This is a genomic window from Virgibacillus sp. CM-4 (genome assembly GCF_000445495.1).
Lineage (GTDB): Bacteria > Bacillota > Bacilli > Bacillales > Amphibacillaceae > Virgibacillus > Virgibacillus salexigens.
In genome coordinates, this window is record NZ_AUQA01000006.1 from 749,496 (window position 1) to 807,166 (window position 57,671).

The 57,671-nt window shown below is 37.2% G+C and carries 58 protein-coding genes (1 of these 58 only partly in view); 5 read left to right on the forward strand and 53 right to left on the reverse strand.

The annotated features are described in order from the left end of the window. From M948_RS37090 to smc, 14 genes are all read right to left on the reverse strand, one after another. Window positions 1–653, reverse strand: partial view of a hypothetical protein gene (locus M948_RS37090; protein WP_021291594.1) — the 5' portion only. The gene continues 997 nt to the left of window position 1, outside the view; only the first 653 of its 1,650 coding nucleotides appear in the window; the start codon lies at window positions 651–653; the stop codon falls past the left edge of the window. A gap of 21 nt (window positions 654–674) precedes the next feature. Next, window positions 675–1,445, reverse strand: coding sequence for a ribonuclease HII (locus tag M948_RS37095; protein ID WP_031335595.1), 771 nt, complete (start codon window positions 1,443–1,445; stop codon window positions 675–677). A 132-nt stretch (window positions 1,446–1,577) separates the two neighbouring features. Further along, window positions 1,578–2,429, reverse strand: coding sequence for a ribosome biogenesis GTPase YlqF (gene ylqF / locus M948_RS37100; protein WP_021291596.1), 852 nt, complete (start codon window positions 2,427–2,429; stop codon window positions 1,578–1,580). Between the two features lie 8 nt (window positions 2,430–2,437). Next, window positions 2,438–3,010 (reverse strand): signal peptidase I, encoded by a 573-nt coding sequence (gene lepB / locus M948_RS37105; RefSeq protein ID WP_021291597.1) that lies wholly within the window; start codon window positions 3,008–3,010, stop codon window positions 2,438–2,440. Window positions 3,011–3,170: 160 nt separating this feature from the next. Next, window positions 3,171–3,515: a 50S ribosomal protein L19 gene (gene rplS / locus M948_RS37110; RefSeq protein WP_021291598.1), complete on the reverse strand. Its 345-nt coding sequence runs from the start codon at window positions 3,513–3,515 to the stop codon at window positions 3,171–3,173. A 125-nt stretch (window positions 3,516–3,640) separates the two neighbouring features. Next, window positions 3,641–4,375, reverse strand: coding sequence for a tRNA (guanosine(37)-N1)-methyltransferase TrmD (gene trmD, locus M948_RS37115; RefSeq protein ID WP_031335596.1), 735 nt, complete (start codon window positions 4,373–4,375; stop codon window positions 3,641–3,643). After that, window positions 4,375–4,890 (reverse strand): ribosome maturation factor RimM, encoded by a 516-nt coding sequence (gene rimM / locus M948_RS37120; protein ID WP_021291600.1) that lies wholly within the window; start codon window positions 4,888–4,890, stop codon window positions 4,375–4,377. Before rimM ends, trmD begins: the two co-directional genes overlap by 1 nt. Window positions 4,891–4,902: 12 nt before the next feature. After that, a complete protein-coding gene (locus M948_RS37125; protein WP_021291601.1) occupies window positions 4,903–5,292 on the reverse strand; it encodes a YlqD family protein in 390 nt (129 codons plus the stop codon). A gap of 78 nt (window positions 5,293–5,370) precedes the next feature. Further along, a complete protein-coding gene (locus M948_RS37130) occupies window positions 5,371–5,598 on the reverse strand; it encodes a KH domain-containing protein (protein ID WP_021291602.1) in 228 nt (75 codons plus the stop codon). Window positions 5,599–5,607: 9 nt separating this feature from the next. Beyond that, a complete protein-coding gene (gene rpsP / locus M948_RS37135) occupies window positions 5,608–5,886 on the reverse strand; it encodes a 30S ribosomal protein S16 (RefSeq protein WP_021291603.1) in 279 nt (92 codons plus the stop codon). A 140-nt stretch (window positions 5,887–6,026) separates the two neighbouring features. Further along, entirely contained in the window at window positions 6,027–7,370 is a 1,344-nt protein-coding gene (ffh, locus tag M948_RS37140; RefSeq protein WP_021291604.1) for a signal recognition particle protein, read from the reverse strand. 13 nt (window positions 7,371–7,383) lie between these two features. Continuing rightward, window positions 7,384–7,707, reverse strand: a complete 324-nt coding sequence (locus tag M948_RS37145) for a putative DNA-binding protein (protein WP_021291605.1) — start codon at window positions 7,705–7,707, stop codon at window positions 7,384–7,386. Between the two features lie 76 nt (window positions 7,708–7,783). Then, window positions 7,784–8,782 carry a signal recognition particle-docking protein FtsY gene (gene ftsY, locus M948_RS37150; RefSeq protein WP_021291606.1) on the reverse strand — a complete coding sequence of 333 codons (999 nt, stop codon included), beginning with the start codon at window positions 8,780–8,782 and terminating at the stop codon, window positions 7,784–7,786. A gap of 12 nt (window positions 8,783–8,794) precedes the next feature. Continuing rightward, complete coding sequence (smc, locus tag M948_RS37155) at window positions 8,795–12,361, reverse strand: chromosome segregation protein SMC (protein WP_021291607.1); 3,567 nt, start codon at window positions 12,359–12,361, stop codon at window positions 8,795–8,797. A gap of 197 nt (window positions 12,362–12,558) precedes the next feature. On the opposite strand from smc, the gene M948_RS37160 reads away from it, so the two are divergent. Beyond that, window positions 12,559–12,789: a DUF1128 domain-containing protein gene (locus tag M948_RS37160; protein ID WP_021291608.1), complete on the forward strand. Its 231-nt coding sequence runs from the start codon at window positions 12,559–12,561 to the stop codon at window positions 12,787–12,789. 37 nt (window positions 12,790–12,826) lie between these two features. Here M948_RS37160 and rnc read toward each other — a convergent pair whose 3' ends face one another. From rnc to sdaAB, 9 genes are all read right to left on the reverse strand, one after another. Further along, window positions 12,827–13,510, reverse strand: a complete 684-nt coding sequence (rnc, locus tag M948_RS37165) for a ribonuclease III (RefSeq protein ID WP_021291609.1) — start codon at window positions 13,508–13,510, stop codon at window positions 12,827–12,829. A 65-nt stretch (window positions 13,511–13,575) separates the two neighbouring features. Next, the gene (gene acpP / locus M948_RS37170) at window positions 13,576–13,812 is read right to left on the reverse strand and encodes an acyl carrier protein (protein ID WP_021291610.1); all 237 of its coding nucleotides are present in this window, start codon (window positions 13,810–13,812) and stop codon (window positions 13,576–13,578) included. A gap of 35 nt (window positions 13,813–13,847) precedes the next feature. Then, window positions 13,848–14,588 carry a 3-oxoacyl-[acyl-carrier-protein] reductase gene (gene fabG, locus M948_RS37175; RefSeq protein ID WP_021291611.1) on the reverse strand — a complete coding sequence of 247 codons (741 nt, stop codon included), beginning with the start codon at window positions 14,586–14,588 and terminating at the stop codon, window positions 13,848–13,850. Then, window positions 14,588–15,526 (reverse strand): ACP S-malonyltransferase, encoded by a 939-nt coding sequence (gene fabD, locus M948_RS37180; protein WP_021291612.1) that lies wholly within the window; start codon window positions 15,524–15,526, stop codon window positions 14,588–14,590. Before fabD ends, fabG begins: the two co-directional genes overlap by 1 nt. A 2-nt stretch (window positions 15,527–15,528) precedes the next feature. Then, complete coding sequence (plsX, locus tag M948_RS37185) at window positions 15,529–16,530, reverse strand: phosphate acyltransferase PlsX (RefSeq protein ID WP_021291613.1); 1,002 nt, start codon at window positions 16,528–16,530, stop codon at window positions 15,529–15,531. Beyond that, window positions 16,531–17,103 (reverse strand): transcription factor FapR, encoded by a 573-nt coding sequence (gene fapR, locus M948_RS37190; protein ID WP_021291614.1) that lies wholly within the window; start codon window positions 17,101–17,103, stop codon window positions 16,531–16,533. 81 nt (window positions 17,104–17,184) lie between these two features. Further along, a complete protein-coding gene (recG, locus tag M948_RS37195; protein WP_021291615.1) occupies window positions 17,185–19,215 on the reverse strand; it encodes an ATP-dependent DNA helicase RecG in 2,031 nt (676 codons plus the stop codon). Between the two features lie 23 nt (window positions 19,216–19,238). Continuing rightward, entirely contained in the window at window positions 19,239–20,114 is an 876-nt protein-coding gene (gene sdaAA, locus M948_RS37200) for an L-serine ammonia-lyase, iron-sulfur-dependent, subunit alpha (protein WP_021291616.1), read from the reverse strand. A 26-nt stretch (window positions 20,115–20,140) separates the two neighbouring features. After that, window positions 20,141–20,803, reverse strand: a complete 663-nt coding sequence (sdaAB, locus tag M948_RS37205) for an L-serine ammonia-lyase, iron-sulfur-dependent subunit beta (RefSeq protein ID WP_021291617.1) — start codon at window positions 20,801–20,803, stop codon at window positions 20,141–20,143. Window positions 20,804–21,090: 287 nt separating this feature from the next. Between sdaAB and M948_RS37210 the strand changes: the two genes are divergently transcribed. Next, window positions 21,091–22,368 (forward strand): NCS2 family permease, encoded by a 1,278-nt coding sequence (locus M948_RS37210; protein WP_021291618.1) that lies wholly within the window; start codon window positions 21,091–21,093, stop codon window positions 22,366–22,368. A gap of 352 nt (window positions 22,369–22,720) precedes the next feature. Here M948_RS37210 and M948_RS37215 read toward each other — a convergent pair whose 3' ends face one another. Both M948_RS37215 and M948_RS37220 read right to left on the reverse strand, forming a co-directional pair. Then, entirely contained in the window at window positions 22,721–24,382 is a 1,662-nt protein-coding gene (locus M948_RS37215; RefSeq protein WP_021291619.1) for a DAK2 domain-containing protein, read from the reverse strand. Window positions 24,383–24,493: 111 nt separating this feature from the next. Beyond that, window positions 24,494–24,856 carry an Asp23/Gls24 family envelope stress response protein gene (locus tag M948_RS37220; protein WP_021291620.1) on the reverse strand — a complete coding sequence of 121 codons (363 nt, stop codon included), beginning with the start codon at window positions 24,854–24,856 and terminating at the stop codon, window positions 24,494–24,496. Between the two features lie 269 nt (window positions 24,857–25,125). On the opposite strand from M948_RS37220, the gene rpmB reads away from it, so the two are divergent. Beyond that, entirely contained in the window at window positions 25,126–25,314 is a 189-nt protein-coding gene (gene rpmB, locus M948_RS37225) for a 50S ribosomal protein L28 (protein WP_021291621.1), read from the forward strand. 121 nt (window positions 25,315–25,435) lie between these two features. On the opposite strand, the gene spoVM is transcribed toward rpmB, so the two are convergent. From spoVM to M948_RS37300, 15 genes are all read right to left on the reverse strand, one after another. Further along, window positions 25,436–25,519: a stage V sporulation protein SpoVM gene (gene spoVM / locus M948_RS37230; protein WP_021291622.1), complete on the reverse strand. Its 84-nt coding sequence runs from the start codon at window positions 25,517–25,519 to the stop codon at window positions 25,436–25,438. A 30-nt stretch (window positions 25,520–25,549) separates the two neighbouring features. Beyond that, a complete protein-coding gene (locus M948_RS37235; RefSeq protein WP_031335598.1) occupies window positions 25,550–26,203 on the reverse strand; it encodes a thiamine diphosphokinase in 654 nt (217 codons plus the stop codon). A gap of 9 nt (window positions 26,204–26,212) precedes the next feature. Beyond that, window positions 26,213–26,869: a ribulose-phosphate 3-epimerase gene (rpe, locus tag M948_RS37240; protein WP_021291624.1), complete on the reverse strand. Its 657-nt coding sequence runs from the start codon at window positions 26,867–26,869 to the stop codon at window positions 26,213–26,215. Window positions 26,870–26,871: 2 nt separating this feature from the next. After that, window positions 26,872–27,753 (reverse strand): ribosome small subunit-dependent GTPase A, encoded by an 882-nt coding sequence (gene rsgA / locus M948_RS37245; RefSeq protein WP_021291625.1) that lies wholly within the window; start codon window positions 27,751–27,753, stop codon window positions 26,872–26,874. Further along, window positions 27,754–29,787 (reverse strand): Stk1 family PASTA domain-containing Ser/Thr kinase, encoded by a 2,034-nt coding sequence (gene pknB / locus M948_RS37250; protein WP_031335599.1) that lies wholly within the window; start codon window positions 29,785–29,787, stop codon window positions 27,754–27,756. Beyond that, window positions 29,781–30,542 carry a Stp1/IreP family PP2C-type Ser/Thr phosphatase gene (locus M948_RS37255; protein WP_021291627.1) on the reverse strand — a complete coding sequence of 254 codons (762 nt, stop codon included), beginning with the start codon at window positions 30,540–30,542 and terminating at the stop codon, window positions 29,781–29,783. The genes pknB and M948_RS37255 overlap by 7 nt, the downstream gene beginning before the upstream one ends. Window positions 30,543–30,615: 73 nt before the next feature. Further along, window positions 30,616–31,971, reverse strand: a complete 1,356-nt coding sequence (gene rsmB / locus M948_RS37260; protein WP_021291628.1) for a 16S rRNA (cytosine(967)-C(5))-methyltransferase RsmB — start codon at window positions 31,969–31,971, stop codon at window positions 30,616–30,618. 5 nt (window positions 31,972–31,976) lie between these two features. Further along, on the reverse strand, window positions 31,977–32,921 hold the full coding sequence (fmt, locus tag M948_RS37265; RefSeq protein WP_021291629.1) for a methionyl-tRNA formyltransferase: 945 nt from the start codon (window positions 32,919–32,921) through the stop codon (window positions 31,977–31,979). Window positions 32,922–32,952: 31 nt separating this feature from the next. Next, the gene (priA, locus tag M948_RS37270; protein WP_021291630.1) at window positions 32,953–35,361 is read right to left on the reverse strand and encodes a primosomal protein N'; all 2,409 of its coding nucleotides are present in this window, start codon (window positions 35,359–35,361) and stop codon (window positions 32,953–32,955) included. Then, entirely contained in the window at window positions 35,358–36,596 is a 1,239-nt protein-coding gene (coaBC, locus tag M948_RS37275; protein ID WP_021291631.1) for a bifunctional phosphopantothenoylcysteine decarboxylase/phosphopantothenate--cysteine ligase CoaBC, read from the reverse strand. The genes priA and coaBC overlap by 4 nt, the downstream gene beginning before the upstream one ends. A gap of 126 nt (window positions 36,597–36,722) precedes the next feature. Next, a complete protein-coding gene (rpoZ, locus tag M948_RS37280) occupies window positions 36,723–36,926 on the reverse strand; it encodes a DNA-directed RNA polymerase subunit omega (RefSeq protein ID WP_021291632.1) in 204 nt (67 codons plus the stop codon). Beyond that, window positions 36,926–37,543, reverse strand: a complete 618-nt coding sequence (gene gmk / locus M948_RS37285) for a guanylate kinase (protein ID WP_021291633.1) — start codon at window positions 37,541–37,543, stop codon at window positions 36,926–36,928. The genes rpoZ and gmk overlap by 1 nt, the downstream gene beginning before the upstream one ends. 11 nt (window positions 37,544–37,554) lie before the next feature. Then, complete coding sequence (remA, locus tag M948_RS37290) at window positions 37,555–37,818, reverse strand: extracellular matrix/biofilm regulator RemA (protein WP_021291634.1); 264 nt, start codon at window positions 37,816–37,818, stop codon at window positions 37,555–37,557. A gap of 73 nt (window positions 37,819–37,891) precedes the next feature. Next, entirely contained in the window at window positions 37,892–38,776 is an 885-nt protein-coding gene (locus M948_RS37295) for a YicC/YloC family endoribonuclease (RefSeq protein ID WP_021291635.1), read from the reverse strand. Between the two features lie 164 nt (window positions 38,777–38,940). After that, window positions 38,941–41,595, reverse strand: coding sequence for a calcium-translocating P-type ATPase, SERCA-type (locus tag M948_RS37300; RefSeq protein ID WP_021291636.1), 2,655 nt, complete (start codon window positions 41,593–41,595; stop codon window positions 38,941–38,943). A gap of 121 nt (window positions 41,596–41,716) precedes the next feature. Here M948_RS37300 and M948_RS37305 point away from each other — a divergent pair, with 121 nt between their 5' ends. Beyond that, window positions 41,717–43,432 (forward strand): Rqc2 family fibronectin-binding protein, encoded by a 1,716-nt coding sequence (locus tag M948_RS37305; RefSeq protein WP_021291637.1) that lies wholly within the window; start codon window positions 41,717–41,719, stop codon window positions 43,430–43,432. Between the two features lie 36 nt (window positions 43,433–43,468). On the opposite strand, the gene M948_RS37310 is transcribed toward M948_RS37305, so the two are convergent. Both M948_RS37310 and M948_RS37315 read right to left on the reverse strand, forming a co-directional pair. Continuing rightward, the gene (locus M948_RS37310) at window positions 43,469–43,888 is read right to left on the reverse strand and encodes an organic hydroperoxide resistance protein (RefSeq protein WP_021291638.1); all 420 of its coding nucleotides are present in this window, start codon (window positions 43,886–43,888) and stop codon (window positions 43,469–43,471) included. 69 nt (window positions 43,889–43,957) lie between these two features. Further along, a complete protein-coding gene (locus M948_RS37315; RefSeq protein WP_021291639.1) occupies window positions 43,958–44,818 on the reverse strand; it encodes a LysR family transcriptional regulator in 861 nt (286 codons plus the stop codon). A 161-nt stretch (window positions 44,819–44,979) separates the two neighbouring features. Here M948_RS37315 and M948_RS37320 point away from each other — a divergent pair, with 161 nt between their 5' ends. Next, window positions 44,980–45,747, forward strand: a complete 768-nt coding sequence (locus M948_RS37320; RefSeq protein ID WP_021291640.1) for a class I SAM-dependent methyltransferase — start codon at window positions 44,980–44,982, stop codon at window positions 45,745–45,747. A gap of 53 nt (window positions 45,748–45,800) precedes the next feature. Here M948_RS37320 and pyrE read toward each other — a convergent pair whose 3' ends face one another. The 11 genes from pyrE to lspA form a co-directional block, all read right to left on the reverse strand. Continuing rightward, window positions 45,801–46,418 (reverse strand): orotate phosphoribosyltransferase, encoded by a 618-nt coding sequence (gene pyrE, locus M948_RS37325; protein ID WP_021291641.1) that lies wholly within the window; start codon window positions 46,416–46,418, stop codon window positions 45,801–45,803. Next, a complete protein-coding gene (gene pyrF, locus M948_RS37330; RefSeq protein WP_021291642.1) occupies window positions 46,411–47,115 on the reverse strand; it encodes an orotidine-5'-phosphate decarboxylase in 705 nt (234 codons plus the stop codon). The genes pyrE and pyrF overlap by 8 nt, the downstream gene beginning before the upstream one ends. Further along, the gene (locus tag M948_RS37335; RefSeq protein ID WP_021291643.1) at window positions 47,115–48,023 is read right to left on the reverse strand and encodes a dihydroorotate dehydrogenase; all 909 of its coding nucleotides are present in this window, start codon (window positions 48,021–48,023) and stop codon (window positions 47,115–47,117) included. Before M948_RS37335 ends, pyrF begins: the two co-directional genes overlap by 1 nt. Beyond that, a complete protein-coding gene (locus M948_RS37340; protein ID WP_021291644.1) occupies window positions 48,020–48,778 on the reverse strand; it encodes a dihydroorotate dehydrogenase electron transfer subunit in 759 nt (252 codons plus the stop codon). Before M948_RS37340 ends, M948_RS37335 begins: the two co-directional genes overlap by 4 nt. Continuing rightward, window positions 48,775–51,975 carry a carbamoyl-phosphate synthase large subunit gene (carB, locus tag M948_RS37345; RefSeq protein WP_021291645.1) on the reverse strand — a complete coding sequence of 1,067 codons (3,201 nt, stop codon included), beginning with the start codon at window positions 51,973–51,975 and terminating at the stop codon, window positions 48,775–48,777. Before carB ends, M948_RS37340 begins: the two co-directional genes overlap by 4 nt. Next, entirely contained in the window at window positions 51,968–53,059 is a 1,092-nt protein-coding gene (locus tag M948_RS37350) for a carbamoyl phosphate synthase small subunit (protein WP_021291646.1), read from the reverse strand. The genes carB and M948_RS37350 overlap by 8 nt, the downstream gene beginning before the upstream one ends. Next, window positions 53,056–54,339 (reverse strand): dihydroorotase, encoded by a 1,284-nt coding sequence (locus tag M948_RS37355; RefSeq protein WP_021291647.1) that lies wholly within the window; start codon window positions 54,337–54,339, stop codon window positions 53,056–53,058. The genes M948_RS37350 and M948_RS37355 overlap by 4 nt, the downstream gene beginning before the upstream one ends. Next, window positions 54,293–55,222, reverse strand: a complete 930-nt coding sequence (locus M948_RS37360) for an aspartate carbamoyltransferase catalytic subunit (protein WP_021291648.1) — start codon at window positions 55,220–55,222, stop codon at window positions 54,293–54,295. The genes M948_RS37355 and M948_RS37360 overlap by 47 nt, the downstream gene beginning before the upstream one ends. A 190-nt stretch (window positions 55,223–55,412) precedes the next feature. Next, window positions 55,413–55,964: a bifunctional pyr operon transcriptional regulator/uracil phosphoribosyltransferase PyrR gene (pyrR, locus tag M948_RS37365; RefSeq protein ID WP_021291649.1), complete on the reverse strand. Its 552-nt coding sequence runs from the start codon at window positions 55,962–55,964 to the stop codon at window positions 55,413–55,415. A gap of 196 nt (window positions 55,965–56,160) precedes the next feature. Beyond that, complete coding sequence (locus tag M948_RS37370) at window positions 56,161–57,072, reverse strand: RluA family pseudouridine synthase (protein ID WP_021291650.1); 912 nt, start codon at window positions 57,070–57,072, stop codon at window positions 56,161–56,163. Beyond that, on the reverse strand, window positions 57,069–57,539 hold the full coding sequence (gene lspA, locus M948_RS37375) for a signal peptidase II (protein ID WP_021291651.1): 471 nt from the start codon (window positions 57,537–57,539) through the stop codon (window positions 57,069–57,071). Before lspA ends, M948_RS37370 begins: the two co-directional genes overlap by 4 nt. Window positions 57,540–57,671 lie beyond the last annotated feature (132 nt).

Here is a 57,671-nt window from a genome sequence, read left to right on the forward strand (position 1 = left end):
AAAGCTCGACTTAAAAACTGTTGTACAACAAGATTTGTATTAGCAGAAGGTCGGAGCAATTGCATCAATTGTTTTTCTAGCAACGGAGCGTGCTGTTCTTCTTGTTTTTGGATAAAGTCCAATAGCCCTTGCATCTGTCGCGTCAATGAAATCGTTCGCTTCGCATGCAAAGCCTTGAACACTGCTGAAGTAATTGGAAACTGAAATCGTATCATCTCTTTGAGTGTTAGGATTGCCTGTCCTTTATCTTTGCGTTTTGACAATAACTCAAATGCTTGCTTTAATTGGTTTTTGTCAAAAGGGATATGGTCCCGTATTAATTGCTCCATCAGCAATACAGCATACTTAGATGCTTTCAATCCTACTTGATCTAACAATGGAAAACTTCGTTTTGATTGTGAATTATTATATTCTCCTAAAACCTTTAACACCAAAATTTCATCCATGCTTTGGACTTGAAAATGATAATTGCCGCCAAGCTTTAGGGAGGCTTGTAATTGAGCAATGATGCGCTGATTACCTAGTTGAATCTGTGCTTGATTATCTGGATATATGGTAGTAATTTTCCCTTGCACAATTTGCCCTGGTTTTAAAGGCTTCGTCAACAAAGCGGGATTGGATATAAATTGACGATGAAGGCTAGATACATGCACAGAGCCCTTCCTCCTTTACGATTAAGAGACAACATGTTTAACTGGTGCAAATGAACGCCTGTGATAAGGACAAACCCCGTATTTCTTTATATTTTCCATATGTTGTTTGGTACCATACCCCATATTAGAAGCAAAATCATACATGGGGTATTCACTATGTAATGCTTTCATATAATGATCTCGGGTTACTTTTGCTAGGATACTTGCAGCTGCAATGGAAATACTTTTTGCATCTCCTTTAATGATGGATTCAGATGGGCATGAAAGCTTGTCCAACTCAACAGCATCAATTAATACATGCTCTGGGGATGGACGCAGTTGCTTAATTGCATCCCTCATTGCTAGCTTTGCAGCTTCATATATATTCACTTGATCGATTGTTTCACTATTTACAATAGATATACCGTAACTTATCGCATTTTCTTTAATTGTTTGGTAAAACCGATTTCGAGCGGATTCCGTTAACTGCTTTGAATCATTAAGACCAAGCAGTTCAAAATTCGCAGGTAATATCACTGAAGCAGCAACTACTGGCCCAGCTAAAGGACCTCTGCCAGCTTCATCAACTCCAGCAATATATTCCATTCCTTTTGCAAAACAATTTTGTTCATAACTTGACATTTGTAAAAATTTCTCCTGCAATTCCTTGTTTTTTTGCTGTTTCTTTTCATAACTCGCTATTAATTGTTGAACACCTTTTCGTTCATCGGAACGCAAGTTAGCAATTAATTCTTCACTTAATTCTCCAGCTTCAAATAATTGTTTTAATACAGATATTGAATGTTTATTCATCATCACACCATCTCTCTATTTAGTATCGGTGATATAGCAATAAATGTTAAGGACTATAATTTCAAAAAACTACCCGTTACATGAAACAAGACATCCATCAATAGATGCATGCCTTATGGTTTATGAACGGTATTATACTTCTGCAGGTGTTTCCAAAGCAATTCTACCTAGTTTTCCAGTCCGTAAGTCTCTCATTACGATATCGGAAACTTTTGCAAAATCTACGTTACCACCACTCCCTAAAGCGCCTCTTTGTTTGCCGATATGGACAAATATTTCCCACATATCTTCCATGTTTCGATTAATGACATAGCGGTTTTCCAGATTTTCAGGATAATGCTTCTGCAAATAGGTAATTACATAAGCCACAATATCCTGCAATGATAATAATTGATCTTTAATTGTCCCTATCGCCGCAAGTCGATACCCAACAATTTCCTCTTCGAATTTTGGCCACAGTATTCCAGGCGTATCAAGTAATTCAAAGTCGTTTTTAACTTTAATCCAAATTTGTTGCTTCGTGACACCTGGTTTATCCCCCGTTTTAGCAATTTTTTTATTTGCTAATCGATTAATCAATGTCGATTTACCGACATTTGGTATACCAACAATCATGGCACGAGCTGCCCGTGGTTGTATTCCTTTATTACGTAATTTATCCATTTTTGCTTGGGCCTGTGCCTTTGCTAGCTGGATAACCTGCTTTATATCGGTTTTATCATTAACATTAATTGCGATAGCAGGAATTTGTTTTTCTGTAAAATAATTTATCCACTGATTTGTAATATCTGGATCTGCTAGATCCTTTTTCATCATAACAATCATTTTTGGTTTATTTTGTAATACTTGTTGCAACATTGGATTTTGTGATGATAAAGGCACCCTTGCATCAACTAACTCCATCACAAAATCAACAAGCTTTAATTTTTCTTCTACTTCTCTCCGAGCTTTTGCCATATGCCCGGGAAACCATTGTATGGTCATTATTTAACCTACTTTCCCATCATTTGCATTCTATCTAACGGCCAGTACAGTAAGCTAGTCTTACCAACAATTTGATCCATTGGAATTACGCCAATCACTCGACTATCTGTTGAATTCCCACGATTATCACCTAATACCAAAACATGGTCTGCTGGAATTTCTTGATATCCACCTGGAAGATTTTCCAATGTAAAATCTTCGGTATGAATTTGAAAAGGCTGAGACTTGCCTTCATTGGACTTTAAGAATGGTTCTTTTACCTCTTCTCCATTAATGTACAACACATTATCTTTCACTTCAACATGTTCACCAGGCAGACCGATCACACGTTTAATAAAATCTTTTTTGGATGACGCATGAAAAACAACCACATCAAAACGTTCTGGTTCATGTAAATGATACGTAAATTTATTTACAATTAATTGATCACCATTATGTAAAGTTGGCAACATGGATGGTCCGTCAACGACAATAGGGGCAAAGAAAAACATGCGAACAATAAACGCTATACCAAAAGCTATCAATAGAGCCTTTAACCAGTCCAACCATTCATTCTTACTTTCTTTTTTCCGTTTTGGCATATTTCCCCCTCCAACTTTGTTGGCAAAATAATTACTTATACTACTTATTTAGTGTATGAGACTATTGCCATTAAATTCATGTGCAAAAAAGGAGCTTGTGCACATTTGCCAAGCTCCTTTCTAAAAGAATTTACCTTACTCGTATACATGCGTTTTTCGACTAGCGACGTTCTTTAATACGAGCTGCTTTACCACGAAGATTTCGTAGGTAGTATAGTTTCGCACGACGAACAATACCACGACGAGATACTTCTATCTTATCAATACGAGGTGAATGCATTGGGAATGTACGTTCTACACCTACACCATAAGAAAGCTTTCTTACAGTAAATGTTTCACTAATTCCACCGTTTTGACGTTTAATAACGACACCTTCGAATACCTGAATACGTTCACGACTACCTTCTACAACTTTAACGTGTACTTTTACTGTATCTCCTGGGCGGAAATCAGGGTGGTCTGTACGTAATTGATCCTTCGTAATGTTTTCAATAATTTTTTGCATTCTGCTTCACTCCTTCCAAACCAATGCTCTTATCTCCTAAGGGACAGCGGAACATCGTTTATAGTACCTAAAGACGAAACTTTAAGCACAACATTTAATATACCATATGAAATAATAGACTTCAACTACTTATTTGTATTCCATTCGTTTAGAAGTTGTTTTTCTTTTTCTGTTAAAGGATAATCATGTAATAAATCATTTCGGCGTTGATATGTCCGTTGTAATGACTGGTTTTTCCGCCATTCTTCGATTTTAGCATGGTTCCCTGATAACAGAACTTCCGGAACTTTCATCCCTCGAAAATCTGCTGGTCTTGTATAATGGGGATGCTCCAACAGTCCGGTTGAATATGAATCCTGAGGAGCTGAGGTATCATTTCCTAATACTTGAGGAAGTAACCGAACGACACTATCCATTACGACCATCGCACCTAATTCTCCGCCGGTCAAGACGTAGTCTCCAATTGAAATTTCATCTGTAACAAGATATTCTCGAATTCTCTCATCATATCCTTCATAATGACCACAAATAAACACTAGGTGCTCTTCATTGGCCAATTCTTCCGCTTTCTTTTGATTGAAGGTTTCACCTTGTGGACACATTAGTACAACCCTTGGTTTTGATTCTTTGCCTTTCATAATTGCATCAACCGCATCAAATACCGGCTGTGGGGTTAAAACCATCCCAGCTCCACCACCGTAGGGATAATCATCCACTTTATGATGCTTATTTACTGTATAATCTCGAAAATTAACTAATTGGTAAGTGAATCTGCCTTTATCTTGTGCTTTTTTTAAAATGGAGGATTGTAACACACCATTAAACATTTCGGGAAATAATGTCAATACGTCAATATGCATCAATCCAACAGTCCTTCCATTGGTTCAATCATTACTTTTTGGGATTGAACATCAACTTCTTTCACGACATCTGTAATGTATGGAATGTACACATCTTTTCGTGAATGCCTTCCTACCACCCATACATCATTAGCGCCTGGGGAAAGGATTTCTTTAATCGTCCCAATTTCTTTATCTTCTTGGGTATATACCTTACATCCAATTATTTGGTGATAATAAAATTCAGTCTCACCTAGCTCGGTTAACTGTTTCTCAGTAATCTTTAACTCTAATCCCTTAAATCCAACAACATCATTTATATCTGTAAACCCCTTAAATTGAAGAAGATCGTATCCTTTATGCATGCGATGACCAGTAATGGTCACTGTAAGAGGATCATCATTAGCTCTTATAATATAAAGGGTATTTCCAATTTCAAATCGTTCCTCGAAATCTGTTATACGCAGTACTTTGACTTCCCCTTTAATTCCGTGTGTATTAATTATTTTTCCTACTGTAAACATTTTATCTGTCATTATTCTCACCTGCTATTCATCAATTCGAATGACAATACCATCTTTAATAACGATAGCACGTTCTCCCATTACTTCTTCCCAATGCGAACCTTCAGAGACCTCAACAAGAGCTTCAACTTCTTTTTCCGTAATTTCGCTTCCCAATTCTAACATGTCCAACTGTTCCATTTTAAAATCAGCAAGCTTAATCTTTTCCTTACGATTATTAATTTCTTGCTGAAAACGTTCATTAACCTCTGGTTTTGATATTCCTGCTTTATTTTGTAATTTTCTTTGTTCGAACAGAAGCTGTTGACACTCTTGTTCAAGTCGCATTTTATGATCATGAAAATTAGCTTTTAATTTCTCTTTACTTTTCTCTGTGATTATTTGCTTGATTAGGACTTTTTTGATTATCTTCACAATTATTCCTCGCTCTCACAAAACATCAATATATTTGCAGGTAATGTGTAAAAAGGGAAAGGATTTCCCCCTTTCCCTTTACATAATATCTAAATAAACACGCTTATTGCTATCTGTTTTTGCTGCATAGACAACCGTACGGATTGCTTTAGCAATTCGTCCATTTTTTCCAATCACCTTACCAACATCATCAGGGTGAACGGAGAGATGATAAACCATTTTAGCATTTTCTTCCGTTTCTGTAATTTTAATGTCTTCAGGGTGATCTACAAGTGACGTAATAATAGATTCAATAAGGGCTCTCATGATATCACACTACTTTGCAACTTGATTTTTTTGCTCGTGGAATTTCTTCATGATGCCTTCTTTAGAGAATAGATTACGAACTGTGTCACTAGGTTTTGCACCTTTTGTCATCCAGTCAAGTGCTTTATCTTCATCTATTTTAACTTCAACTGGATTTACAACAGGATTATAAGTTCCGATTTGTTCAATAGAACGTCCATCACGAGGAGAACGTGAATCAGCTACAACAATACGATAAAATGGATTTCTTTTAGATCCCATACGTTTCAAACGAATTTTAACAGCCATGTACTTGCACCTCCAAAATAAATATTTAACACATTTTTAGATTTTAGCAGAAAACTAAAAGTCTGTAAAGTGTTTTTGCATTACAATGTTATAACGCCGTCTATCAAGAAAAGTTTTCATCAATCTAAACGAATACAGTCTTACATAAACGGAAATTTCATTCCCTTTCCTTTTTTTCCTTTTTGCATGTTTGTCATTTGCTTCATCATTTTCTTCATCTCATCAAATTGCTTTAACAACCGATTAACTTGTGATACAGAAGTTCCGGAACCCTTTGCAATTCGTTTTTTTCTACTTGCGTTCATTAAGCTTGGATCTTGACGCTCTTTTTTAGTCATTGATTGAATAATAGCTTCTACATGCGTAATTTGCTTTTCATCAATTTGGGCATTTTTTAGACCCTTCATTTTATTTGCACCAGGGATCATAGACATTAGATCCTCTAAAGGTCCCATGTTTTTTACTTGTCCCATTTGTTCTAAAAAGTCATCAAAAGTAAATGACATCGTACGCATTTTTTCTTCTAATTCTTTTGCCTGCTTTTCATCTACATTGGTCTGTGCTTTTTCTATTAACGAAAGTACGTCTCCCATACCTAGGATACGCGAGGCCATGCGATCCGGATGGAATGCTTCTAATTCATCCAACTTCTCTCCCATACCAGCAAATTTGATTGGCTTGTCGGTAACAGCTTTAATTGAAAGAGCAGCACCACCACGTGTATCACCATCTAATTTGGTTAAGACAACTCCAGTAATATCCAGCTGCTCATTAAAGCTTTCAGCAACATTCACTGCATCTTGTCCTGTCATAGAATCAACAACTAGATAAATCTCTTCAGGGTTGACCTTTGCTTTAATATCTTGTAATTCTTCCATTAATTCATTGTCAACATGCAAACGTCCTGCTGTATCAATGATGACATAATCATGATGTTCTTCCTTTGCTTTTTCAATCGCTTTTGTCGCAATATCCACCGGATCAGCTTCGGTTCCCATAGAAAATACGGGCATATCAAGCTGTTGACCAAGTGTCTCTAATTGTTTAATCGCAGCCGGCCGGTACACATCACAAGCAACAAGTAATGGCGAACGATTATGCTTTTTACGAAGTAGATTAGCTAATTTACCTGAAGTTGTCGTTTTACCAGCACCTTGCAGACCAGTCATCATTATAACCGTTGGACCTCGATCAGCGACGGCAATTTTACTTTGTTCTCCACCCATTAATATGGTTAATTCATCTTTTACTACCTTAATTACTTGCTGACCTGGTGTCAGGCTATCCATTACTTCCTGACCAACAGCTCTTTCTTTAATTCTTTTAATTAAATCTTTTACTACTTTATAGTTTACGTCGGCTTCAAGTAAGGCAAGACGTACTTCCCTTGTCATTTCTTTAACATCTTGCTCAGAAACTTTTCCTTTACCAGTAATTTTTTTGATTGTACTTTGCAAACGGTCGGCCAAGCCTTCAAATGCCATAGAAGGTGTCCCCCTAATCTAATTCTTTTAATTTATCAATAAGGTGTTGTATCTGATTATCTTTATCCCTTACTAATTCTTCTAAGCTTTCCATAACTTGTAGACGCTGCTGAAACTTATCGTACAGTAAAAGCTTTTCTTCATATGTTTCCAACATATGTTCCGTTCGTCTTATATTATCATAGACAGCTTGTCTGGATACATGAAACACTTCTGATATTTCACCTAGAGAATAATCTTCCAAGTAATACATTTCCATGTAATTGCGCTGTTTGGGTGTTAGTAATGCCTGGTAAAAATCAAAAAGATAATTCATACGTGTTGTTTTTTCTAGCATAATCCACACCCCTTGTTAAGTGATTTACCTTTACAATTATAATAACGAACGATACGTTTACGTGTCAAGCAATGACTCATTCATCCTCTTCTAACATGTCCGCAAATAATCCATACACAAATGCATGTGCATCAAATTCCTGTAAATCTTCCATACCTTCTCCAAGTCCTACAAACTTAACCGGTATTTGTAATTCATTGCGAATGGCTAAGACAATGCCACCTTTTGCTGTGCCGTCTAATTTCGTTAATACAATACCAGAAACATCTGTAGCTTCAGCAAAAGTTTTTGCTTGATTTAGTGCATTCTGACCAGTGGTTGCATCTAAAACCAATAATACTTCGTGAGGTGCCTGGGGAACCTCACGTTCAATAACTCGTTTTACTTTCGCTAATTCATTCATTAAATTTACTTTGTTCTGTAACCTACCTGCTGTATCACAAATTAATACATCTGCCTTCCGAGACTTAGCAGCTTTAATTCCGTCATAGATCACCGCAGCAGGATCGCTCCCCGCAGTTTGCTTAATGACATCGACGCCTGCTCGTTCTCCCCAAATATCCAGTTGTTCTATCGCACCTGCTCTAAACGTATCACCAGCTGCAAGTATAACTTGTTTCCCTTCGCTTTTTAATTGATGAGCTAGCTTTCCGATTGATGTAGTTTTTCCAGCACCGTTCACACCAACAACTAAAATAATGGATAATTGACCTGTTTGTAATTGAAGCTTTTCCGTTTTAGGATCTTCATCTCCATAGTAAATCTCAACCAACTTCTCTGAAATTACTTCCTTCATTTGTTCAGAATCCTTTATATTTTGGCGCTTTACTTCCATTTTTAATTCGTCAATTAAATCCATTACAGTGGCAACACCCGTATCAGCAGAGATCAAAACTTCTTCTAATTCCTCGAAAAACTCCTCATCCACTTTACGATAACGGGCGATTAAATCATTAATCTTCCCAGAAAACGTTTGGCGTGACTTTTTCATTCCATCTTTATATTTGGCTGATACTTCTTCTACTTCTTCTTCACTTTTTTGGAATTTATTCTTTAATTTGTCCATGAATCCCATAAAACCGCCTCCTTAAGCATTTACTAATTCTTCCGTATCTTCTAAGCGCACAGACACAAGCCTTGATACACCGGATTCTTGCATCGTTACACCATATAGTACATCCGCTTCTTCCATTGTTCCTTTACGATGAGTTATTACGATAAACTGGGTATTTTGACTAAATAACTTAATATACTTAGCGAATCGAACTACATTAGCTTCGTCCAAAGCAGCTTCTACTTCATCTAAGACACAAAATGGAACTGGACGAACGCGTAAAATCGCGAAAAGTAGTGCTATTGCAGTTAGTGCCCTTTCTCCACCAGACAATAATCCTAAATGCTGTAGTTTCTTTCCTGGTGGCTGTGCAACGATGTCGACTCCTGTGTCTAATAAGTTTTGAGGATCGGTTAATTTTAATTCCGCATGTCCACCACCAAAAAGCTGCTGAAATACAATTGCAAACTCGTCTTTTATCTTGGTAAACGTCTCCCCAAATCGTTTGATCATCTCTTCATCCATTTCAGCAATTACGGTATATAATGTTTGCTTTGCCTCTACTAGATCTGTTTGCTGTTCCGTTAAAAAGTTGTAACGTTCAGCAATTCGCTCATATTCATCAATTGCACCTAAATTAACAGTACCTAAACCTTCAATTTGTTGTTTTAGTTGATTTACTATAGCTTGAGCTTCCTCTTTATTTTTAGCTTTTTCATAGGATTGCTTCGCTTTATCATAGCTGATCGTATATTCATTTTGCAAATGCGATAGAAGATTCTCTAGTTCGACATCCATTCGATTTGACTGGACTTCTTTCTGTTGAATATCTTGCCTGATTATTTCGTACTGCTTTGTGTCTTGCTTTAAATCATGGTCTTTATCTTGTAATTGTTGCGATTGCTCTGCTCGTTTTGTTTTTTGCTCCTGGATTTCATTGGTGATTTGCGCTTTGTTATCCATTTGCACTGTAATCGTTTCATCAATTTCTTCTTCGGTTTCATTTGATTCTTGGAAACCGAGTAACTGCTGTATTTCTTCTTGGAAAGCATCGTATTGATTCTGTAATTCTGTCAGTTGTTTTTGAACCGTACTTGTTTTATTTCGTTGGCTCTTCACTCGCTCATCTTGCTCTGCAAGGAGAATTTGATTACGATGCATCTCTTCTTGAAGTTTTTCTTTATTTTCTTTAACCTCTGTTTGCTGCTTCGTTAAGGTTTCGATCTCCTGCTCTAGATTTTTTGCATTGACAGTTAGTTGTTGTAGTTCTTGATCGATAGCTGTTTGCCTTTTGTTCATTTGTACAGTGTCTTCATCAAATTGCTGCTTATCTTGATCATACAATTGTAAGTTTTCATTCATCGTCTGTATTTTCATTTCCAATTCACGATGTTGGGATTGCAATTCCTGTAAATGCTGCTGCTCCGATTGTTGTGACGACTCAGCAAGTGTTAATTGACGTTCTACCTCTTGAACAGCTTGTTTTTGCTCACGAAGATTTTGTTCAAAACGCAAGATTTTTTCTTGGAATTCTGTTAGCTTCTCGGTCATTTCCTGTAAATCTTTCTCTCGAGTAAACAATGACTGGTTGGTCTTTTTTTGTGCCCCACCAGACATTGAACCTCCAGGATTAACCACATCTCCTTCCAATGTAACAATACGGAAACGTCTCATCACCATGTTGGCAATTTCATTTGCATCCTTTAATGATTGAGCAATAATCACATGCCCCATTAAATGATTAATTGCTTTTTGATAGTGGTTAGTCGTATCGATTAATTGCGCAGCGATACCAATATAACCCGCATGTTCCTCTATGTTACGGATCGTATTCTCTGGTATAGATCGTTCTTGAATCGTACTTAATGGAAGAAACGTTGCTCGACCACTATTGGTTTGTTTCAACCAGCCGATTGACTTTCTTGCAGCTTTATCATCTTTTACGATGATATGTTGTGCTTGCCCGCCTAACACGGTTTCAATTGCAGTAATATAAGGTTTGGGGACCTCTATGAGTTCAATGACAGCTCCGTAGATATCCGATAATTTACCATTCTCTCGAGCCGTTAACACAGCTTTAACGCCATGGAAAAACCCTTGAAAGTCTTCTTTCATTTCTTCTAACATTTCTCTTTTTGATTTTATTTTTTCTACATATTGATAGCCTTGATATAATTTCGTTTGTGCATCTTGAAACTCATTTCGTTTCATTTCCAATGTTTGTTTTAATGCCTTTACTTTGTTTTCTTTTTCATAAGAAGTGGCTTCTTGTATTTGTAAGTCTTTGCTTATTTGTTGCAATTGCTGTTGAAGTGTTTCTCTTTCCTGAACGAGATCAGCGAATTTCGTTTCCTGTTTTTCTTTTTTACCATTCAGTTGTTGAAGTCTCTCTTCGATCGATTGTCTTTCATTCCGTTTTACTGCTTGTTTATTTAGATACTCAATGTATTCCGACTTTAAATCTTCTATTTTCTCTTCTAAGTTTTCTTTACCTAATTGGAGTTTCTGATCTAATTGATTTACTATACCCGCTGTTTCTTGTTTCGTCTGTTCTAGTTCAGCCAAATGCTTCTTTTCTTGTATTAATTCATCATGTAATTTTCCAATTCGAACTGAAGTATCGTCTTTCTGTGCCTCTAATTTTGTTTTATTTTCTTCAAAATGCTTGTTCTTTTCAAGAAAAAGCTGTTTTTTTCCCTCGTATTTTTCTAATGTTTGCGTAGCTGCTAACAAATCTGCTTGTAATTTTTCAATCGCTTCATCTATTTGCTCGATCATTTGTCGTCGTTCTTCTTGGGCTGTTTCTTTTTGTTCAATGGATGCTTTTATATGTTGTTCTTTTTGTTTTGCTTGTTCTAATTCATTTCGTTTGGTTTCCCATTGTTTATGTAGTACTTCTATTTCAGCTAGCAAATAAGCTATCTCTTTTTCTTTTAACTGATCTTTTAATTGCAAATATTTACTGGCTGTGTCTGCCTGCGCTTTTAATGGTTCAATTTGTTGTTCAATTTCATGAATAATATCTTCTACACGATTCAGGTTTTCTTGTGTTTCTGCTAATTTATATTCCGATTTCTTTTTTCTTTGTTTGTATTTTAATACCCCAGCAGCTTCTTCGAATATCGTTCTTCGTTCCTCGGCTTTGGAACTTAATATTTCTTCAACTTTTCCTTGACTAATAATCGAGAATGCTTCTCTCCCGAGCCCAGAGTCCATAAATAAATCTACAATATCCTTTAATCGACAAGCCTGATTATTAATAAAGAATTCACTTTCACCAGATCGAAAAACACGCCTCGTAACACTTACTTCCTCATAATCCAATGGAAGTTGTTGATCGTGATTATCGAGTACCAATGTAACTTCTGCTACATTCAATGCTTTTCGTGTATCGCTGCCCTGAAAAATAATGTCTTCCATTTTCGATCCTCGTAAGGATTTTGCTGACTGTTCTCCAAGCACCCACCGAATGGCATCCGTTATATTGCTTTTCCCGCTGCCATTTGGTCCTACTACTGCCGTAACACCAGGTACAAAATCAACATTTATCCGTTTAGCAAAAGATTTAAAGCCTACACTTTCCAGCCTTTTTAAATACATATTACATTCTCCTATTTATCTTAAAGAACATCTTCAATTTTACTTACGAAGATTCTCATTAAACTATTACAATATACTTTATTAATATTAAATAATACAATTTGGCTTTTTACCGCATTTATTTTATCATAAACATAGGAACAAAAGAAGAGATGATGCTATACATACTCAAGTTTATATGGAAGGAGTGGGGAATATTGAACTTAGAGCAACCAACAGAGGAAAATCTGAAAATACTATTGGATGGGATTGCAGAACGATTAGATGTCGTTAATCGCACGATTATGGATCCAAAAGATTATGACTTAAACAAGTATAATGAATTAAAGCTCATGTATGATATGATTAACCAAAAAGGCCATTTAAGTGCACAAGAAACGCAAGCATTCATTGAAGAATTAAGAGCTGTACGGAAACAATCATCATAATGCATAGAAAAAGGCTGTATTTTGGTACAGCCTTTTTCTAAACATTATACTTATCTATCGCTGCTTTGGCGGCACGCTGTTCTGCTTCTTTTTTGGTTCTGCCTACACCTGAACCATATACTTCGTCCTTCAAAAATACATTTGCAACAAACTCTTTATGGTGTGAAGGCCCTCTTTCCTCGACAATCTTATAAGACACGGACTGGTTTCGCACCTGTTGAATTAACTCTTGCAATTGACTTTTGTAATCCATCGCATGGGAAAAAGCACCATTTATTATCTTAGGAAAAACAAACGTTTCAAGAAATTGTAAAGACGCATTAAATCCTTTATCTAAATATAAGGCGCCTAGAAAAGCTTCAAAAACATCTGCTAGTAAAGCGGAGCGATCACGGCCGCCTGTTTGTTCTTCACCTTTCCCTAAACGAATAAACTGCCCCAATTCTAATCCTCTAGCAAAACTTGCTAACGAAGGTTCACAAACAATAGAGGCGCGTAATTTAGTCATTTCTCCTTCTGGCATATGCGGATGCTCCCGGAATAAGTATTGGGAAACGCCTAGTTCCAATACAGCATCTCCTAAGAATTCCAGACGCTCATTATCAGCATATCCTTCATCACGATGCTCATTCACATAGGATGAATGCGTAAATGCCTGCGTTATTAAATTATGATCTCGAAACTGAATATCCAATTGTTGTTCTAACTGAGCAATATTCATGTCGGCACCTCAATTTGTTAAAAATATACGGAAAGCCTCGCTTCATGCGAGACTTTCTTCAACTGTTAACCCTTAATGTTATTTATGTAGTTAACAGCATCTCCTACTGTATTTATTTTTTCAGCTTCTTCATCAGCAATTTCCATATCAAATTCGTCTTCCAGTTCCATTACTAGTTCAACAACGTCTAATGAATCTGCCTCTAAATCATCTTTAAAAGATGCCTCCATAGTTACTTTTGACTCTTCCACATCAAGACGATCAACAATCATATCTTTTACACGATCAAATACATCTGCCACGGCATTTCACCTCCTTTCAATTAGTAAATGGATGATTACATAACCATGCCGCCATCGATATGAATCGTTTGACCGGTAATATAATTAGCATCATCACTTGCTAAGAAGCGGACGACTTTAGCAACATCTTCTGGTTCCCCTAGTTTTTCCAAAGGTATCATCTGCAACATCTGATTATGTTGTTCTTCTGTAAGAGCGTCCGTCATATCTGTCGAAATAAACCCAGGCGCAACTGCATTAACATGGATATTTCTGGAAGCTAGCTCTTTCGCAGTTGTTTTTGTTAGCCCAATTACTCCTGCTTTTGCAGCAACATAATTTGCTTGTCCAGGGTTGCCGCTAATACCTACAATAGAAGCTACATTCACAATTTTCCCAGATCGTTGTTTCATCATTTGTCTGGTAACAGCCTTTGTACAAACAAATACGCCTTTTAAGTTGGTATTTATAACTTCATCAAATTCAGTTTCTTTCATTCTCATTAATAAATTGTCTCTCGTAATTCCAGCATTATTAACAAGTATATCTAATGATCCAAACTGAGATACTACTTCTTTCATCATATCTTTTACACTTGTTTCACTTGCAACATCAGCCTGTACAATGAATGCTTCTCTTCCCATTTGTTTAATTTCTTCAGCTACTGCTTGGGCTTTCGCCTCATTCCCAGAATAATTAATGGCAACATTTGCACCTTGCTTTGCTAATTCTAATGCAATTGCACGACCAATACCACGTGAAGCTCCTGTTACTAGCGCATTTTTCCCGTTAAGCATTAAATATCCTCCCTATACCAAGCTATGAATTCTTCTAAAGACGCTGTATCTTGGACCGCAAATGTTTTTGTTCTTCTATTTATTTTCCTAACCAAACCACTCAATACTTTACCATTTCCGACTTCTACAAATGCATCCATGTCATGGTCCATCATATTCATTATCGATTCTTCAAAACGAACTGGCGAATAAAGCTGCTTAATTAATAAATCCTTGATTTCATTACTTTCGCGAACAGGTGAAGCTGAAACATTTGCATATACCGGTATGGTTGCATCTTTAATCGACACTTCATTTAAATAATTAGCGAATGATTCATTTGCAGCCTTCATTAGACGAGAGTGGAATGGCCCACTAACATTTAATGGCATGACCCGTTTTGCACCTTTAGATTTTAGTATAGTTGTAGCTTGTTCTATTCCTTTAACAGATCCAGAAATAACGATTTGTCCAGGACAATTTAAATTTGCAAGATCTACAATCTCATCATCTATTTCGTCTAATCCTGCTTGAATAGTTTCGACATCTAATCCCAATACAGCCGCCATTGTCCCTTGTCCTTTTGGGAAAGCTTGTTCCATTAGCTTACCACGTGTTGCTACTAACGGAAGTGCCTCTTCTAATGAGATAGCACCTGCGGCTACTAATGCACTATATTCCCCTAAGCTATGTCCAACGGTCATAACTGGTTGTACCTCATGTTTTAACAAAAGTGTGTGGAGTGCTACACTCATTAAAAGTAAAGCAGGTTGGGCATTCTCTGTTTCTGTTAATCTTTCCTTCGGCCCCTCAAACATTATTTTGGTTAAATCTGTATTAAGCGTACGATCTGCCTCTTCAAATAGCTGTTTCATATCTGGATATGTTTCATATAACTCTTTTCCCATTCCTACTTCTTGAGACCCTTGTCCGGGAAACATGAAAGCTACTTTTTTCATGATTAATCCTCCTTATCCAATTCCATTGTCTCCACTGTTTGCTTAATTGTATCTGTTATATGGTTATTAACCATATGACAAGTTTGTTTAATTGCATTCAGGATAGCTCGTTGATCAGAGGATCCGTGTGCTTTAACTACAGGAGCAGCCAGACCAAAAAGGCCAGCACCCCCATACTCCGAGTAGTCCAACTTACCTTTCAGAGCTTTTAGATCGTTTTTCATTAATCCTGCGGCAATCTTTGTTTTCGTTGATGTCATAAATGTGTCCTTTATCATAGAAAACATGGATTCAGCTGTACCTTCAATTGTTTTTAAAGCTATATTTCCTGTAAAACCATCTGTCACGACGACATCCGCAACATTTGCTAAGACATCTCTTGCTTCTACATTTCCGACAAAATGGAGAGGGGCATCTTGTAATAGCTGAAAAGTTCTTTTGGTAAGATCATTTCCTTTACCATTCTCGGTACCAACATTTAATAAGCCTATTCTTGGATGTTTAATCCCCCTAACCTTTTCAGCATAAATGGATCCCATTATTGCATATTGAAGTAAGTGGTTAGGCTTTGCGTCAACGTTTGCCCCGACATCCAACAGTAGGAAACCTTGTCCATCAATCGTTGGTAAAGTTGGACTTAAAGCTGGACGATCGATACCGTTAATTCTTCCCACAACAAATAGGCCAGCACTCATTAACGCTCCTGTATTTCCTGCTGAGATACAAGCATCTGCGTTACCCTCTTTAACTTCGTGAGCCATTAATACAAGGGAAGCATTTTTTTTCCTGCGAACAGCGCGCACAGGCTCATCTTCTGAAGTAATTACTTCTTTGGTATGTAAGACATGGATATTTGTTGCATTTGTTAGGTACTGATTAATTTGTTCTTCATCACCGATTAACGTAATTTCTAATGCTTCAATCTGGGAGACCGCCTCCATGGCACCCAAAACGGCTGCTTTTGGAGCATGATCGCCTCCCATTGCATCTATTGCTATTTTCATTTAGTGTTCTCCTTTATGCTCGTTGGATTGATACATATGAAAATTGCCTGTAAACACCATTTCATTCTCTACAAAACTTTGCACTTGAACAAGTGTTAACCCTTTCGCTTTTCCTTCTACGGTAGCCTTAGCAATAACACGTTCTCCTTCATTTACTTGTCTCGTGAATTTCAGTTCAGATTTAGCCGTCAATGCTAATTCATCGTTTATTACAGCTACTGCTAATGAATTTGCTTGCGCAAATAAATGGTGACCACGCGCAATCTTATTACGAGAAAATACATGCTCCGATCCAATATCTAAGATAGAAATAGCACGGCTATCCAATTCAAGATCTATGACTTCACCAATAACTTCTTCCAATGGTAATGCTTTTACCGTTTCATTCCACTGATCCGTCGCAACTGACTTTATGCGTTGTCGTAATTCTGGAATAGACAGTTCCATTCGGTCCAAACGTATGGTTTGAATACTAACCTCAAATTTCTTCGCTAATTCTTCATCCGTTATAAATGGGGTTTGTTCTATTGTATCTTTTAATAATCGTTGCCGATCAGCCTTTGGTCGCTTCATTCTTGCACCGTCCATATCATTATTTATGACTTGGTCCTAATAGTAATATATAATACCTTTTCTGTTTATGCAAATATTTCTTTAGTCTAACTTTTCTTTAAAAGCAGCATTATTTTCTACATAGCGCTGAAGATACTGGTACTCTGGCTTATCGAGTAAATTGTTTTCAATAATCCATTGAGCATCATTCCTAGCCGTCTCTAAAGCTCGATAATCATGGACCATATCAGCAACCTTAAACTCTGGAACACCACTTTGCTTTCTCCCGAAAAAATCCCCTGGACCTCGTAATTGCAGGTCCTGTTCCGATAAGGCAAATCCGTCAGTAGTCTCCGCCATAATCCGCATTCGCTCTTTTCCTGTTTCCCCCTTAGGATCAGCAATTAATATACAATAGCTCTGCTTAGCTCCTCTACCAACTCGTCCGCGTAATTGATGTAATTGTGATAGCCCGAATCGTTCCGCATCATAAATAACCATTACAGTTGCATTTGGAACGTTCACCCCAACTTCAACAACCGTTGTCGAAACAAGGATTTGTACTTTATTCTCAGCAAACTCTTTCATAACCGCATCTTTTTCGTCGGTCGATAATCTTCCATGCATTAATCCAATTTTCACTTCTTCTGAATAGAAACTATGTAATTGATGGAAAACGTCGACAGCATTTTGAATATCTAATTTATCAGACTCTTCGATAAGTGGACAAATTACATAAGCCTGTTCTCCCTTCGCAACTTGATTTTCGATGAACTGCAGCACACGATCTAATGTATTTTCTTTCACCCAATATGTTTCTATTTCCTTTCGTCCTTGAGGCATTTGATCAATCACCGATACATCCATATCACCAAATGAAGTAATCGCCAAAGTCCTGGGTATTGGCGTAGCTGTCATAAATAACACATCTGGAAACAGCCCTTTTTCACGTAGTGCTCGCCTTTGTTTTACACCAAAGCGATGCTGCTCATCCACAATAACAAATCCAAGGTCATTAAAAACGACATCCTCTTGAATTAATGCATGTGTTCCGACAACAATATGTATTTGATGCTCTCTAATTTGTTCAGTAATTTCTCTTCTCTTTTTCCCTTTTACTGAACCTGTGAGTAATGTAATTTTCGCTTTATCTTTAAACAGTTCCACTAATGAGTGAAAGTGCTGTTCAGCTAAAATCTCAGTCGGCACCATGAGGGCACCTTGCTTTCCGGCTGTAATCGAAGCATATAAACAGATGGCAGCTACCGCTGTTTTCCCTGAACCTACATCCCCCTGTAACAGGCGATTCATTCGATACGAGGATTTCATATCAGCAAGTATTTGGTTTAGCGATTTTTGTTGGGCAGCAGTTAGTGTAAAGGGAAAACCTTTTATAAAGTCCTGAACAAGATCCGATTTATATTGCTGTGCATTTCCTGTCGTCGCCTCACGTTTTAATTTCCGTAATAATTGCATTTTTAATTGAAACAATAAAAATTCCTCGTATATAAATCGGCGCCTAGCATGTTTTAAATCAACACGATTTAAAGGAAAATGCATGGACTGATACGCATCTTTCCTTAATGGCAGCTTATAGTTTATTAAATAGGTTTCTGGTAAAATTTCTTGTATGCGATCGGCATACGAAGAGAGAGCTTGTTGAATTGCCTTTTTTAATTTAATATTAGAAATATCACCTTTCAAGGAATAGAAGGGCTGAATTTCCGCTTGTTGACTTACTGGCCCCTTTTTATAATTGCTAACCGTAATTTGCAATCGGTGTGCATCCCATTTTCCTGTTAACGTCACCGTATCACCTTGTTTTAATTGCTTTTTGGCGAATGCCCGATTAAACATTACAGCTTTAACTGCAACTCCTTCTACTTCAACAGTAAAAACGAGTCTTGATTTCTTCTTTCCATAAAAAGTAAGAGAAGGATCATGAATCACCCTTCCCTCAATCGTAACTTTATCTTCATGAACCAACTCACTAAGTGGTCTTATTTCAAATGTATCGTATCGGTAGGGGAAATAGTTTAATAAATCTTCAACCGAATAAATATTCAATAATGCAAGATTTTCTGCGAATTTCCCTCCGATTCCTTTTACATTTGTTACGGGATCTAGTAGCATGACAATCACTCTTTTCCACTCTTCTAACTTGTTATTCCGAATAATTTATCCTTTAGAAAACGTCCGGTTGGGGTATCTGCTAGTCCACCCTCGCCAGTTTCACGTAAGCTTGAAGGCATTTGCTTACCAATACGATACATAGCACCGATAACTTCATCACATGGTATTCTGCTAGTAACACCTGCTAATGCCATATCTGCTGAAACTATAGCTAATGATGAACCCCCTGCATTTCGTTTTACACAAGGAACCTCCACTAATCCAGCAACAGGGTCACAAACAAGACCAAGCATATTCTTTAATGTCATTGCGAAAGCCTCAGCAGATTGCTGCGGAGTACCTCCAGCCATTTCAACAATAGCAGCAGATGCCATCGCTCCTGCTGAACCTACCTCTGCCTGACACCCACCTGCTGCACCAGAGATAAATGAATTATTAGCAACCACAAACCCAAAAGCGCCTGCTGTAAATAAATAACGTATCATTTGTTCTCTTGATGGATGAAGTTGGTTTTTAACCGCAAATAGTGTCCCAGGTACACAGCCTGCGCTTCCAGCTGTCGGAGTGGCACAAATTGTTCCCATCGCGGCATTAACTTCATTTGTTCCCATTGCTTTACTAACTGCATCCATCAATAAGTTACCAGACAACGGGGTTTTTTCTTTCATATAATTTTGAATTAAGACGGCGTCTCCACCGGTTAAACCTGTTACTGATTCAACTCCCTTTAACGCATCTTCAATTGCATTTTCCATTACTTGTAGATTCGTTTCCATCTCTTCAAATAACTGTTCACGTGTCTTTTCCTTTACTTCCATTTCCTGGCGAATCATTACCTCAGAGATCGAAATGCTATCTTTCTCTGCAAATTCCACTAATTCCTTTACCGTACGAAACATAAGATTCCCACCTTTCCTGTTAAAATCTAGCTGACAATTTTTGAGATTTGTATAATATGATCTGCATTATCCAATTCTTTCAATATCGAATCATCAATGTTCTGATCAACTTCAATTACCATGAGTGCTTCTTTTCCTACGTCTTTCCGATTAACTTCCATATGACCAATATTAATTTGATACTTAGCTAGGATCGTTGTTACCGAAGCGATTGCTCCAAATCGGTCGTTGTGCATAATTAATATAGCTGGATGATTTCCAGATAAACGTAGTTCAAATCCATTTAGTTCTGTAATTTCTACTTTTCCACCACCTATGGATATTCCTACTAACTCAAGAGATTCTGTGTCATTTCCAACTATAATACGAGCTGTATTAGGATGATCAACTGCAGCGCTATCCTCAATAAATTCAATCTTAAGATTCTGCTCTTTTGCTAGCTCCAGGGCATCTTTCATACGTGGATCATCTGTATCAAAACCTAAAAGGCCACCAGCTAATGCGAAATCGGTACCGTGACCCTTATATGTTTTGGAAAAGGATTCATATAAATGAATTTTTGCCCATGTTGGTTCTTTTCCAAATAGAGATCTTGCAGCCTTTCCAATTCTAGCTGCTCCGGCTGTATGTGAACTAGAAGGCCCCATCATTACCGGACCAATAATATCAAAAACTGAATTATATTTCATTATTAACCACCGCCCATTTACACGTTTAATCAACTTACTGGGAACATTTAAAAACTGCAACTAAAATTTCGTTATATGATATATTCCCTCTTTAAATTATAACAAAAAAACGATTAATAATCATTTTCGTTATTATTATAAACGAATGAAATTGTATGCGTGGGTTGCAATTCCACTTCAGTATAAGGGAAATTGACGAAGTTTAATAAAAAAGCTATAATATTAATTTGTGGATTATACGTTTATAATCGGGTGGGAGAGGGACAGGAATTTAATGAGGAGTTAATATGCCTGATAGTAAACACCAAGATCATCTGCAATCAAACTTAAAGCAAGAGTTGATTGCTGGTATTATTGGTTATTTAACAACAATGTATATCATTGTTGTTAATGGATCAATTCTTAGTGAGGCAGGTATTTCCATTGAAAGCGGCATGATCGCAACCATTCTTGCAAGCTTTGTTGGCACTTTAATCATGGGAATCGTAGGGAAGCTTCCGTTAATTCTTATACCAGGAATGGGAATCAACGCTTTATTTGCGTACTCCATTGTACAAGGAACAAACCTATCATTTCAGGAAGGTTTAGCCGTCATTCTAATTGCTGCTGTTATCTTTCTAATAACGGCATTTACTAAATTAGGTGTGATCTTAAAAGACGCTATTCCTAGCTCTTTAAAGCATGCAATTACAGTTGGCTTAGGTTTTTTTCTTATCTTAATTGGTTTAGAAAAAAGCGGATTAGTTAAGAGTGGCACGAATACCATCGTTGCAATTGGAGACTTTACTTCTCCAACCGTAATTGTTAGTTTATTAACATTGTTCCTTGCCATTTTCTTATTTGTAAAGAATATCCCAGCTAACTTTTTGCTAACAATGATAGCAGGTACGATCCTTGCATCCATTGCAGGTATTATTGAAACTGGAAATAAAGCTCTATCAATTACTTGGGATGAGCTGCTGTTTCTTCCTTCCTTTTCAGCGATTAATGAGCTCTCTTTTTGGCTTGCGGTATTTCCATTGGCGATGATCCTAATTTTCGAAAACATGGGTCTATTACATGGACAGCTTGACATGTTGCAACGTGATAAAAGCTATAAACGAGCATATCAAGTCACCGCATTTTCAACAATTACTTGCGCATTCTTCGGCACTTCACCAACTGTATCAGCTGCTGAAAATGCTGCTGTGATTGCTTCCAAAGGGAAAACTGGAAAAACAGCTGTGATTGCAGGAGTATTGTTTTTAGGAACATTATTCATTATACCTTGGATTACAATGATTCCCAATACTGCAATCAGCCCAATTCTAATTATTGTTGGCTTTCTAATGGTGCAAAATATCCGTCACTTACCTTTAGATGATCTATCAGAAGCTCTTCCAGCTTTTTTAATTGTTGTCATGATCCCTTTCACGTATAGCATTGCTGACGGTATGGCATTTGGATTTATTGCATACCCTATCGTGAAATTTGCGATTGGAAAACAACGCGAATTATCAACAGCATTAGTTGTTATATCTGGTTTATTCCTATTTGATTTCATCATGAAGATTATCGGAATATGAAAATTGCCGTTTATTTGGGCGATTTCAGCTTGTAGAGAACACACAGTTGTTTTGCTACAAGCTTTTTTTCTTGCTATTAGGAGTACAAATCATTCTCTTTCCCATGGATAAGCGCATTCTTTGTAAAGCCTACGTTAGGTGATTTCGGCTCCGCTCACTCGTTCCAGTGCAAAGCGGAAGGTGCCTTCGTTCCTTAATTAGTCCTAAAATGTTATATTTCGACAATCACTGTCTTCATCGCCTGTTCCATGATCGAAACAACTCAGCCCCAACACTTAAGCGTTCTAATAAATTAAGTTTCAGAAAATAACTAAAAACAAGACTGGCGAAAGCGTTTCGCCAGTCTTGTCATTCACTCTACAGAAAAAATATAAGAATATATCGGCTGATTGCCATTGTGTACTTCAATCTCTATATCTTCATAGGTTTCTTCAATATATTCAACTAATATTTGAACTTCCTTATCTTCAACGTCTTCCCCTTGAAGAATTGTTAATATCTCGTCTTCCTCGGAAATCATCTTATTAAGTAGTAACTTCACTGTTTCTAGTTTATCTGGGTCTGTAGCAATAATTTTTCCATCTTCAATCCCCATAAAATTACCGTTTTCAATGGTAATTCCATCTATCTGTGTATCTCGAACTGCATAAGTAACCTGACCAGTCTTAACCTGTTTTCGAGCTTCATCCATTGCTTGCTGATTAGTATCTAGATTTGCATCAGGATGGAAAGAAAGCATTGCACTAATACCTTGAGGGATAGTCTTTGTAGGTACAACTCGTACATTTTCATCAGCTAATTCAGCTGCCTGGTCAGCAGCCATTAAAATGTTCTTATTGTTTGGCAAGATGAGTACATTTTTTGCATTGGCTTGTTGGATTGCATCTGTAATATCTTGAGTACTTGGATTCATGGTTTGTCCACCTTCAATTACGACAGACGCTCCAAGACTTTCTAAAAGCTCTTTCAATCCTTTGCCCATAGCAACTGTCACAATTGCATAATTTCCTTTTTCTGTTGATACTTGTGATTTATCTTTATTTCCGACAAGAGCGGTGTGCTGTTCACGCATATTCTCGATTTTCATATTGACTAGGCTTCCATACCGTTGTCCCATCGTTAGACAGTCCCCAGGGTATTCGGCATGGATGTGGACTTTTACAAGGTCATCATCTGAAACTACCAATAGGGAATCTCCATGTTCACTAAGTTCGTTACGGAAAGTAGTTTCATCAAAAGGGTGCTCCGCTAATTTTTCATCTTCAAATTTAACCATGAATTCTGTACAGTACCCATATTCTATATCAGAGGTATCCATGAAATCTTGTGTGACTTTATGATGTTCCGCATTAATCATTTCATCCATATCAATGTTCGAATTATCCTCTGTAAGTTCTTCACCTTTTAGTGCAGCTAAAAACCCTTCATATATAGTTACCAAACCTTGGCCACCAGAATCAACAACGCCAACTTCCTTTAATACAGGAAGCAGATCAGGTGTCCGTTTTAGAGATGCTTTCGCTTCAACTACAATTTGATCCATTAACTGGATAATATCCTTTTCTTTCTTGGCAATGGCAACAGCTTGATTACCTGAATCCTTTGCCACTGTTAAGATCGTTCCTTCAACAGGCTTCATTACAGCATTATAAGCAGTAGATACCCCGCTTTCAAACGCCTTAGCAAGTTCGTCTGATGTAACCGCTTCTTTTTTTTCTAACCCTTTTGAAAATCCGCGAAAAATTTGGGATAAAATCACTCCAGAGTTGCCTCTAGCTCCCATCAATAATCCTTTCGCGAATGCCTCAGCCACAACGGAAGCATTGGTGCTGTTAATTTGCTTAACCTCATTTGCACCAGATGTAATCGTCAAATTCATATTTGTTCCTGTATCACCATCCGGAACAGGGAATACATTTAAAGCATCAATGTTTTTTGCATTATTTGATAAATGATGTGCTCCGGACAGGAACATTTGGGTCAGATCCGAGCCATCAATCTTCTGTAAACTCACTTTTATATTTCCTCCTCTATAAACAAGAGCTTTCACGACTAATTTATAACAAACGTCAGAGCCGACACTCCATACGGTTAAAATGAATACTAGTGCGATTCTTTCGGTAACTTACTCTTGTGAAACGCGAACTCCTTGAATATAAATATTAACAGAGTCAATTTCTAATCCTAATGATTGACTTAACGTATATTTTACTTGCGATTGAACATTATGCGCAATTTCAGATATTTTTGTTCCATAACTTACAATAATATACATGTCAATATGTAAGTTATTGTCTTCTTGACGTACAATTACTCCTTTGGAATAATTTTCTTTCTTTAATATTTCAGCAATTCCATCTCTAATTTGACTTTTAGATGCCATCCCTACTATACCATAGCACTCAACTGCCGCACCGCCGGCGATTGTGGCAATAACCTCATTCGTTATTGTTACTTGACCATCATTTGTATGAAGTTCAATGGACATATGAATCCTCCTTATAATACCTGCTCACATTACCTAAAAACATTCTACTACATGCAGAACCATTTTAAAAGTAAAGATAAACGTATATAAAAAATACCCCTTATAACAATGTACGATTTACGTTAATCTGTCAAGGCTTTTCTCTTGATATGTGAAATAATGTTATTCTCATGGATTGAGTAGAAAAAGATTCATTGCATTCTAACAGGAGTTATGGTAAATTGTATAAGTATGAAAATGCAATTACATGGAAAAGTAGGAGGGATAACATGGCCAGAAAATGTGTTGTAACTGGACGTCAAACTCGCAGTGGAAACCAACGCTCTCACGCTATGAATTCCAATAAGCGTAAATGGAAAGCTAATGTACAAAAAGTACGTATTATGGTAGATGGTAAACCGAAAAAAGTTTATGTTTCTGCACGTGCCTTAAAGTCAGGAAAAGTAGAGCGCGTTTAATATACGAAAATACCACTTATCACATTAGTTATGAAACAAGCACCTTTTGAATAAAAGGTGCTTGTTTCTATGCATTAAGAAAAAAATAAGCTTCTGTCATCTGACAAAAGCAAATTCAATTTTACTTCTCTTTCTTGAAGGTACCAATAATAACTCTGACAAATCCACCGATAAATCTTGGGAGCTTAATCGTATAAAATTTCATGAGTTCGCCCTCCTCTTTTAACAAACAAAGCTATCTAGGAATCGTATCACGACTCTTTATTAATAATAGTATGCCTTCGTTGTACGAAAAAGTACCACTATTTCCAATAAGCTTGTTTGATATGCAAAGTGTGGACCCCCATGTAACGGTCGCATCCATCAATGGATAATAGAAATTTGATAAGGTAAGCCCTTTAACTTCGTGCGAAAACGGAACAAACGAGATGTTGGGATAGGTATCGTCATATTCGATAGAATATTCTCCAGCAAATGTTAATTCAATATAATTTGTTTTATCCAGAATGATCCCTTTTATACCTTTACGAGCGATTTCATATAGTAATTGAATATTAATGAGCTCATGATCCATCCTTCCACCAGTAACACCAATTAAATAAATGATATCAGGTTCTAGCTCGAACGCTTTATTCAATGCAATCTCTAAGTCTGTTTCATCTTTGTCAGACGGATATTCGTTAAAATAATTGGCATAGGAAATGATTGTTGCTTTCTCTTCATCTGTTGTGGAATCAAAGTCACCAACTGCATATTCCAGTTGTAACCGATGTTTAATGACTGATAATGCCCCACGATCAGCACCTATCCAAAAGTCAACGGTGTTCCGTAAGCTAGAAAAATCAGGGTACCACTCTGGACCATTTCCAATTATAGCAATAGTTTTCACTTTCAATACTTACTCCTTTAATGCCGCTTTAATATCTTCAATCGCTTGTCGACGATTTTGCTGAGAAAAGATGGCACTCCCTGCTACTAGTACATCAGCACCCGCATCGGAACATAATTTAGCAGTAGATGCTTTAATTCCACCATCCACTTCAATTTCAAATTCAAGTCCTTGTTCTTTACGCCATTGGGCAACTTGTCTAATCTTTTTAACCGTATTTTCGATAAATGACTGCCCACCAAACCCTGGATTTACAGTCATAATTAATACCATGTCAATATCACTTAAAACTGGTAATAATAATTCAGCTGGGGTGGCTGGGTTAATTACTACACCGGCTCTTACTTGTTGATCCTTGATTAATTGAATGGTTCGATGTAGATGAGGGCTTACCTCTTGATGTACGGTAATAATATCTGCTCCTGCCTTTGCAAATTCCTCAATATAACGATCTGGATCTTCAATCATTAAATGGACATCTAGCGGTAGCTTCGTTGTTGGACGAATTGCTTCTACCACTAATGGACCAAGAGTGATATTCGGTACGAAACGACCATCCATCACATCTACATGTATATAATCTGCTCCTCCCAATTCTACGTCGTTGATCTCTTTACCAAGCTTTGCGAAATCCGCTGATAAAATAGATGGTGCAATTTTTGTCATTACTAATACCTCGGCTTTCTTGTTTGTATTTCTTCGAAAAAACGTAAATAATGGTCATAGCGATAGCTGGGAATTTCGCCTTCTTCTACCGCTGCTTTCACAGCACATTTGGGCTCTTTATGATGCATACATCCTCGAAATTTACAACCTTGCCTTCTCTCTCTTATTTCAGGAAAACAATCTGCCAATTCTTCTAATGATATATCTTGAAAGTCTAAAGAACTAAATCCAGGGGTATCTGCTACCAACCCTCCATACAGTGGAATTAATTCAACATGTCTAGTAGTGTGCTTCCCTCTACCCAAACTATCGGAAATTTCTCCTGTTTTTAATAATAAAGACGGATCAATAGCATTTAATAATGAAGATTTGCCCACACCAGACTGTCCCGCAATTACAGTAATGTTATCTTTAAAATAACTTTCAACAACGGAAAGTGTTTCGATATTCTCTACAGAAAGCATCTCCACCTGATAGCCGATATTTTCATAGTCACGTTGATAAGAGACTAGATTTGCTTCTTCTTGACCTGCAATATCCATTTTGGTTAGAAAAATAACCGGTTGAATATCCTTTGATTCCACTAATACAAGAAACCGATCAAGCAAGGTCGTATTAAAGGCTGGCTTCATTGCAGAACAGACAATAATAGCCTGAGTTATATTGGCAATCGGCGGTCTAACCAGTTCATTTTCTCGTGGATGTATTTCTACAATATATCCTTCATGTTGTCCGCTAATATCAAAGGTCACCATATCACCGACAAGTGGGGTAATATTCCTTTTACGGAATACCCCCCTGCCTTTACACTGATATGTTTCGCCTTCTTTTGATTCAACATAATAAAATCCGCTCAAAGCCTTTTTAATTCTGCCTGTTGCCATTTATTCACCTTCTTCATAAGTTACTGTTTTCTCTGATATCGTATCGTCATCGCGCTTTATAATATATTCTGCTTTACTGTCCGGAGCAATTGTCAATGTAAATTCATACTCTGTATCTTCAGTAATTGTATCTTCTTTATATACTTCTGATATATCATGTTCCATATCATCAATATAAATTTGGACCGTTTGTTCGATTGGTTCTTCATCTATTTCTCCTGATGTATCTGGGTTATAAGGTACAGTAAATGTGACTGTATGTGAAACTGGAGGCTTTTTCTCTGGTCCTGTAGAAATATAAACAGTTACTGACTGACCTTCTTCTAACTCCGTGTTCGTACCTGGATCTTGACGAATAATTTCCCCTTCCGGTGTCGTTTCCGAATTTTCCTCTACAACTTCCATAGTTAAATTATTGCTTTCTAAATAATCTCTTGCCTCTGCCTCAGTCATTCCTTTAAGATTATTTAAATTAATGGTCTTCGGTCCACTACTCACACGAAATATAACTTTTGTTTCGCTTGGGACTACTTCACTATCTACTGTAGGTTGAATCTGATTGATAATTTCACCAACTGGTTGATCCGAATTTTCTTCATATGGATCTAGAACTTCATATCCTTCATCTTCCAAGAGTCTTTTTACTTGATCAAAATCCTTTCCTTCATAATTCTCAAACGTTACTTTTTCTTTTCCTTTACTAATAAATACGGTAATATTCGACCCCTCTTTTACCGTACTGCTAGCTTCAGGACTCGTTCTAACTACATTGCCTTCTTCTATATCTTCCGAGAATACTTCTTCGCGGTTAACAACCAGTCCTAGTTCCTCTAATTCGCTAACTGCATCCGTATATGAGTTATCCGTTACATCGGGAATAGTTACATCTTTTGGCTGAAATAAATCAGGAAACGCAAATAAGGTAACAGCAGTTGCTACTAATAATAGCAGTACAATGACTGGAATTACCCATTTCTTTTTTTTCCTTTGTTGCTTTTTTGCCTTTTTGTCTTTCTTCTTCTTTTGTTTTTTTGCTTTCTTATTTGAAGTCGGCTTGTCCGGTTCTTTATAAGGTTTGGTTGGCCCATTGGTCTGATGAATGATTGTATCTCCATCATTTACATTGTCTCCGACATCATCCGTTATGATTGGAATAGCCTTTGTTTCTTCACCAGCTTCCGATGGAGGTGTAAATACCTCCTCATTTAGTTTCGCTGGATGCAACGCGACTTCCAGTGCTTCTTCTAAATCATAAATTGTCTCATAACGATGGAACGGATCCTTTGCAGTTGCTTTTAATACAATGTTCTCCACACTCTGAGGTACATCCTGGTTATATTTCCTAACAGATGGTGTATCGCTCTGTAAATGTTTTAATGCAATCGAAACGGCAGATTGCCCAGAAAAAGGCAGCCTCCCAGTTAATAACTCATATAGTACAATCCCAATTGAATATATATCAGATTTTTTCGTAGCCATTCCTCCTCTGGCTTGTTCAGGTGATAAATAATGGACCGAGCCGAGGATAGAATTTGTTTGTGTTAATGCCGTAGCACTTAAAGCAATCGCAATACCAAAATCAGTTACTTTTACTTGACCATATGCATCAATTAAGATATTTTGCGGTTTAATGTCACGATGAACTAAATCGTTAGCATGAGCGTGAGCAATTGCTGCCGCTATCTGTTTCATAATGTCCAGTGCTTCCTGAACATCTAACGGACCGTTCTTTTGTATGTATTCCTTAAGTGTCATACCATCTACGTATTCCATTACCATGTAGAGAAGACTATCTTCTTCACCTACATCATATATGTTAACAATATTCGGATGGGAAAGACTTGCTGCTGAATGAGCCTCTCGATCAAAACGAGCAATAAACTCCTCATCATTTGCATACTCTAATCGCAGCGCTTTAATAGCAACATCTCTTTCTAAGATTATATCTCTTGCTAAATAAACATTCGCCATCCCTCCGCCACCAATTGTATCTTTAATTTGATAACGATCACTAAGTAGATGGCCGTTTAACATAACCATTCACCTTCTTCCTCAGCAGCGGTATACTGAAATAGAATAAGGGAAATATTATCTTCTCCACCACGTTCATTTGCTAGAGCTATCATTTTTTCACCGGCTTCGTATAACCCATCTGTTGTTTGCATTAATTCAAATAATTCTTCATCAAGCACTTTATCTGTTAAGCCATCTGTACATAATAAGAGTTTATCATCTTCTTCTAATCCTAGGGTTTTAACATCACTATCAATTTCTTCTTCCGTTCCTAATGCTCTTAAAACCACATTTTTTCGTGGATGACTTATTGCATCATCTTTTGAAATTTGGCCGGATTGTACAAGCGCATTGACAAGAGAATGGTCCTCAGTAACCTGCTTTAAACCTTCTTCTGTATAAAAATAACATCTGCTATCACCAATATGTGCAATTGTCATAAAATCTCCGATAACAATAGCTACAACAATTGTAGTGCCCATTCCGTGGCATTCTTCGTTTTCTTGAGCATGCTGAAAAATGGAGGCATTTATTTCAATCATTACATTGCTAATCCACGTTTCTGTCGCTTCTGGTGTATGTAATTTTCCACTCTGTTCCCATTTTTCTTCTAATAAAGAGGTCGCCATCTGGCTTGCTACATCTCCGGCCTGATGTCCTCCCATTCCATCTGCTATTACTGCTAAAAATTGGCCGGATGTATTGTAGAAAATCCCGCCAGAGTCTTCGTTATGTGTTCTAACCAGTCCCCGGTCAGTTAAAAAATGAGCTTTCATTATTTCACCCCTTTTGTTCATCCAATAACCTTGTTAACTTACAGTATTACACAATCTTTGTAATAAAAGAAGTCTATTCACTACTTTTTCGCTTCAATCTTGTAAGGAAAAAGCCATCTGTATTAAATGTATGAGGGAAAATCTGAAGTCCAACTGAACTAATGCCAATTGAACCACGTAATGGTTCCGGCAACTCATCAAAAAACGTTTTATCTACTTGCCAGCATTCATTTTGGCCCAAAAACCGTCTTACAACGGTTTCATTTTCTAGTTTATCGGTTGTACACGTACTATAAACCATAGTTCCTTCTTCTTTTAATAATGTAGAGACATGATTTAGAATATCCAATTGAATAGAGGACAATTTTTCAATGTCATTTTCGGTTTTATGATATTTAATTTCCGGTTTCCCTCTAATCACACCTAATCCTGAACAAGGAGCATCGATCAAAATACGATCAAACGTATGAACAGGATACAACTCTTGTAATTTCCTAGCATCATAGGCTAAAGCTTGAATATTGGTTAAGTGTAATTGATCTGCCTTTTCCTTAACCAATTTTGCTTTTTTCGCATGGAGATCATGTGCATAAACTTCTCCATGATTGCGCATCTTTTCTGCAATATGTGTTGCTTTACCGCCTGGCGCACTGCATGCATCCAATACTTTCATATTTTGTTCAGGATGGAGAATCTCAGCAACCAACATGGAAGTTTGATCCTGTATAGTAACATAACCTTCTGTAAATAATTTACTCTTCAAGATATTTCCGTCCACGATAATTATACCTTGAGGTGAGAAGAATGATGGTTCAACTTCTAATCCTTCACTAGTCAACTGCTGCATGGCTTTCTCTCGGGTTACTTTTAAGGGTTGAACACGTACGGTTATTGGCTTGTGTTTCGTGTTGGTCTTGCACATTTCTTCGGTAATCTCTATTCCATATTGATCAATCCAACGATTGACTAACCACATAGGGTGACTTGTAGTTATTGCTATTCTTTTATTCCTATCTTGAATTTGATTTGTTTCAGGTACACCTTTCCGTTGAATCGACCGTAGTACTCCATTCACAAAAGAAGCACTTCCTTTATGCCCCCGTGTTTTAGCAATTTCTACAGCTTCATGTATGATTGCATGGTCTGGAATCCGATCTAAGTATACCATCTGATATATCGACATGCGTAATAGCATTTTCACCCAAGGCTGTACCTTTTTCCCTTGTTTGACGAATGCTTCTAAATAAAAGTCCAACGTCATCTTTTGTTGTATCGTCCCATACACGATTTCGGTAAATAAACCTTCATCTTTCGCAAGAATTCTTCCAGACTTTAATTCCTCATTTAAAACAAGATGGCTAAACCCTTGGTCTTTGTCAATACGTATAAGCACATCTAAAATTGAATTTCTTAACTGATTTGTTTGCATTTAAATTATTCACCCATTATTTGTCCGATTTTAATTCGATCTGGATTACCTTGCAGATAATCCTTTACAGTCATCCGCTTTTTACCAGCAGGCTGTATCTCCGTAATCTCAAAAGCCTGTTGATGTCCACATGCTACAACAATACTTGCATTGTTTGGCTTATCAATAATTTCACCAGCAGTATACCCGTTATTCCTATCTTTTACTGGCTTGCCCCACCAAATTTTCATTGGCTTTTTTTCATAGTTCGTAAATGCAACAGGCCACGGATGCAAACCTCGAACATGATTATAGACTTGTTCTGCATTCTTACTCCAATCAATTTTTTCTTCTTCCCGTCTTATATTTCTTGCGAAGGTAGCTTTATCATTGTCTTGTTGTATTGGTTGAATTTGTTTTTTGAAAAGCTTTGGAATGGTTTGTTCTAACAATTGTGAACCGGCTTTTGAAAGTTTATCATGTAGTATCCCTACATGATCATCAGCATCAATCGGGACACTTTGCTGTGTTAATATATCACCAGCATCTAACTTTTCCACCATATACATAATGGTTACACCTGTTTCTTTTTTCCCTTGTAAAATCGCATAATGTATCGGAGCACCACCACGTAATTCTGGAAGTAATGAAGCATGTACATTAATACATCCATATTCCGGTGTGGTTAATAATTCATTTGGAAGGATTTGACCATACGCTGCTGTTACAATCAAATCAGGTTGATATGCAAGAATCTCCTCATAATTATTCTTTAATTTTTCTGGTTGAAAAACCGGCAGATCATGCTGTAATGCTTCTTGTTTCACAGGTGTAGGAGTAATCGTACGCTTTCTTCCTTTCGGGCGGTCAGGCTGTGTTACAACGAGTACCACTTCATAAGGGGAATGAATGAGTGTTTGAAGAACTGGAACAGAAAAATCTGGTGTTCCCATAAAAACAATTCGTTTCATCTTATTACCTACTTTCTGGTTTTGGGGTTGTTTACATGAGATGATATGGTTGCATATCTATGGTGATTAGAATATCTTCTTTCCGAATATCAGCAGAGAATTGATCTAAAATTTTGGCTAAATACCCTCGCAACTCTGGTTCATTTCTGTATTTTATCATGCATTGGTAACGATATCTATCCTTAATACGCGGGATAGCAGAAGGAGTCGGACCTAAAATTATCGTCTCGTCTTTCACCAATTTATTTAACATTTGAACAAAACGCTGCGTCGTTTGAACTACCTTAACTTGATTAGGATGAGAGATTGTTATAAGTGCCAAAAAATAATAAGGCGGATACTGAAATGTTCTCCTCATTTGCATTTCTTGTTTATAAAACGTCATAAAATCATATTTGCTTGCAAGTTCAATACTATAGTGATCTGGTGTATAGGTTTGAACAATTACTTTTCCTGTCAATTCATGACGGCCAGCTCGTCCGCTTACTTGAGTTAAGATTTGAAATGTTTTTTCAGATGAGCGAAAATCTGGCAAATGCAGCATTGAATCTGCAGTAAGAACTCCTACTAGAGTTACATTCTCAAAGTCTAAGCCTTTAGCGATCATTTGCGTACCTAATAGAATATCCGCCTCTTTGTTAGCGAATTGATTTAAAAGCTTTTCATGAGCTCCTTTACGTCTAGTTGTATCTACATCCATTCTTATTACACGGGCCTCTGGTATCAATTGCGTTAATGCTTCTTCTACTCGCTGCGTCCCCGTTCCAAAATAACGGATGGTATCACTTCCGCATTCCGGACAGTGCACAGGAACCTTTTCTTCGTAAGAACAGTAATGACATTTTAACTGGCTGCTTTTCTTATGGTAAGTAAGTGCAATATCACAATGCGGGCATTCATTTACATGTCCACAATCCCGACACATAACAAAAGTAGAATAACCCCTACGATTTAAAAGTAATACGATCTGCTCTCCTTTTTGGATACATTGCTGTATCTCCTCTTTCAGTTTTCTCGAAAACATCGTGCGGTTTCCAGCATGAAGCTCATCACGCATATCAACAATCTCGACTGGAGGAAGCATCTTATTATTCGTTCGTTTATCCAAAGTAGCTAACTTATAGACACCCTTCATGGCTCTAGCATAGGATTCCAAAGTCGGTGTAGCACTACCTAAGATGACTGGACACTGATGTGTTTCTCCTCTATAGATGGCCACATCTCTCGCATGATAACGAGGCTGATCTTCTTGTTTATAGCTAGTTTCATGTTCCTCATCAATAATGATGACACCAATCTGTTCAAATGGAGCGAATATAGCTGATCTCGCTCCTACTACTACCTGCACTTCTTTTCGTTGAATACGGCGCCATTCATCATATTTCTCACCCGCAGATAAACCGCTATGCATGACCGCGACATTAGATCCAAACCTTCCCTTAAATCGTTTAACCATTTGTGGAGTTAGTGATATTTCCGGCACTAATACAATTGCTTCTTTTCCTTTATGAATGACATCTTGAATAACCTGTAAATATATTTCCGTTTTACCACTACCAGTTATACCGTGCAGCAGGAAAACATGATGTTCATTTTCAGCAATTGCTTCTTTCATCGGCTTTATAGCGGCTGCTTGCTGGTCTGTTAAGGGTAAAGCAGTTGTCTGTGAAAAAAGGTGATTCTCATAAGGGTTACGGAATAATTCGGTTTGATAACTTTCTATTAATCCTTTTTCCTTTAATATATTAACTGTATTAGCCGTTGTTTGAACTTTTTTTAGCAGTTTTTGTTTTTCTATTGGATTTGGATTTTCCAAAAAATGGTTTACGAGCTGCCTTTGCTTTTTAGCATTCTTTGGTAAATCGAGCAATTGCTCTTCTAGTTCATGCAGCTGCTTTGCTGGTTTGAGCATGGTTCGAAATTTTTTTGTGATTCTCGATTTAACCAAATACTCGATGGATACATCACCATCCTTCACAGCTTTAGAAAGAACCCCGTATTTTAAGGTTGACGCAGTAAATTCCTCGTAGGCGATGCTATCTCTACCAGCAAATAAGGCTTCCAATTCTTTAGAAAGCAACGCTTCGGTATTACGCACAATCTCTTTTTTATATGTGGCTTTTAATACTTGTGGAAGCATCACTTGTAATGCAGTAATCTGTAAACTTACCGTTTGATTGGCTAGCCATTTCCCTAAATCTAATAACTCCTTTGTTAGTACAGGATGAAGATCCAACACATCAATAATCGACTTCAAGCTATTATACGAAGAATTTTCAGTAGCACCAACAATAAAACCCATCACTTTCCTAGGACCAAACGGAACAATTACCCGCATACCTATTGTTGCTATATCTTTAAATTTATCAGGGACTCTATAGTCAAAGGTTTGGTTAATCGAAGCTGCAGGCACATCAACAATTACATTGGCTATATTCACACGACCTCATCCTTCAAATCGTTTGCAATTAATGTTAATAACTGTGTAGCAATTTCTTTTTTTGATGCTAAAGGAATCGATTCCGTGTTTTGATGCTTATTGATGTACGTGACTACATTCGTATCTCCTTCAAACCCTGCACCTTCTGCTGCAATATTATTAATAACAATAGCATCTAAATTTTTATATGCTAACTTCCTCAATCCATTCTCAATTGGTTCTTCGGACTCCGCAGCAAAACCCACGAGAAATTGACCTTCTTTTCGTTCACCAAGCGAATGTAATATATCTTTAGTCCTTTCCATGGCCACTTGCCATTCACCATCTTGCTTTTTCATCTTTTGATCATAGATTATTTTTGGGCGATAATCTGCTACCGCAGCTGCTTTAATAACAATGTCATTACTTGCAAAGTTCGCATGCATCGCTTGATACATTTCTTCAGCCGTTAAAATATCAATTCGGTTTATTTGAGGGTGGCTGACAACTTGCGAAGTTGGCCCAGCTATCAAAGTAACTTCAGCCCCTGCTTGAGCAGCTGCTTCCGCTAGAGCAAACCCCATTTTTCCTGAGGAACGATTTGTGAAAAAACGTACTGGATCAACCTTTTCTCTAGTCGGTCCAGCAGAGATCAAAACATGTTTACCTTGTAAAAACCTTTCTTTGTCGTCAACATTGCCTTCTGCCTTTTTTGATAACTGATGAGATTCTATTGTCTCAATAATGGTTGCTGGTTCTTCTAACCTCCCCTTACCAACATAGCCACAAGCTAAATATCCGGCTCCAGGTTCAATAAAGTGGTATCCCCATCCGTCTAATTGCTTCATATTTTGAATTACTGCTGGATGTGCATACATATGTACATTCATCGCTGGAGCAATATAAACATCTGCTTGCGTAGCTAATAAGATGGTGGATAGCATGTCATCCGCAATTCCGTTTGCAAGTTTCCCAATAGCATTAGCAGTTGCTGGCGCTAATATAGCTATATCAGCCCAATCAGCAATATCAATATGTGCAATTTTAGCAGGGTCTTTTTCATCAAACGTATCTGTATAGACAGCGTGACGAGAAAGCGCTTGGAAAGTTAAAGGAGATACAAATTTAGTTGCATTTTCTGTCATTACAACTTTTACATTCGCACCTTTTTGCGTTAGTTTACTTGTAAGTGCACAAGCTTTATATGCTGCAATTCCTCCAGTAACACCGAGCAGAATATTCTTTTGATTGACCATTGACCTCAAATCCCCTTTCTACATTCCATACATAAACGGTTTTCTCTATTAATAGTTATAACACAAACTAAAAGTAGAAGAAAAAACCCTCGCTTATACATCGCGAGGGTACTTGTTTATGACCGGCTATATTGATAACTCCTCTTCTAAATAAAGCTTTTCTGCATACACTTCCTCAAGTGCCATGCCCACATACTTATGCGACTTAGGATTATCAACCAATACCTTTTTTGTTTCACTAATCTGTCTTGCACGCTTGGCCGATAAGGTTACAAGTGTATATTTTGAATTAATTTTAGTCTGCAGTAAATCAATAGACGGTTCTAACATTACAATTCATCCTCCAATAATTGTTTATATTGTTTTGCTATTCTTTCACGCTTTAAATGTTCACTTTGTATAATCGATTGTATTTTTTCAACAGCAAGATCTACATGGTCATTTACTACAACATAATCATAAGCATCCATCATTTCTATTTCTTTTCTCGCTTCTTTTAATCGATTTAGTACAAGCTCCGCGGACTCCGTGCCTCGATGGACGATGCGATTCTTTAACTCTTCCAAACTTGGGGGAAACAGAAAGATAAAAACACCTTCAGGAAAATTTTCCTTTACCTGAAGTGCACCTTGGACTTCGATTTCCAAAAACACATCATGACCTGCCGCTAATGTTTCTTCCACATAATTACGAGGCGTGCCATAATAATTATTGACATATTTTGCGTATTCTAGTAGTTGATTCTGCTCAATCAACGCTTCAAATGCTTCTTTTGTTTTATAGAAATAATCTACGCCATCTTTTTCACCAGGCCTTTGCTGACGAGTAGTCATCGAAATTGAGTATTTTAAATCCGTATCCCGACTAAAAAGTGCTTTTCTAACTGTTCCCTTTCCAACACCGGAAGGCCCGGAAAGAATAAAAAGGATTCCTTTTTCTTCTATCAAAACATTTCCTCCTAATTTTCGTCCGATACTTCCTCATGACTTAATACACGCTGCCCTACCGTTTCAGGTTGAACAGCTGATAACACGACATGGTCGCTATCTGTAATAATAACGGCTCTTGTTCTTCTTCCATATGTAGCGTCTACCAACTTATTATTATCCCTTGCTACCGTAATAATTCGTTTGATAGGAGCTGATTCCGGAGAAACTATGGAAATTACTCGATTTGCTGAAACAACATTTCCAAAACCAATATTAATTAATCGTAAACTCAAAATGAACCCTCCGTATATTCTTACTCTCTATTCTAGTATCATTATACGTAAAATAGGACCCAAAACTCAAATATTATTCGATATTTTGTACTTGTTCTTTTAATTTTTCAATTTCACTCTTTAATGCTACTGTATGCTCACTTATCATCCCATCCATTGATTTTGAACCGATTGTATTTGCTTCTCGATGCATCTCCTGAGCAATAAAATCTAGTCTTCTGCCAATGGCACCCTCTAATACCATCGTACGTTTAAAATGAGAAATATGACTGAATAACCGAGTTACTTCTTCAGAAATATCTCCTTTTTCAGCTAGAAGCACGATTTCTTGATGGATTCTAGAATTATCCAAGTCTATTTCATCTGTTAAATGCTGTTCTACTCTATTTTTTATCCGTTCACGATATTCTTGAATCACTACAGATCGCCTCATTTTAATTTTATCGATCGTAGCTTCCATCGTATGTAGTCGATGTTGCAAATCAGTAATTAAGTACGCACCTTCACTTTGGCGCATTTCAACTATCTGATGACATGCATCTTTAACAACAGCTAGTATTTCCTTTTTAAGATGATCGGATTGTGTTTCTTCTTCCTGTACTGTAAACACTTCGGGAAGCGCTGTAATAATCGTTGGGGGAATATCATGATCATTGAGATCGTAATGTTGTTTCATTCGCTTCATTTCATTCATATATTGGTCAACAAGATTCCAATCTGTTGTTAGACGCCTTTGAATAAGGTCATTTCCCTCAATACGAATAAACACTTCCATTTTTCCTCTATGAAATAAAGACTGTACCATTTTCTTCACTTTATCTTCCATAAATAAAAAAGAAGGTGGTAATTTCACACTAACATCTAAGAATCGATGATTAACACTTCTCATCTCTACCGTAATATTTGTTTGTTCAAATGAAATACTACTTCTTCCATATCCAGTCATACTAAAGGCCATTAAAATCACTCCACATCTAATTATAAGCGGATGGAATACAATTTGAAAAGTGTTATGTTTACATTTTCCGTTATTTTCGATTATAAAATAATGTTATTTAAATGAAAGAACCTGCCCTTTCAAATAGAGGCAGGTCAAAAATTAGTAGATGATATTTTGTTATTTTATTTTTTAGTGAATCCAAATAGCACGGTTGGTAAGGCACTTAATACACCAATATACATCCAATCTCTAATACTTAAGGAAGTTGTATGGAAGACAGGTTGTAATGGCTCCCAATAGATTACAATTAGTAAAAGTAATAGCGATGAAAGTACCGCAAATACGAGATAAAGGTTTTCAAACGGATTTCGTGAAAAAATAGAATTTTCACTTCGACAATCGAACACGTGAATCAGCTGAGCCATCACTAGGGTTGTAAAGGCAATTGTTTGCGCATAAATTAAATTTTCTGGATCATTTTGATACGTAGTCATAAAGCCTATTAACGTCACTATCCCTATTAGAATTCCTCTACTAATAATCTTATAACCAAGCCCTCTTGCGAACACACCCTCTTGTAAACTTCTTGGTCGACGTGTCATCACATTTCCTTCTGGTTTATCCAGTCCTAGTGCCATTGCCGGTAATCCATCTGTTACAAGATTCACCCAGAGAATTTGGACGGGAACTAGTGGGAGTGGTAACGAAAGCATCATGGCAAACAACATTACCAATATCTCTCCAACGTTGGATGCTAGCAAATAACGGATAAATTTCCTAATATTTTCATATATATTACGTCCTTCTTGAATAGCTGATTTAATTGTAGCAAAATTGTCATCCATAAGAATAAGTGACGATGCTTCTTTGGTTACATCTGTACCACCCATTCCCATGCTCACACCTATATTACTAGCTTTAATAGCCGGAGCGTCATTAACCCCATCTCCTGTCATGGCTACAACATGGCCTTTCTCTTGGAAAGCATGAACAATACGTAATTTATGTTCAGGTGTCACTCGAGCAAAAACGTACGAGTCTTCAATTATATCTTCTAATTCCGTATCTGACATTTCATTTATTTGATACCCCTCTAACACTTGTCCATGATTGGGCAGTAAATCAAGACTCTGCGCAATTGCGCGAGCAGTCTTTACATGATCACCAGTAATCATTACTGTTTTAATACCTGCATTTCGGCATTCAGCAATGGCCTTTTTCACTTCTTTTCTTGGAGGATCTATCATTCCATATAGACCAATAAACGTTAGATCTTTCTCTAACATGGATGATTCCAAGTCATCTTGTTTAGATAATGGTTTAACAGCAATGGCTAATGTTCGCAGCGCTTTAGCCGCCATATGATCGATGGCATGTTCAATGTTACGTTGATCGGTTGTTTTTAATAACTGCCTTCCACTTTCATTCATATGAAACGAGGATCGAGGCAATAAAACATCAGGTGCACCTTTTGTTACTAAAAATCGTCGGTCATTAGAATCCTCAAGCACCACACTCATCCGCTTTCTTTCTGAATCGAACGGAAACTCCTTTATTACTTTATACGATTCCTCATCTGAAACAGTTAGCCCGATTTTTCGTGCAGCGACAAGTAAAGCACCATCAGTTGGATCACCATCAATAAAATATTTCCCTTTTTTTACTATGAGCGACGCCTGGTTACAAAGCATGCCATATAAAAGCATCGATTGCATATTCGGAAATGTATGATCTACCTTTTGTTTATCGATGAAATAATCACCACGTATATCATACCCATCACCAGTTACATAGATTTGTTTTTCATTTAAATACAGTTCTTTTACTGTCATTTGATTTTCCGTCATCGTTCCTGTTTTATCTGAACAAATAACCGAAGCACATCCAAGTGTTTCTACTGCAGACAGTTTTCTTACAATCGCTTTTTTACGTATCATCCGTTGAACACCCAGAGATAGGGCCACTGTAACAATAGCTGGTAATCCTTCTGGAATAGCTGCAACAGCTAATGATACACCTGCTAAAAACATGGTATACACTGGGTGACCTTGTAATACGCCTAAGACTACCACGAGCGCTGTTAATAATAACGCAACAACAATTAATATCTTACCTAATTCCGATAATTTCCGCTCCAATGGTGTTAATATTTTCTTTGTGTTTCCCATCAAAGAAGCGATTTGTCCCATTACTGTATTCATTCCCGTACCAACAACTATGCCTACTCCTGTTCCTCTTGTAACCAATGTCCCCATAAATCCCATATTAACTTGGTCTTGTGCATCTAGCTTATCTTTCCTAATCGCAGTGGCGTGTTTCATAACGGGTAAAGATTCCCCAGTTAGAGCAGACTCCTCTGTTTCTAAACTATTTGATTTAACGATACGAACATCTGCAGGAATCCGGTCTCCACTGGAAATTCGAACCACATCTCCAACAACTACATGCTGTGAAGGAATCTTACTCCATTTTTCATTACGTAAAACATGAGCCATTGGAGCAGATAGTTCTTTTAATTTATCTAACGATTTCTCCGCTTTTTGTTCTTGGAAAAAACCGATACAACCATTAACAAGTACAATTACCATAATGGCAATCGCATCAATATATTCACCAAGCAGCCCAGCAACTAATGTAGCCGCTAATAAAACAAGTACCATAAAATCTTGAAATTGTTTCAAAAAGATTAGCCACTTCGGTACCTTTTTCTGAGCTTCTAATGCATTGGTTCCGTATTGTTTCCGTCTCTTTTCTACCTGTCTATCATTTAACCCACGATTCGCTGTAACATGTAATTTTTGTTCTACGTTTTCTACATCCAATTGATACCAATTCATTCCTCATTCCTCCAAATCATAGCGCTTGTTTCTATGTTAGTTTCGATGTTTTTCATGTCTTTAATGGATATATATGCAGACTTGTCCCAAAAAATGCTATAATTGCGCTTGAGGTGATTTTATGCCATTTGACGGTATCGTTACACACGCAGTAACAGAGGAATTGAATAAAGACATTATTCCTGGAAAAATAACTAAAATATATCAGCCCACCAATACAGAGTTGTTGTTTACAGTAAGAAGTAGAGGTAACAATGTAAACTTGTTATTATCCATTCATCCTTCTTATGCGAGATTTCATTTAACAGCTGCTAGTTTCGATAATCCGAAAGAGCCGCCAATGTTTTGTATGGTGTTGAGAAAGCATCTCTCAGGAGCAATCATTGAAGATATAGAACAGTACAAATTGGAGCGAATTGTCTCTTTCACGATAAAGACAAGAAATGAAATTGGTGATTTGACAACTAAAAAATTAGTGATTGAATTAATGGGAAAGCACAGTAATATTATGTTAGTTGATGCCGAACAAAATCACATTATAGATAGTTTGAAACATATTTCTATGGCCCAAAACCGGCATCGCACCATATTACCTGGACATCCATATCAAATGCCCCCACAACCAGATAAGTTAAATCCACTTCATATCAATGAAGAACAATTTATCAAGCGATTAGACTTTAATGCTGGTAAGTTAGATACACAAATTGTCCAAAATCTTATCGGCTTTTCACCATTTATCGCTAAAGAACTAGTGAGTCGCGCCAATCTTGGTTCAGCTAATACGTATAAACAAGTTTTTAACACGGTACAAACGCAGTTACTTCAATCCGAGTACACACCAGCTATATATATAGACAAAAAAGAAGAATTTCATGTCATACCCATACATTCATGTCCCGGGGAAGTGATCACATATGCTTCCACCAACAAAATGTTAGATGACTACTATACAGGAAAAGCTGAACGGGATCGTGTTAAACAACAAGCGAAAGACCTTTATCGATTTTTAAAAAATGAGAAAGACAAAAATAAGCGTAAATTAAAAAAACATGAACAGACCATTAAAAAAGCAGAAAACAAGGAACACTATCAAAAAATAGGGGAATTATTAACGGCGCATATGCATCTTATCTCGCCTGGGGATAAACAAGTAAAAGTAATCGACTATTATGATCCAAACCAGTCTGAACTGAATATCGAGTTAAATCCCAATAAATCTCCAAGTGAGAATGCACAAAGCTACTATAAAACCTATCAAAAACTGAAAACGTCAGAACAAATCGTTTCGAAAGAGATTATTAAAACAAAAGAAGAAATCGCTTATCTGGAGCAACTAATTCAGCAAATTGATGCTGCCAGCATGGCGGATATTGAAGAAATTCGTGAAGAGCTTCGTGAAGAAGGATATTTAAAGAAACAAACCAAACAAAAGAAGGCGAAGAAAAAACCGTCAAAACCAACACTAGAAAAATACCGGTCATCAGATGGTACAGAGCTGCTAGTCGGCAAAAACAATAAACAGAATGAATATTTAACAATGAAATTAGCAGCACGTGATGATATCTGGCTTCATACAAAAGATATTCCTGGCTCACATGTTGTTATTCGGACTAAAGATCCAAGTGAAGAAACCATTCAGGAAGCAGCTATTTTAGCAGCCTATTTTAGTAAATCCCGTCATTCTTCAACAGTACCGGTCGATTTCACAAAAATTCGTCATGTGAAAAAACCAAACGGAGCAAAACCAGGATATGTTACGTATGATAATCAAAAAACGGTTTTTGTTACTCCAAGTGAAGCACTCGTTACGAAATTAAAAATAAAAGAAGGATGATCCATGATAACTGGATCATCCTTCTTTGTTTACAAACTATACTGCCTGTGGATTCAATTGAACCTTAATATTCCCTCTCGTCGCCTTTGAATATGGACAAGCTTGATGTGCTTTGTCAGCAAGCTCTTCTGCTTCTGATTGCTCGACACCTTTTATTTTAATCGTTAGCTCTACACTGATTTTAAATCCATTATCTTCAGGGTCTTTTAAAAAGCTGACTGCCGCAGTCGTCTCTGAGTCGATGTTTTTTTTCACTTTTGATGCTACCAAATTTAAAGCTCCATCAAAACAAGCAGAATAAGCTGCAGCAAATAGCTGTTCCGGATTAGAACCTTTATCTTCTTTATTATTCGCTGGGTTTACTAGTTTTAAATCAATTAATCCATCGTCAGATTTAACATGTCCATCTCGACCGTTTTTTGCTGTTGCATTTGATGTAAAAATAACATCTTTCATGATCTAACACTCCCTTTTTCTAATCTAATAATGGTATACCTTTTCTAGCGATATTTTAAACATCCCTTTTCAAGTCGATAATAGTTCTACTAGTTTATCAATAAAATGATCTACTTGCGGTAACGCTCGAACCCCTTCTTGAAAACAAACCCAAGTATGACGAGAAACAACTTGGTTATTCAAAGTTAAAGGCAGATTAGGGTACTCTTCGCGCATGGTATCAGACACACTTTCAGGAAGTACGGCCATGCCTAAACCTTGTTTCATAAATTGTTTACATGTTTCGATTTGATCAACTGTAATGGTCTTTACTGGTTTCATCTTATCCTGATGGGCATATAACCAATTATCGACAAGCTCATGCATACTATCATCTGTACTAAACGAAATAAGCGGTCTTTCTTTTAAAGAATCATGTGGAAAAGGTTCCGTATCAAATATGTAAAGTGGATCATCAAAAAGTTGAATACACGTACTTTCTTTTAATTTTTCCCCACGAATAATACAAACATGATAGTTTTTGTGATCTCGCTTAATATCTTCACTAATTCCAGTAACTAAATCGATGGCTACTTTCGGATAAAGTGCAGTGAAGTTCCCCAGTATAGCTGGCAGAAAACGCTGACTAATCAGCGATGAACATGCAATAGACAGGGTCCCCTGAACATCTTCACTGGATTGGGCCAATTGATTCTTTAGAGACCTTTCACCATCAATTACTTCTTTTGCATGTTTGAGAACAATTTCTCCTTCTGGTGTAGGTAGTAATCGTTTAGGCGTTCGAATAAACACCTGATGCCCAAAATATTCTTCAATATACTTTAAGCGTTGTGTTACTGCAGGCTGAGAAATAAGTACTGCCTTAGCTGTTCCTCGTATTGTTCCGATTTCGCTAAGCTTTAACAGAAGTTCATAATCATCAATTTTCATATTCACCATCCCTTTTGATAATTTTTAATTATCTATCATGATTATAATTTAATATTTTACTTATTGCATTATATTACATAAACTAATAGTAATAAAGATGTTCTTTATCCAAGGGGTGTGTGCATGTGATAAAGCACATATTTTTTTAGGAGAGATGGAAAATGAACGAAAAAGACAATGTGAAACGAGTTTTCTCAAAGAACAAGCATGCCTATGTTACAAGCTCAACCCATGCATATGGGGATGATTTATTAAAAATGGAAAGCTGGTTAGATCCAGATCCGACAATGGCGGTACTTGATATTGCTACAGGCGGAGGGCATGCTGCAAAACGTCTTGCACCATCTGTTAGAGAAGTTTTCGCAACGGATATAACAAAAGCGATGCTAGAAAATACCAGACAACATCTACAAGCATATGCGAATATTAAATATGTTATTGCTGATGCAGAGAATCTCCCTTTTTTAGATCTTACATTCGATATGGTAACCTGCCGTATAGCTGCACATCATTTTCCACATCCAGAACAGTTTATTCAAGAGGTGAATCGTGTTTTAAAACCAAATGGTAAATTTCTATTTATTGATAATACCGTTCCTGAAGTACCCCGATATGCATCCTTTTTGAATCGATTGGAGAAAATGCGGGATTATAGTCATGTACGTTGCTTGTCCGTGAATGAATGGAATCACTTGTTTAAAGAGAATCATTTAACAGTTATTCAACAAGAATATCGTAAGAAAAAATTAAATTATACTAATTGGATAAATCGAACATTACATCAATTTCCAGCTAAAGAAAAAGTGCATCAGTATATGTTAAAGGCAGATCAAGAAATCCAGTCCTACTTTGAATTCAAGCAAGCCAATGGAAAGATCCAACAATTCACGATCGACGAATGGATGGTCGTTGCTCAAAAACTGCTATAACATAGTAACAACCACATTTCTCAGAGAAAGAATATCTCCAAGAAATGTGGTTGTTATGCTAATTTATTTCTCCATGTTAATAATTCTACGGCTTCTTGTTCATTAATCTCACGGTTTATTCTCAAATCTTCAATTAATTGATCAAATCCTGTAAGGCTATATTGGGAAAAACCTGATTCCAAGAAGGCATCTGTTGCTTTTTTAAGTCCATAAGTGAAAATGGAAAATACCGCACTTATTGTGCCTCCCGCATGTTCAATTGCTTCAGCTGCTTCTATTGATGATCCTCCTGTAGAAATAAGATCTTCAATTACAAGTACTTTCTTTCCTTCTGCCAGCTCTCCTTCGATTTGATTCCCTTTGCCATGACCTTTCGGTTTTGAACGAACATAGATCATCGGTAGGTTTAGTTCTTGTGCTAACCATGCTGCATGGGGGATCCCCGCAGTAGCACATCCGGCAATAATATCGGGGGTTAGTTGCCGCTCCTCCATTAATTGAATAAAGGAAGCGGTAATTTTTTGGCGTACATCAGGATAAGACATTGTCAATCGGTTATCACAGTAGATAGGAGATTGAATACCTGAGGTCCACGTGAAATATCCTTTTGTTTTTATTTGCACTGCTTGAATACGAAGTAACTCACGGGTAATGTCATGATACTTATTCATTCTCCCACTCCCTTTTTAATTGCTGATATGCCTCATAGGGGTTATCAGCTTTGGTTATACTTCTACCAACCACAAGATAATCTGCTGCATTTTTTCGAGCAAAAGAAGGGGTAGCAATCCGTTTTTGGTCATTCTTACTAGATTGGGACAAACGAATGCCAGGTGTAACTGTTAAAAAGGATTGACTACATACTTCTTTTACTTTAGCTGCTTCATGAACAGAACAGACTACTCCATCTGCACCGTTTTGCTTAGCAAACTGTGAATAATACATCACATTCGCTTGAATGTCTCCAGGAATTAACATCTGATCATTCATGATTGTTTTATTCATAGAAGTCAATATAGTAACAGCCAATAACTTTGTATCATGATTGGGATTGCCTTTTAATAACCCTTCTTTTGCTTGTAAAATCATCTCACTGCCACCTAATGCATGAACATTAACCATCTCTATTTCTAGTTTGGCAATATTCTGCATCGCACGATTTACCGTGGTGGGGATATCATGAAGTTTTAAATCAAGAAATATAGGATGATTTTTTTCTTTTAACTTTTCAATGATCTTTGGGCCTTCTCGATAAAATAATTCCATGCCTACCTTTACAGGTACTCCCTGCAAATTATTTTGCTCTAGAAACATATTTGTTCTATCCAGATCTGGGAAATCCAGTGCAAGAAAAATAGGTATGTTCATCATTTAATCCCCTCTCCAATTGCATCTTTCACCGATGCAAAACCATATGTTTGCAATGTATTTGGTAATTCTTCAATGATCTCTGTACAAGCAAACGGATTTTGAAAGTTTGCTGTTCCAACAGCTACAGCACTAGCCCCTGCCAGTAAAAATTCGAGAACATCTATTGCAGTAGTAATACCTCCCATTCCTATAATTGGAAGGCTAACGCATTGTTTGACTTCATAAATCATTCGAATGGCTATTGGCTTAATAGCGGGTCCAGACAACCCTCCCGTTTGATTAGCAAGTAATGGTTGTTTTGATGGTAAGTGAATTTGCATCCCAGTTACCGTATTAATCATAGATAAACCATCCGCTCCTGCTTGCTCCACAGCTTTAGCCATGGCTACGATATCTACTACATTTGGGGAAAGCTTTACATAGACCGGTAAATTACTTGACTCCTTTACAACGTTGGTTACCTTTGCAGCCATTTCTGGATCTGTACCAAACTGAATACCACCTTCTTTTACGTTTGGACAAGAGATATTTAATTCTAAGGCTGCCACTTCCTTTACTGCATTAAACGCTGATGCTACCTCTTTGTATTCTTCTAATGTGCTGCCAGCAATGTTCGCAATTATCGGAGTAGCATAGTTTGCTAGAAATGGTAGTTCGTTTTCTATAATTTTATCTACCCCTGGATTCTGCAAACCAATAGCATTTAACATACCAGCAGCAGTTTCCGCGACTCGGGGAGTTTGATTTCCGAATCGAGCTTGTTTGGTGGCAGCTTTCATAATAATCGCACCTAATCTATTTAAATCATAGAATTCGCTATATTCTCTACCGAATCCAAAACATCCAGAGGCAGGCATGATTGGATTTTTTAATGATAGACCTGGTAGTTCTACTGCTAAACTCACGATAACTGTACCTCCTTCGTATGGAAGACAGGTCCATCATGACATATCTTTTTATAACCTCCAGATGGAACTGCAGGGATAACACAAGCAAAGCAAGCACCTACACCACATCCCATTCGTTCTTCCAAAGAGATATATCCAGGTATGTCCTTGAGTTGTGTCGTTATAGCTTTTAACATCGGTAAAGGTCCACACGAATAAAAACAATCAAATGCTCCGATCTGATCCAGCACGTTAGTTACAAACCCTTTTTCCCCGTAAGATCCATCATTTGTTACAATTATTGAGCGACCTAGCTGCTTGAATTTATTCTCATAGAAAACATAATCTTTGGATTGAAAACCTAACACGGATACAATATTAATCTTTTTTTTCGTTAACTCATTGGCCAGATAATAGAGTGGAGGTATACCAATACCACCACCTATAATAAGTGCTGTTGAATGAGCATTAGGTTCAAGCGGAAACCCATTTCCGCTTGGTCCTAATGCATTAATTGTGCTTCCTATGGAATTTGAAGCTAATGTCCTTGTTCCTTCACCGACAACTTTAAAAAGAATTGTCACCGTATTTTCTTGTTTATTCACTTGTGCAATTGATATTGGCCGCCTTAACATATGTCCTGTTAGTAGAAGATGTAAAAATTGTCCCGGAACAGCATTCTGACTTATATATTCATTTTCTAACACCATTTCTATTGTATCTAATGCGATTATTCTAGTGTGTTTAATGATCATGTTTTCTTTTCGCATCATAAGCTGGCTACCTCTTTATCCACCATTGGTTTAGCTTGAAACGTCATGGAATCAATTACATTTAGGATTGCATTCGCTGTGTCTAAGTTAGTTAAGCAAGCAATCCCGTGTTCTACGGACTCTCTACGAATACGGAAGCCATCCGACCGCGGCTGCTGACCGGAAGTCAATGTATTAATAACATACTGTACATCACCATTTTCAATAATGGACAGTACATTTGGTTCTGCAGCTCCAATTTTTTCAACTTTGGTTACTGGTATTCCAGCATCCCTTATATATGCTGCCGTTCCTTCTGTAGCGTATAACTGGAAGCCTAATTGATGGAATCTTGCTGCATTACCAAGCATTTCTTCCTTATCTTTATCGGCAACTGTTAATAGAACCGCTCCTTCTTGCGGCAGTTTAATGCCTGATGCAATTAACCCTTTGTATAATGCTTTTTCTAATGTCTTATCATAGCCAATGGCTTCTCCGGTAGATTTCATTTCCGGTCCCAAAATGGTGTCTACACTTCGTAATTTTTCAAATGAAAATACTGGAACTTTAACAGAAACTTGATTATCTTCAGGAAGAATGCCAGTAGTATACCCTAGATCACTTAATTTTTGCCCAAGTATACATTTTGTAGCTATATTTGCCATTGTTACTCCAGTAATTTTACTTAAAAATGGAATCGTTCTACTTGCTCTAGGATTCACCTCTAGTACATATACTTCTTGATCACAAACAATAAACTGGATATTAATAAGTCCTTTGACCTGTAACGCATGAGCAATACGTGTCGCAGCTTCTAAACATTTTTGCTTGACTACTTTACTTATTCGCTGTGGCGGATATACAGCAATGGAATCGCCTGAATGAACTCCTGCCCGCTCAATATGCTCCATAATTCCAGGAATAATTACTGTCTCACCATCACTAATAGCATCTACTTCTACTTCCATACCAGTGATATATTTATCGATTAAAATTGGATGCGCATCGGACACGTGATTTGTTTTAGCAAGATACGTTTCCAATTCATCCTCGTTATAAACAATCTCCATTCGACTTCCACCAATAACATAGGAAGGTCGAACAAGAACGGGATAACCAATTGAATCTGCTACTTCTCTCGCTTTTCGCATATTCAAAACCGTCTTGCCATCTGGTCGTAACAATTGTAAGTCATCAACCAGCACTTCAAACTTGTCACGATCTTCAGCCCGATCAATCGCCTCTAAATTGGTGCCTAAAATTTTAACACCACGACGTTCCAGCCCAGCTGCTAAATTAATAGCAGTTTGACCACCAAATTGAACAATGACACCTACTGGATCTTCTAAGTCAATAACATGCATAACATCTTCCAATGTTAAGGGTTCGAAGTATAACTTATCAGAGATGCTAAAATCAGTAGAGACAGTTTCTGGGTTATTATTCATAATAATTGCTTCATAGCCCATTTCTTTAATTGCTAATACAGAGTGAACAGTAGCATAATCAAATTCAATTCCCTGGCCAATACGGATTGGACCTGAGCCAAGGACAAGAACTTTTTTTCGGCTAGACGGGATGGATTCATTTTCAGATTCATACGTACTATAAAAATAAGGTGTTTCGGATTCGAATTCTGCTGCACATGTATCTACCATTTTATAAACGGGAGAAATATCGTTATTAATTCGATAGTTGTAAACAGCATCTTCTGACTGTTCCCAAAGTCGGGCAATATGTGCATCTGAAAATCCCAGTCGCTTAGCAGCTAAGGCAATTTCACTATCCTGCTTATTATATTTCAGCTGCTCTTCCATATCGATTAGTTTCTTTAACTTCATTAAGAAGAAGCGGTCAATTTTCGTATGTTCAAAAATACGTTCCACGGATATATTTCGTCGTAAAGCTTCTGCTAAAACAAAGATCCGCTCATCATCTGCTTTTTGCATTCGCTCGAACAGAATTGAATTATTGACATCTTGTAAACTACTAATCCATAGTTGATCCGTTCCTATATCAAGAGATCGAATCCCTTTTAATAAAGATTCCTCAAAATTTCGTCCAATTGCCATTACCTCTCCCGTTGCCTTCATTTGCGTTCCTAAATTGCGATCTCCTGCAGTAAATTTATCAAACGGGAAGCGAGGTATTTTAGTTACAACATAATCAAGCGCAGGCTCGAAGCAAGCGTATGTTTTGCCAGTAATCGGATTGATTATTTCATCTAGGGTTAGACCAATAGCAATCTTTGCTGCCATTTTAGCAATTGGATAACCTGTTGCCTTTGAGGCAAGTGCTGACGACCTGCTTACTCTAGGATTTACTTCAATAATGTAATATTGGAAGCTATCTGGATCGATTGCAAGTTGAACATTGCATCCTCCTTCAATTTCCAGTGCTCGAATAATTTTTAACGACGCATTTCGTAATAATTGATATTCTCGGTCACTTAATGTTTGGGAAGGAGCAACAACCATCGAATCTCCTGTATGAATACCTACAGGATCAATATTCTCCATGTTACAAACAACAATAGCTTGATCATTCTTATCTCGCATAACTTCATATTCAATCTCTTTATATCCAGCAATATTCTTCTCTATTAAGCATTGAGTAACAGGAGATAGTGACAAGCCATTACGGGCAATCTCTCTTAGTTCGGTTTCGTTGTTACACATTCCGCCGCCAGTTCCACCAAGTGTATAGGCTGGTCGAACAATTACTGGATAACCAATGGAATCGGCAAAATTACAGGCTTGATCCACCGTATTGATAATTTGACTTGCTGGAACGGGTTCATTTAATTCATTCATTAAATTTCTAAACTTTTCCCTATCCTCTGCTTTTTGAATAGCTTCTAAAGAAGTTCCTAATAATTCGACATGGTATTCTTGTAATATACCTGTATTATTTAAAGCGACAGCGAGATTTAGCCCTGTCTGTCCACCAAGTGTAGGTAACAAAGCATCCGGCTGCTCGGTACGAATTATTTTTGTTAGAAATTCTACTGTCAATGGTTCCATATATACCTTATCCGCTACGGTATGATCTGTCATAATTGTAGCTGGATTTGAATTTGCCAATATTACCGTATATCCTTCTTCCTTAAGTGCTTGACATGCTTGTGTCCCTGAGTAGTCAAACTCTGCTGCCTGTCCTATGACAATAGGCCCTGAACCAATTACTAATATTTTATTTATGTTTGTGTTTTTAGGCATAGACTACTTCCTCCTTTTTCCCCTGTTCCATCATTGTTAAAAATGAATCAAATAAATGACTGGTATCTTCAGGCCCCGGTGAACTCTCTGGATGATACTGTACAGAAAATGCAGGATATCTTGCGTGTTCAATTCCTTCAACGGTATGATCATTCAAAGCTATTTGAGTTAATTTTAGCTCTGTTCCTGATAATGAAGCTTGTTTTACAGCATAACTATGATTTTGTGACGTAATATAGGTTCGATCTGTCTGAAGATCTTTTACTGGATGATTCGAACCACGATGACCAAACTTCATCTTTTCCGTATCTGCACCACAAGCCAGTGCTAATAGTTGATGGCCTAAACAAATACCAAAGATCGGTACTTTCCCTAACACTTGCTTAATCATTTCAATCGTTTCTGGGACATCCTTTGGATCTCCTGGTCCGTTTGTCAGCATGATACCATCCGCTTTTAACCGCAACATATTTTCTGCGCTGTAGTTATAGGGAACAACCGTGATGTGACAATCTCGCTTGGTTAGTTCTCGCAAAATCCCATGCTTCATACCGCAATCAACAACGACCACTCGTTTTCCCCTTCCAGGAACTACATATGGTTTAATGGTTGAAGTTTGGGATACTTGATTTGTAGCTAATTTACTTTCATTTAGCTGATTTACTACTTCCTTAGCAGGGATAGCAGCATCCACGATCTTTGCCTTCATCGTTCCATATCTTCGAATAATTTTTGTTAACTGGCGTGTATCAATTCCATAAATACCAGGAATGTCATTTGCTCGCAAATAGTGATCAAGTGTTTCTTCATTACGGAAATTAGAAGGATGTTCTGCTACTTCTTTAACAATAAATCCATGTATAAATGGGGTAACTGTTTCAAAATCATCCCGATTAATACCGTAATTACCTGATAACGGATAGGTCATCATGACAATCTGCCCACAATAAGAAGGGTCTGTAATGATTTCTTGGTAGCCAGTCATTCCAGTATTGAATACTAATTCACCAACGGTCTCTTTTTCACTTCCAAAACTATTGCCAACAAACACGGTGCCATCTTCTAATACGAGTTGTCTTTTCATCCGATCAGCTCCCCTTCATAAACAATATTACCTTCTGTCATCGTTAACACTGGCAATCCAGTTACTTCCCATTGATGGAAAGGTGTATTTTTTCCTTTTGAATAAAAGTCATGCTTATTAATTGAAGCAGTTGCATGCAAATCAATCAAAGTTAGATCGGCTATGCAGCCAGCTTCCATCTTGCCATATGGCAATTGGAATGTTTCTGCAGGTTTTACCGTCATCCAATTAATAAGTTGTTGAAGCGTTATCTTACCTGGTTGAACAAGATGTGTATAAAGCAATGAAAAAGCATTTTCCAGTCCAACGATACCAAAGGGTGCTTTTAAAAACCCCTGTTCTTTCTCATTTGTTGCATGTGGCGCATGATCTGTCGCAATAAAATCAATGGTGCCATCTAATAATCCTTCCAGTAATGCTTGCTGATCCTCTTTTGCACGTAAAGGCGGATTCATTTTATAATTTGCATCATCTGTCTGTATCGCCGTTTCATTCAGTATTAAATGATGTGGTGTAACTTCTGCTGATACATGAATCCCTGCTCGTTTGGCATCTCGTATAACCCTGACAGATTCTTTCGTACTAACATGACATACATGATAATGGCAACCAGTTGCTTCTGCTAATAAGACATCCCTAGCAATTTGGACAGATTCACTCAAAGAAGGTATCCCAGGCATTTGCATCCGCTCACTTACTTCGCCGTGATGCAGGACCCCTTCATAAACTATGGAATTATCCTCACAATGGGCCACAATTGCTTTATTCCCTGCTTTTGCTAGCTTCATAGCCTGAAGCATTTGATCAGCTGTTTGAACCCCAACTCCATCATCTGTAAAGGCAATTATATTTTTTCTCGATAATTCCTCCATATCTGTTAATTCTTTTCCCTGCAAATTTTTCGTGATTGCTGCATAAGGCAATACTCGAATATGTGCATTTGTTTCAATTTTCCTGAATAAACTTTCTATCGTATCGTTAGTACCTGGAACTGGATTGGTGTTTGGCATTGCACAAATGGTTGTATAGCCACCCTTTGCTGCTGCCATGGTGCCTGTTCGAATTGTTTCCTTATGCTCCCCTCCAGGTTCACGTAAATGAACATGTACGTCGATAAATCCTGGAACAAGAAGATGTCCGTTGCCATCAATTATTTGATCAGCCGGTTCTGAAATCTTTGTATCTACCTTTGAGATGTACTTACCATCTATGAATAATTCACATGCTTCAAAATCACCCGTTGATGACAACTTTTTCACGTTTTTGAGTATTTGCTTCATACGATATCCCCCATGCTCGTAATAGTTTTGTGATAATAGCCATACGTATATATACACCATTATTCATTTGTTTAAATATTCTAGAACGTTCACATTCTACGAGATCCGAATCTATTTCTACCCCTCGGTTAATTGGAGCTGGGTGTAGAAGAATAGCACTAGGATTCATATTTCTTTCCCTTTCTTTCGTTAAACCAAATTTCCTTAAATAACTACTTTGATCTATGGCGACTTCTTGATGTCTCTCATGTTGAATTCTTAATAGCATTAAAACATCGCAGATCTCTACAGCTTCATCCATGGTTATATAAGGAAAATCAAGCGTTTCATCCTTACAACCATCAACAGTGGATAAATATACGTTTGCTCCCAGTCTTTTTAAAGTTTGAGCGTTTGATTTTGCAACCCGACTATGCAAGATATCACCTGAGATAACAACATTAATTCCATTGAATTGTTGGAATTCTTGATAGATCGTTAATAGATCAAGCATACACTGAGTCGGATGTTCTTCTTTACCTGCACCAGCATTGATAATCGGAATGGAGAGTTGATCTTTTAGTTCATGAAACCAATCATCCGCCGGATGACGAATTACTAATAGGTTAGCTCCAATAGCTTGAAAGGTTTTTGCCGTATCATATAATGATTCCCCCTTTTGCGTACTAGAGGTTTCTTGATGAAAATCAAGTACTTCCATTCCTAATTTACGTTCAGCTACCAAAAAACTCATTTTTGTCCTGGTACTAGGTTCAAAGAATAAATTCGCAGCAAACCTCTGCTGTTCAATTGCACACTGCTTTTGCTGCAATTGTTCTGCCATACGTAATATCTCCATAATTTCAACTTCATCTAACTGATTTACAGAAAAGAAATGTCGCATAGATCCTCCTTAAGTGAATAATTTTGACTAACTGATGTTGTAAAAGAAACGTGCAAATGATTGTAAGATATAAATCCATAAAAAAACCTCTTTGCCTAAAGGTCGCAAAGAGGTATACATGTAAAACGATACACGTATGTCTGGGCAACCTTTCAGATCTCTCGGACCTAATTAAAGGTTTAGTATTATCTTATTGATTCTTTTCATATATTGAAACAGTGTCTTCCATGCCATCAATTTCTTCCAGCTTCACCATAATAATTTCTTTATCAGAAGTTGGGATATTCTTACCTACATAATCTGCCCGAATTGGCAATTCTCGATGACCTCTATCTACTAATACACCAAGTTGAATTTGTGAAGGTCTGCCAATATCCATTACTGCGTCCATAGCAGCTCGAACTGTACGACCGGTAAATAGAACATCATCTAGCAAAACGACTTTCTTCCCAGTCAAATCTGCAGGAATATTCGTCTCTTTTAATTTTGGATCTTCTCCATCTGTAGCCTTATCCAAGTCGTCACGATATAAAGTTATATCTAATTCACCGATTGGCACATCCATATTTTCTATTTGCTTTATCTTTTCCTGTAATCGTTTGGTAAGCGGAACTCCTCTTGTTTTAATTCCAACAAGTACTAGATCGTCCCCACCTTTATTCTTTTCCAGTATTTCATGCGCAATTCTTGTCAATGCTCTGTTTATTGACGGCTTATCTAAGATATCCGTTTTTTTCTTCATTCTGCCACCAACCAATCGTTTGAAAACTTTTCCTACAGGCCCTCTACTTACAAAAATATCCCTCTTTTCCATGAGGAAAAAAGGGATTAGGATTCTTTACTCGAATCATTTCCGTATCCTTTCTAGCCTCACGGGACTATTATTAAAGGGCCTTATCAATTCATCTGTTTAATTATTACAAAAGATAATTCGAATGTCAATATTTTTTATGAAGATAGGCAATTAATTCCTGAAAATAATCTGGTAAGTCTACTTCAAAGTGCATATATTCCTTCGTGGTTGGATGGGTAAATGCTATCTCTTTTGCATGTAATGCTTGTCCGTTTACATCAATTGTTTTTCTTGGACCGTATTTTGGGTCACCTACTAATGGATGATTAATATATTTCATATGAACACGAATCTGATGGGTTCTTCCCGTCTCTAGTTGACATTCGACATGTGTATAACCCGGGAATCGATCTAGTATTTGAAAATGGGTTATCGCTGCTTTCCCATTGTCCACAACTGCCATTTTTTGACGGTCTTTAGGATCCCGCCCAATAGGGGCATCAATCATTCCTTTTTCATGTGGAATTTCACCATGAACCATTGCTTGATAGGTTCGTTTTATATCCTTATTTGCCAATTGTTCTGCTAAACGCTGATGTGCTTGGTCATTTTTAGCAACAACCAATAAACCGCTTGTATCTTTATCGATTCGATGTACGATCCCAGGACGTTCCACACCATTTATTCCAGATAAATCATCACAATGATACAATAAGGCATGTACAAGTGTACCATGTTGATGACCAGGAGATGGATGAACAACCATTCCTTTTTGTTTATTAACGACTAATAAATCGCTATCTTCAAACACAATATCTAAGTCGATTGCTTCTGGTGTAAGATTTAACGGTTCAACTTCTGGAATCGACCATTGAATAATATCACCTGATTGACATTTATAATTAGCCTTCGTGACTTCATGATTTACATAAACGAATTGTTGAGCAATCCACGTCTGCACTTGTGATCGAGATATATCTTTATTTAAATCAGCTAATACTTTGTCAATCCGGGTACGATGCTGCTCTTCAGTTACAGTATGTTCAAATGTTGTCATGATTTGACTTTTCCTTTCTTTACTTCATCCATAATCATTGCCAAGATAATCAGGCATGCACCAATAACGAGACTTGAATCAGCTACATTAAATATCGGAAAATCATAACCGAATATAATAAAATCAAAGAAATCAACTACTTCCTGACGAAATAAACGATCAATGAAATTACCAATGGCTCCTCCTAACACCAAGCTTAACGCGATTGCAAGCCATTTACTCTCTTTTGCATACATTTGCATATAATAGATAACGACGATGACCACAATAGCGGTTACGATATAGAAAAATGTCATCTGACCTTCTAATATTCCCCATGCTGCTCCTGTATTTCGATGTGAGGTTATGTAAAAAAAGTTATCAATAATCGTAATTTGATCACCAAGCTCCATTGTTTTAACAATTATCCATTTCGTTAGTTGATCAATGGATATCATTATTAGTGCAATCAAGTAGTACCAATACATTGTTTTTCCCCCGATTTATTCTAATTTGTATCCCTTAATAGCATAATGGTTTCATCAAGTATTTTCAATATATCACAATCAAGCAAAAGCACAAGCATCTTTCATAGTTGCTACCAATTCTTAAATATGATT

Excerpts from the sequence above, each read along its gene's own strand:
- M948_RS37095 (WP_031335595.1), bottom strand. The coding sequence starts at position 1,445 with ATGAATAAACATTCAATATCTGTATTAAAACAATTATTTGAAGCTGGA.
- ylqF (WP_021291596.1), bottom strand. The coding sequence starts at position 2,429 with ATGACCATACAATGGTTTCCCGGGCATATGGCAAAAGCTCGGAGAGAA.
- lepB (WP_021291597.1), bottom strand. The coding sequence starts at position 3,010 with ATGCCAAAACGGAAAAAAGAAAGTAAGAATGAATGGTTGGACTGGTTA.
- rplS (WP_021291598.1), bottom strand. The coding sequence starts at position 3,515 with ATGCAAAAAATTATTGAAAACATTACGAAGGATCAATTACGTACAGAC.
- trmD (WP_031335596.1), bottom strand. The coding sequence starts at position 4,375 with ATGCATATTGACGTATTGACATTATTTCCCGAAATGTTTAATGGTGTG.
- rimM (WP_021291600.1), bottom strand. The coding sequence starts at position 4,890 with ATGACAGATAAAATGTTTACAGTAGGAAAAATAATTAATACACACGGA.
- M948_RS37130 (WP_021291602.1), bottom strand. The coding sequence starts at position 5,598 with ATGAGAGCCCTTATTGAATCTATTATTACGTCACTTGTAGATCACCCT.
- rpsP (WP_021291603.1), bottom strand. The coding sequence starts at position 5,886 with ATGGCTGTTAAAATTCGTTTGAAACGTATGGGATCTAAAAGAAATCCA.
- ffh (WP_021291604.1), bottom strand. The coding sequence starts at position 7,370 with ATGGCATTTGAAGGCTTGGCCGACCGTTTGCAAAGTACAATCAAAAAA.
- M948_RS37145 (WP_021291605.1), bottom strand. The coding sequence starts at position 7,707 with ATGCTAGAAAAAACAACACGTATGAATTATCTTTTTGATTTTTACCAG.
- ftsY (WP_021291606.1), bottom strand. The coding sequence starts at position 8,782 with ATGGGATTCATGGACAAATTAAAGAATAAATTCCAAAAAAGTGAAGAA.
- smc (WP_021291607.1), bottom strand. The coding sequence starts at position 12,361 with ATGTATTTAAAAAGGCTGGAAAGTGTAGGCTTTAAATCTTTTGCTAAA.
- rnc (WP_021291609.1), bottom strand. The coding sequence starts at position 13,510 with ATGAATATTGCTCAGTTAGAACAACAATTGGATATTCAGTTTCGAGAT.
- fabG (WP_021291611.1), bottom strand. The coding sequence starts at position 14,588 with ATGCTTAACGGGAAAAATGCGCTAGTAACAGGAGCTTCACGTGGTATT.
- fabD (WP_021291612.1), bottom strand. The coding sequence starts at position 15,526 with ATGAAAAAAGTAGCTTTCATGTTTCCCGGACAAGGGTCTCAAGAAGTA.
- plsX (WP_021291613.1), bottom strand. The coding sequence starts at position 16,530 with ATGAAAATAGCAATAGATGCAATGGGAGGCGATCATGCTCCAAAAGCA.
- fapR (WP_021291614.1), bottom strand. The coding sequence starts at position 17,103 with ATGAAGCGACCAAAGGCTGATCGGCAACGATTATTAAAAGATACAATA.
- recG (WP_021291615.1), bottom strand. The coding sequence starts at position 19,215 with ATGCTACTAGATCCCGTAACAAATGTAAAAGGAATCGGAGGGAAATTC.
- sdaAA (WP_021291616.1), bottom strand. The coding sequence starts at position 20,114 with ATGTTTCGTACGGTAAAGGAATTAGTGGAATTTGCAGAGAAAGATAGC.
- sdaAB (WP_021291617.1), bottom strand. The coding sequence starts at position 20,803 with ATGAAATATAATTCAGTTTTTGATATTATTGGTCCGGTAATGATGGGG.
- M948_RS37210 (WP_021291618.1), top strand. The coding sequence starts at position 21,091 with ATGCCTGATAGTAAACACCAAGATCATCTGCAATCAAACTTAAAGCAA.
- M948_RS37220 (WP_021291620.1), bottom strand. The coding sequence starts at position 24,856 with ATGTCCATTGAACTTCATACAAATGATGGTCAAGTAACAATAACGAAT.
- rpmB (WP_021291621.1), top strand. The coding sequence starts at position 25,126 with ATGGCCAGAAAATGTGTTGTAACTGGACGTCAAACTCGCAGTGGAAAC.
- spoVM (WP_021291622.1), bottom strand. The coding sequence starts at position 25,519 with ATGAAATTTTATACGATTAAGCTCCCAAGATTTATCGGTGGATTTGTC.
- rpe (WP_021291624.1), bottom strand. The coding sequence starts at position 26,869 with ATGACAAAAATTGCACCATCTATTTTATCAGCGGATTTCGCAAAGCTT.
- rsgA (WP_021291625.1), bottom strand. The coding sequence starts at position 27,753 with ATGGCAACAGGCAGAATTAAAAAGGCTTTGAGCGGATTTTATTATGTT.
- pknB (WP_031335599.1), bottom strand. The coding sequence starts at position 29,787 with ATGTTAAACGGCCATCTACTTAGTGATCGTTATCAAATTAAAGATACA.
- M948_RS37255 (WP_021291627.1), bottom strand. The coding sequence starts at position 30,542 with ATGAAAGCTCATTTTTTAACTGACCGGGGACTGGTTAGAACACATAAC.
- rsmB (WP_021291628.1), bottom strand. The coding sequence starts at position 31,971 with ATGCAAACAAATCAGTTAAGAAATTCAATTTTAGATGTGCTTATACGT.
- fmt (WP_021291629.1), bottom strand. The coding sequence starts at position 32,921 with ATGAAACGAATTGTTTTTATGGGAACACCAGATTTTTCTGTTCCAGTT.
- coaBC (WP_021291631.1), bottom strand. The coding sequence starts at position 36,596 with ATGGTCAATCAAAAGAATATTCTGCTCGGTGTTACTGGAGGAATTGCA.
- rpoZ (WP_021291632.1), bottom strand. The coding sequence starts at position 36,926 with ATGTTAGAACCGTCTATTGATTTACTGCAGACTAAAATTAATTCAAAA.
- M948_RS37295 (WP_021291635.1), bottom strand. The coding sequence starts at position 38,776 with ATGGCCTTTAGTATGACTGGATATGGAAGAAGTAGTATTTCATTTGAA.
- M948_RS37300 (WP_021291636.1), bottom strand. The coding sequence starts at position 41,595 with ATGAATTGGTATCAATTGGATGTAGAAAACGTAGAACAAAAATTACAT.
- M948_RS37305 (WP_021291637.1), top strand. The coding sequence starts at position 41,717 with ATGCCATTTGACGGTATCGTTACACACGCAGTAACAGAGGAATTGAAT.
- M948_RS37310 (WP_021291638.1), bottom strand. The coding sequence starts at position 43,888 with ATGAAAGATGTTATTTTTACATCAAATGCAACAGCAAAAAACGGTCGA.
- M948_RS37315 (WP_021291639.1), bottom strand. The coding sequence starts at position 44,818 with ATGAAAATTGATGATTATGAACTTCTGTTAAAGCTTAGCGAAATCGGA.
- M948_RS37320 (WP_021291640.1), top strand. The coding sequence starts at position 44,980 with ATGAACGAAAAAGACAATGTGAAACGAGTTTTCTCAAAGAACAAGCAT.
- pyrE (WP_021291641.1), bottom strand. The coding sequence starts at position 46,418 with ATGAATAAGTATCATGACATTACCCGTGAGTTACTTCGTATTCAAGCA.
- pyrF (WP_021291642.1), bottom strand. The coding sequence starts at position 47,115 with ATGAACATACCTATTTTTCTTGCACTGGATTTCCCAGATCTGGATAGA.
- M948_RS37340 (WP_021291644.1), bottom strand. The coding sequence starts at position 48,778 with ATGATGCGAAAAGAAAACATGATCATTAAACACACTAGAATAATCGCA.
- carB (WP_021291645.1), bottom strand. The coding sequence starts at position 51,975 with ATGCCTAAAAACACAAACATAAATAAAATATTAGTAATTGGTTCAGGG.
- M948_RS37350 (WP_021291646.1), bottom strand. The coding sequence starts at position 53,059 with ATGAAAAGACAACTCGTATTAGAAGATGGCACCGTGTTTGTTGGCAAT.
- M948_RS37355 (WP_021291647.1), bottom strand. The coding sequence starts at position 54,339 with ATGAAGCAAATACTCAAAAACGTGAAAAAGTTGTCATCAACGGGTGAT.
- M948_RS37360 (WP_021291648.1), bottom strand. The coding sequence starts at position 55,222 with ATGCGACATTTCTTTTCTGTAAATCAGTTAGATGAAGTTGAAATTATG.
- pyrR (WP_021291649.1), bottom strand. The coding sequence starts at position 55,964 with ATGAAGAAAAAAACGGATATCTTAGATAAGCCGTCAATAAACAGAGCA.
- M948_RS37370 (WP_021291650.1), bottom strand. The coding sequence starts at position 57,072 with ATGACAACATTTGAACATACTGTAACTGAAGAGCAGCATCGTACCCGG.
- lspA (WP_021291651.1), bottom strand. The coding sequence starts at position 57,539 with ATGTATTGGTACTACTTGATTGCACTAATAATGATATCCATTGATCAA.